Below are 53,806 nucleotides of genomic sequence, written 5' to 3'. Positions count from 1 at the left end.
GGCCGGTGAACCCGGCGGCGACCTCGGTGGACAGGTATCGGCCGTCGAGGCGGCCGAGTTCGCGCAGGCCCTCCCCGCCGTCGAACGACAGGACCACCTCGTCGGGTCCGATCCTCACCGGTGACACGCCCTCCACGGCCGGCTCGACCGCCTCGATCCGCAGCACGGCCGCTTCGGCGGCGCACGGGGCCGCCGCGAGCCCGTGCTCGATGTCCCCGATGCGGGCGGTCGCCCGGACGATCCCGTCCTCGAAGGTCAGCCCGTACCAGTGGCGGTCGTCGAGCATGAGCAGGAAGCGCCCGGACCCGGCGAAGGCCGCCTCGGCATTCCAGGTCAGGTCGCGGACGCGTGCGCACAGCAGCCCCTCGCCCAGCTCCACGCCGCCGCCCGGCGCCGGCGTCGCGACGGCCTCGGGCTCGCCGCCGGGCACGACCCACCGCAGGTCGAGTCCGGGGGAGGAGAAGTCGTCGGCGAAGGCGGTGTCGGCCGTCGGCACGGTGTAGCGGGCCTCGTCGAAGACCGGCCACCCGTCGACCCAGTCGATGCCGGCCAGGAACGTCTCGCGGCCGATGACATGGAACTTCGGGGTGTATCCCTTCGGGCGCACGGCGAGGTAGACCGCCGCCCACTCACCATCCGGGGTCGCGACCAGATCGGCGTGCCCGGTGCTCTGGACCGGGTGCGCGAGGCTGCGGTGGGAGAAGACCGGGTTGTCGGGGAACGGCTCGAACGGCCCCTGCGGACGGTCGCCGCGAGCGATCGTGACGGTGTGCCCGCGTTCGGTGCCGCCCTCGGCGAGCATCAGGTACCAGCGGTCGCCGATGCGGTACAGGTGCGGCGCCTCGGCAGCGTGGAGGCCGATGCCCTGCCACACCGGGTACGGCTCGCCTTTGAAACGCCCGGTCTCGGTGTCGAGACGGCCCTGCATGATCCCATTGCGCTGTCCGATGCCACGCCACGTCAGGTAGCACTCGCCGTCCTCGTCCCAGGCGAGATCGGGGTCGATGCCGTGCGCCTGCCGGACCTTCACCGGCTCGCTCCACGGCCCGGCCGGATCGGTCGCGGTGACGATGGTCTGGCCCGGCTCGGGGTCGCCGACGTTCGTGGTGACGAACCAGAACCGGCCGTCGTGGAAGCGCAGCGTGGAGCCGTAGATCCCGCCCGAGGGCCGCCCGTCGCCGGGGTGGAACTGGCTGCGCCGATCGAGGATGTTCCCGATCTGGTTCCAGTTGACCAGGTCGCGGCTGTGGAAGATCGGCGCACCGGGGAAGTACTCGAAGCTCGAGTGCGCCATGTAGTAGTCGGATCCGACCCGGCAGATCGTCGGGTCCGGGTAGAACCCCGGCACGATCGGGCGCTCTGCGGAGGACGCTGGCGAAACCTGCAAGGTGGGGGCCTTTCTCGTTCCGGGACGCGGTGCGATCGAAACGCTATCTCGCCTCGGCGTCCGCCGCTACCGCCCATGAACGAGCCGGACGGCGGGCCTCCCGCCGTCCGGCTCGTGCTCTCAGGTTCGCTGTCAGGTGGCGGTGCAGGTCACCTCAGGAGAGGCTCCCGAACCGGACGCCACGAAGCCGAAGGCGTTCAAGGTCTGGCCCGAACTGATGTTGCCGTTCCAGCCCACATCGGACGCGGTCACCCGCGACCCATTCGAGCTGAGATCGGTGTTCCAGGAGCTGCTGACGGCCTGTCCTCCCGGCCATGTCCACGTGACCGTCCAGCCGCTGATCGCACTGCCGCCGGCGGTGATCATGACATTGCCCTGCCACCCCGAACCCCAGTCGTTGACCACGTCGATCTCGGCCGTGCAGGCCGAGCCGGTGGGCGGTGGTGAGGTCTCTTCGGGGGGAGTGGTCTCCTCGGGCGGTGTGGTCTCCTCGGGGGGAGTGGTCTCCTCGGGGGGAGTGGTCTCGCCCGGGTCGGTGTGGGTCAGGTTCGGCGTGGTCCAGTCGCGCCATTGGCTGAGGTTGCCGGACTTGGACGGTGAGATGCGCATGACGCCCGGGCCGTCGCCGTTGTCGAGCAGGAACGCGCGGATGCTCTGCTGGAGCGGCGCGGTCCATTCGGAGCGGGTGGCGCAGTGGGTGCCGTTGGCGGTGTCGGACCAGTACGAGATGTTGTCCTCGGCGCCGAGGGCCTTGTAGATCTCCGCGCCGCCGAGGGCGGCCACACTGCCGGAGGTGGCGCCGAGCCAGTCGACATGGGGGTTCTCCATGATGAACAGCCCGCGCGGCGCGATCATGCCGACGATCTGGTGGGTGTCGACCGGGAGGGCGGCCGGGTTGCCCGTGTAGGTGTTGAACGCGTCCCCGAGCCACGGTTGCTCGCCGTAGGCGCTGGACAGGCCCTGGGCGCCGTTCTCCTGGGCGACCGCGCGGTAGGCGGGGACGCCGCCGGTGCCCGATTCGATGGGCATGGTCAGGTCGATGCGCTGGTCGAAGGCGCCGGCGACGAAGGCGCCTTTGCCGTAGCGCGAGCAGCCGGTGACACCGGTCGAGTTCGTCAGGACCTCGCCGCCCGACTGCTCGATGACGTCGATGATGCGGCTGACGCCCCAGGCTTGGGCCATGAGGATGCCGGTGCCGCTCGATGCGCCGTAGATGTCGTAGAACGCGCCTTGTTTGCTGGAGCGGGAGGTGCCTTCGGCGCCGACCGTGCCGGGGTCGAAGTTGATGACCGCCGCGCCGGCGGAGCGGATGGCGGCGGTGTCGGCCCCGAAACCGCCGTAGACGATGACGGCCGGGTGCGGACCCGAGCCGGAGGGCAGGGAGACCGAGGCCGAGAAGCTGGTGCTCCGGCCCTGGTGGGAGACGTTGACGGTGATGTTCGACGAGGTGACCGTCCCCGTGACGCTGTCGGGCGGGGCGGGCTTGTCGCCGTAAATCGAGCGTTCGGCCAGCTCTTTGATCTCGGCCCGGCGGCACTGCCACTCACCGGTCGAGGTGATGCGGGTGCCGTTCACCGTCGTGAACGGGTCGGGCAGGCGCGAGTTCGACGGCGTCGAGCCGGGTAGGGAGACCTCGCAGTCCGCGCCGTCGAACTCCGAAGACGCCTGGACTTGGGCTAGGGCGAGGTCGGCGGGGGTTTCGGTGGCTTCGGCGGTGAAGCGCGGTGCGATGAGCGCGGCCGCGGTCACCGCGAGCGCGGCCACGGCGACGGCGAGCATGTGGAACTTGGAGCGCAGCGAGCGCGGTGGTGGGGTGTGGTCGATGATGCCCATGGCAGCATTCCTTCATCGTGGAGTGTGCGGGCCGGAGGTACGGCCCGCCTGACCAGGGTCGCAGTCCATCATCGACGGTGAAGGGGGCGGCGCGGCGAAGCCGCCGCGCACACCGCGTCAATACTCGGACCACTCGAGCCGAAACTTCCAATGGAAGTTTCGGTGAAAGTCCACACAGCATATATCGAGTGACATCGATACGCAAGAGTTCGAAGGGGTGCAGCGCTAAGCGGGCGGCGGCGCCGTGGAATCCCGGATCGTCAGCTTCGTCGGGAGCGAGATGTGTCCGGCCGTGCGTGAGCCGAGCTCGGTGTCCTCCGACGTGTATTGCAGGAGCAGGTCGACGGCCGCGGTGCCGGCGTCGGCGGTCGGGACGATGATCGTGGTCAGCCTCGGGCGCGCCAGGCGGGCGAGCACGGTGTCGTCGATGCCGATGACGCTCACGTCGCCGGGCACGTTCACCCCGAGACTGTGGAGGCCCTCCATCAGGCCGATCGCCAGGAGGTCGTTGTAGGCCAGCACGGCAGTGGCGCCGGTGCTGACGATCTGCTCGGCGACCGCGAGCCCGGCGTCCTCGTTCGGGGTGTTGGGCCCGAGGATCGTGACCGCGGCCTCGCCGGCCGCCGTCGCGGTGACCGTGCGGCGGATCTGCGAGTTGGTCCAGGACTGGCGCGGTCCCGCCACGTACGCGATCTTGCGGTGGCCCAGGTCGAGCAGGTGCCGGATGGCCACCCGCGCGCCGTCGACGACGTCCATCGTCACCGAGGGGATGCCGGTGACCTTGCGGTTGACCAGGGCGATCGGGATGGTCTCCGAGAGCCGCTCGATCTTGGCGTTGGCGATGCGCGGTCCGCACAGCACGACGCCGTCGACCTGCTTGGCGAGCGCGTCCACCAACTCCGCCTCGATGGCCGGGTCCTCGGAGGCGTCGGCGATGAACAGGTGGTAATCGCGAGCGCGGGCGGTGTGTTCGGCGGCCTTGATCATCGGCGGGAAGAAGGGGTTGGAGATGTCGGCGACGATGAAGCCGAGGTTGTGGGTGCGGCCGGTGGTGAGCGCCCTGGCCACGCGGCTGGGCCGGTAGCCGAGGCGGCGCGCCGCCTCCAGGACCCGCGTGCGGGTCTCGGGGCGCAGTCGGTGCGGCATCGAGAAGGCGCGGGACACGGTCGACATGTGCACCTGCGCCTCTCGGGCGACGTCTTTGATGGTCACGGCCACTAGAGGAGTTCCCTGTCAGTTCAATTGGATCGAAGATCTTCCATAAAATTACGCAAACGATTGCAAGATGGTCAAGAGCGCAAGCGAGAAATTTGCGACTCACTTTATCCCACCTTTCTCGCGTTTCCATCTATAAGGGCGATCCGCGATTAAAGCATTGATTCGCTTCGATCTTACGCGCAGCAGTGGGTGCAAACGTTTGCGAACTCGCCGGTTCGGGCAGGATTCAGTGTATCCACCGCCGACGAGGCGGCGGCCCGGCCCGTGGGCCGTCGACCGGCCTTCGGTCGTGTCCGCGGCGTCCCCGTCGCATTCCGGATCGGCGGGCAACGTCCGCCACCGCCCCTTCTATTTATGTCTATCGATATGTCGGCTACGCTGTGTTTGCGGCTGTGAGCGGTAACTAGGCCGCTGAAGACTCGAGCAGAAAGGCGGATCATGTCAGACAGACCACGCAAGGCCGTGCGGACCGCGCTGATCGCGGCCGGCTTCGCCGCCGCCATGGCGGCGGCCACCTTCACGGCCGCAGCCCAGCCGTCGGCCGACCCGGCACAGGCCGACGCCCTCCCCTCCAGCTTCGCCTGGGAGTCGACCGGTGCGCTGGTCGCCCCGCAGGACCCGTCCGACCGCGATCTGGTGTCCATCAAGGACCCGTCTGTGGTCGAGGTCGACGGCGAGTACCACGTGTACGCCACCACCGCCGACACCCAGGGCCGCTGGAGCATGACCTACTTCGGAGGCTTCTCCGACTGGTCGCGGGCCGGCTCGGCCCCGCAGTACCACCTGTCCCAGACGGCCATCGGCGACCGATACGCCGCGGCCCCGCAGGTGTTCTACTTCGAGCCGCGCGATGAGTGGTACCTGATCTACCAGACCGGACTGCCGTCCTATTCACTGCTCTCCGACCCCTCGCGGCCCCAGTCGGCCACCGCGCCGAGCGACTTCATGAGCGCCTACCCGCCGATCGTCACCGACAACGCCGGCAGCGGCGGATACGTCGTCGACCACTGGATCACCTGCGACGACGTCAAGTGCTACATGTTCTACAACAACGACAACAACTACTTCTTCCGATCCGAGACCACCGTCGAGGAGTTCCCGAACGGCTTCGGCGACACCGTGGTCGTGATGAGCGACCCCGGGAACAACCGCATCTTCGAGGCGGTCAACGTCTACCGGGTCGGCGACAGCGGCGAGTACCTCATGATGATCGAGGGCATCGGCTCCGACGGCCGCCGCTACTTCAACTCCTGGACCGCCGACAGCCTCGACGCGATCGGGAACGAGTGGACCCCCTTGGCCGCCAGCGAGTCGAACCCGTTCGCGCGGGCCGACAACGTGACTTTCCCGCAAGGCGCGTGGACACAGGACATCAGCCACGGCGAGCTGATCCGCGACGGCTACGACCAGACCCTCACCATCGACCCGTGCGACCTCCAGTTCCTCTACCAGGGCATGGACCCGGGGTCCTCGGGCGATTACTCGCAGCTGCCGTGGAAGCTCGGCCTGCTCACCCAGACCGATTCGGGCTGCGAGGCCGGCGAGGAGCCGACCGAGGAGCCGACTGCGCCCGGTACCGGCGAGGGCGGCTGCACCGCCGAGATCGAGGTCGTCGGCGACTGGGGCTCCGGCTGGCAGGGACGGGTCACCGTCACCGCCGGCAGCGCCGCGATCAGCGGCTGGGAACTCGACTGGAGCTGGCCGGGCTCCCAGCGGATCAGCTCGGCGTGGAACGGCGACTGGTCGCAGTCCGGTTCGACGGTGACGGCCTCGGACGTGGGCTGGAACGGCGCGATCGCCGCCGGCCAGAGCGACCAGTCCTTCGGGTTCATCGCCGGCGGACCGAGTAGCGAGCTCCACCCGTCCTGCTCGGCCACCTGACGGGCGCCAGCGGCGGGGGCACGGCAGGGCGTCCCGGGCGGGCGCCGAGATCGCCCGTGCGGCTCGGCCTAGCCGGGTTCTGGCAGATGACGGGCCACGATCGCGGAGGCGTCCGAGGCCGGCGTCGCGCCGTAGTTCAGGCCGCGGTCGGGACCGAGCCGTGAGCCGCAGAACGCGTCGGCGACCTCGGCGGGGGAGTGGCGGATGAGCAGGCTCGCCTGGAGCGCCAGGCCGAGATCCTCGGTGAGGCGGCGGGCCCGCGCCGGATCGACGCCGCCCGCCAACGTCCGCTTGAGGCCCGCGAAATGCTCGTCGAACCGCGCGTCGGCGCCCGAAGCCGCCCCGACCTCGGCCATGAACGCCTCGCCGGACTCGGGCGAGACCGCCAGCGTCCGGAGCACGTCAAGGCAGATGACGTTGCCGGAACCCTCCCAGATCGACAGCAGGGGCTGCTCGCGATAGCGGCGCGCGAGCGGCGCCTCCTCGATGTAGCCGTTGCCGCCGAGGCATTCGAGGGCTTCGGCGGCGTGCCCGGGGCCGCGCTTGCACACCCAGTACTTGGCGACGGCGGTCGCCAGGCGGCGGAACGGCTCCTCGTCGGGCGAGTCGTAGGCCGCGGCCAGACGCATCATCACGGCGGTGGCGGCCTCGGACTCGACGCACAGCTCGGCGAGGACCTGCGTCATCAGCGGCTGCTCGATCAGGGCCGCACCGAAGGCACTGCGGTGCGCGGCGTGCCAGCTCGCCTCGGCGACCAACTGCCGCATCCCGGCGGCGGTGGCGATGACGCAGTCGAGGCGGGTGTGGTTGACCATCCCGATGATGGTGGCCACGCCGCGGCCCTCCTCGCCGACCAGGTGCGCGACGGCGTCGTGCAGCTCGATCTCGGCCGAGGCGTTGGACCGGTTGCCCAGCTTGTCCTTCAAGCGCTGCAAGCGGATCGCATTGCGAGTGCCGTCGGGCAGGACGCGCGGCAGCAGGAAGCACGACAGGCCTCCGGGCGCCTGCGCGAGCACGAGGAACGCGTCGTTCATCGGCGCCGAGCAGAACCACTTGTGTCCCCGAAGCACGTACGAGCCGTCCCCTGTGGGCGTTGCGGCGGTGGTGTTGGCGCGCACGTCGGAGCCGCCCTGCTTCTCCGTCATCGCCATGCCGACCAGCACGCCCGCCTTCTCGCCGGGTGCTCGCAGCCCCGGGTCGTACCGCTCGGAGGTGATCCTCGGCTCCCAGACGGCGGCGAGTTCGGGATTCGCGCGCAGCGCCGGGACCGAGGCGTACGTCATCGAGATCGGGCAGCAGTGCCCCGGCTCGGTCTGCGCCAGCATCGCGAGGACGACCGCGCGGGCGGCGTGCACGCCCGGACCGGGCTTGGCCCAGGGCATCGCGTGCGCGCCGTGCTCGACGGCCAAGGCCATGAAGCGGTGCCACGACGGGTGGAAGTCGACCTCGTCGACGCGGTGCCCGTAGCGGTCGTGGGTGCGCAGCACCGGCGGGTATCGGTGCGCCTGTTCGGCCCAGTCCGCCGCGTCGGCGCCGCCGAGGACCCGCCCGAGCTCGCCGGCCCGGGCGGCGACCCAGCCGGCGCCGTGGCGCTCGGCGGCCTCCCGCAACGGGGCGTTGTCGGCGAACAGGTCGCGGCCCACCAGCGGCGGAGGCTGATTGGTGACGCTGTGCGTCTCGGCGGCACCGGTCATCGCGGCTCCCGTCCCTCGTCGGATCCCACATGGTAGACCTCGGGCGCCGTTCCGCGCCAGGACGCCCGAGCCGGACTTGTCGGCCGAACAGGGTGTCGGGCGTTCGCGATAGCCTGGCGGCCATGTCAGAACGACCCGACTTCGTCCGCTTCCCCAACGTCACGTTCGTCGAGGGCGAGACCTCCGACTCGGTGATCTACAGTCCGGGCGGGCCGGCCGACAGCCATCTCGCCGAGGTCTTCGACGCCCACGGGCTCGAAGGCAACGGCTACGACTGGCAGGCGGCCGTGCACGCCGCCCTGGTCGAACGCACCTCGGTGCTGGACCGCATCGAGTTCGATCCCGAGGCCGGCATGTTCTGCGCCTATGGCGAGGACCGCGAGGCGCTCGGTGCAGTGGCGACGACGTTGGAATCACTGCTGGCCCGACCGGCGCTGCTGGTCGATGCACTGGCCGTCGCGGCCGAGCGCGAGCTGCTGGACTAGCGGTTCACGAATCCGCGGGGCCCCGGCCCTCGCGCGCCCGCGATTCGAGCATGTCCGCGAGGGCCGACGCGGTGCGGGCCACGGTGCGGTCCTCGTCGTGGACCAGGCCGCGGAGCACTTCCAGTGCAAGCGGTACCGGCAGCTCGGCGAACGCCTGGACCAGTCGCATCCGCACCGCAGGATCGCCGGAATGCGCGGCGAGCGCGTCGACCAGTGCGCGCTTGATCCGGCCGGCGTCCTCGGCGTCCAGTGCCGACGTTCCGAGGACCTCGGCCGCCTCGACGTCGTTCACGCCCTCGACGATCATGCCGACGAGTATCGGCGTCGCCTCGGAGCTCCCGCTCGCACCCAGTGCCAGTGCCGCGTGCCTGCGGACCGTCGCGTCCGGATCCCCGAGCGCGTCCGCGAGCACTGCGCCCGCCTCCTCGCGGGGGATCTCGGCGAGCGCCAGCACCGCGCGCCGTCGGACGTCGACGTGCTCCGAGGCCAGTCCGAGTGCGAGGCTCGCCACCACGTCGTGGTCGGCCCGTGCGAGCGCCCATCGCAAGGCCCCGGCCACGTTCGGGTCGGATTCGCCGAGGATCGCCTCGGCCAGCACTTCGGCGGGCGCGTCCGCCGCCGGTGACAGCACGGCCTGCTGTCGCCGCGCGGCGTTCGGCGAGGCGAGGGAGTGCAGGAGTTCGACGATGCGCAGGACGTCCTCCCAGCCGGAGGGCTCCGACGCGTCGACCGCGCGGAGGCGCCCCAGCAACTCGCGGTCCCGGCTCAGCCGCCGCTCGGTCTCCCCGATGAGGTCGCCGATGAGCTCGGACGGTGCGAATCCGGGGTCTTCGAGGACGCGCCCGATCTGGCGCAGCGACAGGCCCAGGGTGCGCAGGCTCTCCACGTGGAAGATCCGCCGGATGTCCTCGTCGGCGTATTCGCGGTAGCCGCTCATGGTGCGGCCGGTCGGCCGCACCAGCCCGAGGGCGTCGTAGTGCCTGAGCATCCTGGAGCTCACGCCCGAGCGGCGCGCGACCTCACCGATCAACACGCTGATCAAGCCTCCCGTTCCCCGCCGAGCGCGACGATCCGTTTCGCCTCCTCGACGGCGAGCTCGAAACCGGCGTCCGGGTCGAGCAGGAGCCGCTCCGTGGCGATCGCATGCGCGGACACGTTCGGGTCGTCGCTCGCCATCGCCGCCCGGAGCACCGGCTCGACCGCCTCCCCGAGCGCGACGAGGGCACGGCTCAGACTCAGACGCACTTCCCGGTCGCCGCGTCCGAGCTGCGCGGCCAGTTCCTCGGCCAAGACCTTCTCCCGCCCTTCCGGCACGAGGACGACGGCGGCACGCCACGCGCTCCGGGCCACCTCGTCGTCGGGGTCGCGGAGCAGGGACGGCGTGATACCAGGCCAGGCGTCGGCGTCCCCGATCTTGGACAGTGTATGCAACGCCTGACTCCGGGCCTGAGCGTTCTCCGAACGCAGCTGCGCGAGCAGTCTCGGCACAGTGATGTCCGCCGGGAGACGCGTCAGCGCCCAGGTGAGCATGTCTCGCACGAAGAAATCGCGCTCGACGCCGCACCGCGCCACGAGAGTGTCGACCAGCGTTGGGTCGGGCCGGGTGCCGACCGCGAGAGCGGCCTTGAGCCGCGTCGACGAGTCGCCGGCCGCCAAGGCGTCGACGAGCCGCGTGTGCTGTGTGTTCGTGGGTTCCGTGTTCATGGGACCACCTCCGGACCCCAGTGAAGACCTTGTCACTGTGTCAATGTCAAGCGCCTGAGCGATGGCGGCCGGTGCCGCCAGGCGCACCCGCCGCCTCAAGGCGGAATCGGCGACCGGTCGCAGGCGGCTTTGGCGCGCGGTCCGCACTTGGAACACGGCCTCGTTCCGGGGCCTCGACAAGTGGCGTTCGAGCGCGACCATGTCACCGTCGACGACCGCGGGTCCGGCTCACTCGAACACCGCCGCGGCCCTTGAGGCGCTCAGGCGCCCAGGTATTCCTGGGCGTTCGTCAGGTACTCGTCGATCTGGTCTTCCCAGGCGAAGATTTCGGCCTCGCGGTCGATGAGCTGTTCCACGTGCAGGCGCGCCCAGGCCTCATCGGCGTCCTCGCGCAGCCCCGCCGTGTCGGCGCACTCGGCGAAGTCCATCGCCATGTCGAGCTCGAACTGCTTCAGCGCCTCCCGTTCATCGGGCAGGTCCGAGGGCGGCTCGGGCAGATTCTCTGGCTGGGGGTACGACGTCGGCTCGCCCACGTAGACCAGGGAGAAGTAGTCGTAGGTGGGAAGCCAGCCGAATTCGTCGAACTCCCACTGGCCGTAGCCGCGCTCGTCGACGCAGTCGAGGAAGTCGGTCTCCTGGTCGCGGAAATCCGCGGAGAGCTCGGTGTACATGGCGCCGTCGGCGACCCACGTCAGCGGGCTCTCCAGGTTCGGCCGGGCGTACCAGACGTCACCGTCGTCGCCTTCGTGCTCGGCGGGCCCGCCGTATACGACCTCCAATGTGGTCAACTCGCAGCCGCCGAACGGGGGCTTCTCCGGCAGATCGCCCTCCTCGAAGTCCTCGTCGCTCGCCGCGTTCATCGCCTCCTGGTATTCGGCGCCCGCTTGGCCGAGGAATGCGGTCCGCCATTCACGGTGGTACTCCTCGCCCATCGCCATCCACCGGTCGTGCGCCTCAAGGCCATCGTCGTCCCAGCCGGCGTCGGCGGCGGTGTACGCGATGTAGTCCGGGTCCTGTTGGACCGCCTCGACCTGCTCGGGGTCGAGACCATGGAACATCCATTGTCCGAAGCCGAACTTCGCCGCCTGCTCGATGGTGGGGATCCGCTCGTAAGGCGCGTGGAAGCCGTTGAACCGATGAGGGATCGTATTCCCATGGAGCGCGAGGGGATCGTGGACGGTGAAGCCGAAGTCCTCCATGCATGCCGCGGCGACGCGAGCTTCGGTCTGCGTCAGCTCCCAGTGAAGCTCGGAGCCCTGGGCGAGCGTCTGCTCGACGCGTGCGATTTCCTCCGCGGTGACCTCGGTGCCGCCTTCGTCGGAGCAGGCGCCGAGCAGGAGTGCGCCGGCCGCCAAGGCGGCCGGAAGTCTCATTGAGGCAGTCGTCATCACCGGATCCTATGATGCGTCGGATTCGGCTCGAGGCCCCTCCTTTCGGCTCGATCTCCGACTTGTCGTGCGGCAGCGACGGTTGCAGTCATCTGCCGGCCCCGTCCGGCGAGGGCGAGAAACACGACGAATCCGTGGTCGTGGCGTTTGTAGCGGCCAGTCGGGCGGCGGTGGCCGACCAGCCAGGCGATGGTCCGGTCGATGCCGCGGCGGTGGCGACCCAGTCGTTTCGAGGAGTCGACATCGGCACGGATCGACCGTCTGCCGCACTCATCCATGTCAGGCGTATACCAGACGACCGCAGACCGACGACAGCATGACGTTCCAGGTCTTGAGCGCTGTGCTGCTTCGGGTGCGGAGGGTAGGCCGGTCGAGTCCGGCCGGCGCTCGACTCGGTCCGGATCTTGGACGGCGACGTGTTCGCCGGCCACGGTCGTGAGCACGTTGCGGGAGCCCGTGGCGCATGATGGACTTCATGCCTACACGACTCCCGGCCCGCGCCCGCGCTGCGGCGATGATCCGACTCCTGACCGCACTCGTGCTCGCGCTGAGCGCGGTAGCGCTGTTGACCACGATCGATGCAGCGGTGCAGCGCACGCGAGCGGCGATCGACACGGGCTCCAGGATCGACTCGGCCGCTTACCTCGAGTACATCGAAGCCACCGTCGAATTCCGCCACGTCGTGCCGGCGATCGCCTTCCTGCTCGCCGCAGTCGGGTGCGCAGCCCTGGGCGCGGCCGGGCTCACCGGCCGGTTGCGGAGCTCGGCCGCCGGATGGCTGCTGTGGAGCGTCGCGATCCTCGCATGCTGCCTGTTCATCTACCGAGAGGAGACCGAGTTCTGGTTGCAGAGTGCCTCCGAAAGTGAAACGGTGAAGCACTACGCGTCACAAAACGAGGCTCCACTGGCAAGCGCCGCGCAGTTCCTAGCATGCCTCTGCCTCTACGCGGGACTGCCGCTGTCGAATCTGTTGCAGTCATCCAACCGCGCCCAAGGCGCGACGTCGGCACCCGACTCATAGCCGGCGATCTGCCACTTGACGGTCCGCTGTCAGCCATCAAGCCACCTCATCACCGCAGTCCGATCCCAAGAGGGCATGACTTTTCACAGGCTAGCCATCGAATCGAAGCGCTGATTGAGTTGAAGGACATCATCCTCAATGAGCAGTGCTGATCGTGACCGTGGAGTGGGGGTGCCAGAGCCTTTGTCCGTGCCCTGGGCAAGGCGCCTGTCCTCCCGTCCGGTAGACGCCGGGTTCGCGGTATCCGACCGCGCGGGCGGTGGCACCGACGGGCCGCCACCCGTTCACCGGGTGGCGGCCCATCACCGTCCAGTGGGCGGGCCCGCGTTCGAGCGCCCGCTCAGGAAGTCGCTAGTTTCGGCTCGGGGCCCATCCTTGCGGCTCGATCCTCGACTCGTCGTGCGGCCGTGAGCTGTTGAAGACGACCTTCCATCCGTCCCTGACGCGGATCTTGTCGATGTAGACGCCCCGGCCCTGATAGGACGGGTCGGACCGGTACGACCACCGCACGCAGGACGTGCCGCTGGGCAGTTCGCCCTTCGCGTCGATCCACTGCCTGCCCGAGAAGCCCGAGAAGGTCCCGTCGCTCTGCCACCGGTGCTCGTCGGAGCACAGCTCGAGGCCGACGCTCGACCACGTCTCGCCGTCGGCGCTGGCCTCCAGCGTCGCGACGTCGCTCGACTCGGTGTCGTACCAGAGAGCGAACTCGATCGAGCCGCGGCTGATCGCCGATCGCAGCGGCGCGGTCAGCGTCGCCGTCGTCCCGTCTGCCTGGCCCGCGTACCAGGCCTCACGGCCGGTGCGCGGCTCGACCGGGACCGAATGGCCGAGCGGGCGGCTGGCGGCGCGCCGGTACGAGCTGACCGTGCCCCAGTTCCGGGTCGGGTGGACGCGGTTGGTCATGAGCACCAGCAGGGTCCCGGCGAGCGGATCGAGCACGATGCACGTCCCGGTGTAGCCGGTGTGGCCGACCGAGACCGGCGAGGACATCGACTCCATGTACCAGCGCTGGTCCAGCTGCCAACCCAGGCCGCGCGCCGCTCCCGAACCGAGGCCCGGGTTCATGTTGTCGAACACCAGTCGCGTCGTCTCCTCACTGAGGATGGTCGCGCCGCCGTTGAGGATCATCTGTCCGAACACGGCCAGGTCCCATGCGGTGGAGAAGACCCCGGCGTGGCCGGCGACGCCGTTGAACGACCAGGCGTTCTCGTCGTGGACCGAGCCGCGGATCATCCCGCGCCCCGTCCACGGCTGGTATTCGGTGGCCGCGACGCGGTGCAGGACGTCCGGCGAGGGGTTGTAGCCGGTGTCGACCATGCCGAGCGGCCCGGTGATGAACTCGGCCACCAGGTCGTCGAGCCCGCTGCCGGTCACGCGCTCGATCGCCTTCGCCAGCACGATGAGGTTGAGGTCGGAGTACTCGTAGCCGCTGCCCGGCTCGCGCCGCAGCGGGTAGGCGTAGATCTTCTCCATTCGCGCCTGGTCGTCGGGCAGGTCGTACAGGTTCGTGAACGCGATCATCCCGGAGGTGTGGGACAGCAGGTCGCTCACGGTGATCGGCGTCTTCGCCGGGTCGGCGGAGTCGAACTGGGGCAGGTACTCGATCACCGGGGAGGCCAGGTCGATCCGGCCCTCGTCGATCAGGCGCCCCGCCACGGTGGCGGTGAACAGTTTCGAGATCGACGCCAGGTCGAAGATCGTGTCGGTCCTCATCGGCTCCCACTGCTCGGCGGGCAGCTCGACCGCCGCGCCGGCCTCCTCGTCCCAGCTCGCGTACCGCAGCTGGTGGCCGGCGGCGGCGTGCTCCACGACGACGCCGTCGCGGGCGGCGAGGACCGCGAAGCCCGGGAACGACGGCGTCGGGCCCTCCATGAAGGCCGACACCTCCGGGACGATCCGCTCGACCTGCTCGGCGATCAGATCGGCCTCGCGCGCCGTGCCGTTCCGCAACTCGTGCGGCCGATCGGGGAAGGGCACGTCGCCGGGTCCGATCGTGGGCGGTCCGGTGATCTCGTGCAAGGCTTCGGTCTCCTCGGCGGCGACCCGCGCGCCGGCGAGCGCGGCGAACGCCGCGCCCGCCGTGCCGCTGATCATCATTCGGCGGTTCATTCCAGTTCCCATCATCGGCCCCTGCGCCGGTAGATCAGGTGGGAATCGCGGAGCTCCGCGAACGCGGCGAGGTCGTCGGCCCACAGCCCGGTGACCTCGTCGATGCCGGCGCCCTCCTCGATGGCCAGGCGGATCTCCTGGTTGCCGGTGAGCTTGTCGAGCCAATACGAGCCGCCCCCGTCCTGGCTGCGCCATCCGTACTGGCCGAAGACGCGGCGCTGCTCGATGATCATCGCCAGCGCCGTCCTGATGGGGTCGAACTCCTCCCGGTCGGTCACCTGGATCTCGACGCCGCCGCAGGCCACGTTGGCCCATTTGGAGAACGTCGGCTTGAAGTAGGCCTCGCGGAACCGCACGCCCGGCAGGTCGGCCTCGCGGAGGGCCTCCTGCCAGCCGTGGTCGATCTCGGGGGCGCCGAGCAGTTGGAACGGCTGCGTGGTGCCGCGGCCCTCGGACAGCGCCGTGGCCTCGAACAGGCACGTCCCCGGGTAGACCGCGGCGGTCGCCGGGGTCGGCATGTTCGGGGACGGGGCCACCCAAGGCAGGTCGGTGTCCTCGAAGTACATGCCGCCGTGCCAGTGCTTCATCTCGATGACGGTCAGGTCGACCGGGGTGCCTACCGCGGCGGTCACGAACTCGGCGTTGAACAGCCGCGCGAGCTCGCCGATCGTCATGCCGTGCCGTTGGGCGATCGGCTTGAGTCCGACGAACGTCGAGTGCTCGGGGTGCAGCACCGGTCCCGAGGCGGCGGCCCCGGAGACCGGGTTGGGTCGGTCGAGGACGACGAAGCGCAGGCCGAGTTCCGCGGCGGCCTCCATCGCCAGGTACATCGTCCAGATGTAGGTGTAGAACCGCGAGCCGACGTCCTGGATGTCGAAGACGATCGTCTCCACGCCGGCCTCGGCGAGGAGTTCGGCCATGCGGTCTTTGTTGTTGTAGGCGTTGTAGACGGGCAGGCCGGTCTTGGGGTCGAGGAAGTAGTCCTCGCCTTCCCCGGCCTGGGAGGTGCCGCGGAAGCCGTGCTCGGGCCCGAACACGGCCACGATGTCGACGTTGCCGCTCTCGTGCATGAGGTCGACCTCGTGGGTGAGGTCGGGCAGGATGCCGGTCGGGTTGGAGATGACCCCGACGGCCTGTCCTTCGAGGGCGGCGAAGTCGTTCTCGGCGAGGACCTCGATGCCGGTCTTGACGCGCCGCCCGCCGCGGGCGTGCGCTTCGGTGGCGGCGAGTGCCGGCATGGCCGCCCCGCCGATGACGGCGGCGGTGCCGCCGAAGAGTGTGCGTCGGTTGATCGTGCCGCTCATCAGTAACCCAATCCGTGTCCGAAGCCGTACAGCACCGTGTCGGGGTCGTCCGCGGTCGGGATGTCGACCGGGAGCTTCCCTTGTGGAGCGGTCTCGCCGAGGACGACCTTGACCGCCGATTCGAGTGCGATGGCGCCGTAGGAGTACGTCGCCAGGTAGGCGTCGGCGTCATCGGTGAAGTAGGCGATGTCGTACGGGTTGCGCACGCCGATCGCGACGACCGGGACGCCGGTCTCGTGCAGGGCCGCGACGAGCGCGGCCTGGCCCGGGCCGGCCCCGGCGCCGTTGGTGGTGACCACGACGAGGTCCTTGCCTTCGGCCGCCGTGACGGCGGCGTCGATGTCGGCCTGCCGCGGATTCGCCCCGGTGACGAGGTTCTCGGCGTTCCATCCGCGTTCGGTGAACTCGCCGGCGAGCGTGGCGGTGGTGCTCACGCCCCAGCCGGTGACCAGGGCGTCGCCGGTTCCGGTGACCGGGAGTGCGCCGTCGTTGGTGACGAGCGTCGTGCTCTGGTCGCTGATGGCCTGGGCGGCATCGAGGTGCTCGCTCGTGCCGACGACCTCGTCGATCGCGTCCTCGTCGACGAACGCGTCGTCGAACAGGCCGAGTTCGTATTTGAGGTCGAGAACGCGCGTGACCGACTCGTTCAGGCGCTTCTTGGAGATCTCGCCCGATGCGACGGCGTCGAGGACCGCGTTGTAGGCCAGGTCGATGTCGGGCGGCATGAGCAGCATGTCGGCGCCGGCGAGCAGGGCGAGGACGGGGACGCGGTCGTCGCCGTAGATGGTGCGGACGCCCTCCATCGACAGCGAGTCGGTGACGACCACGCCGTCGAAGCCGAGCTCGTCGCGCAGCAGCCCGGTGAGGATCGGCTCGGACAGGGTCGCCGGGGTCAGGCTCGGGTCGAGGGCGGGGAACTGGAGGTGCGCGGTCATGACGGTGTCGACGTCTTCGGCGATGGCGGCCTCGAACGGCGGCGCGTCCAGTTCGGCCCACTCCTCGTAGGTGTGGTCGATCTGGGGGAGGGAGGTGTGGCTGTCGTCGGAGGTGTCGCCGTGGCCGGGGAAGTGCTTGATGGTGGAGGCCAGGTCGCCGGACTGGTAGCCGGCGACCTGCGCGGCGACCATGTCGGCGGCGTGCTGCGGGTCGGAGGAGAAGGAGCGCACCCCGATGACGGGGTTGTCGGGGTCGACGTTGACGTCCGCGACGGGCGCGAAGTTCTGGTTGACGCCCATCGCGAGCAGTTCCTCGCCGCTGATCCGGGCGGCCTCGTAGGCCGCCTCGGCGTCGTGGGTCGCGCCGAGTGCCATCGCGCCGGGCAACTGGGTGGCGGGCGGGCCGATGCGGGTGACGATGCCGTGCTCCTGGTCGGTGGAGATGAGCAGCGGGGTGCCGGTGTCCTCGAGCGCGGTCTCCTGGAGGCCGTTGGAGAGCCCGGCGATCTGGCGGGGGTCGTTCACGTTGTTCGACCAGGCGAAGTAGATGACGCCGCCGAGGTGGTACTGCTCGAGCAGCTCGTCGGCGTTGTCGACGCCGTGCGCGGAGCGGTTGGCGGCGACGTCGTCGGGGTCGGTGGTGTCGGCGGTTTCACCGTAGGCGTAGGTGACGAAGAGCTGGCCGACCTTCTCTTCGAGGCTCATGTCCTTGAGATGGCGTTTGACGAACCAGCGCTGGACGATCTCGTCCCAGTGGCCGTTGTGGGTCGCGCTGGTGTCGTTCGGGGCCTCGGGTTGGGCGGCGACGGGGGTTGCCGCCGCCGTGATCAGGGTGGCGCTGAGTGCGGCTGCCAGGCCGATCGCCCAGGGCCGCTTCGATTTCGACTTGAGGTTCACCTTCATTGTGCAGACTCCCGCCTGAACAGGGGTTGAGACCGCGACCGACGGGTCCCGGCCGCGACGTCCTTCTGTGGAGTGTGGACCCGCGGAAAGATGGGTTCCTCGGGCGGATACGTCTCCACCGGATCATCCTGGCAGAACTCTTCATAAGAAAGCAATATTCTGAAGAGAACTTTCATGACGGCTTCGGGGGATCTCAGTGACCGGCTGTACGCCGGGCGCGGACGGTGTCAGGATTGGGCGGTAGGACCAATCCCGCAAAAGGGGGCATTCATGGCAGACGACAAGAAGATCATAGCCGTGGTCGGCGCCACCGGCTCGCAAGGCGGCGGGCTCGTCAGGGCCATCCTCGCCGAGCCGGACGGCGAGTTCGCGGTCCGCGCGCTCACCCGCCACCCCGATTCGGAGGAGGCCGGACGCCTCGCCGAGCTCGGCGTCGAAGTCGTCCAGGCCGATCTCGACGACGAGCCGACCGTCGCCAAGGCGTTCGACGGAGCCTACGGCGCCTTCATGGTCACGAACTTCTGGGAGCACGGCGACCCCGAACGCGAGCGCGCCCAAGTCGGCTCGCTCGCGCGGGCGGCGAAGAGCGCCGGCGTGCGGCACGCGGTCTGGTCCACCCTCGAGGACACGCGCGACCGCGTCCCGCTCGACGACGACCGCATGCCGACCCTCCGCGGCGTGTACAAGGTCCCGCACTTCGACGCCAAAGGCGAGGCGAACTCCCTGTTCACCGACGAGGGCGTCCCCACCACGTTCCTCAACACCACGTTCTTCTGGGAGAACTTCCTCGGGCCCTTCCGCCCGCAGCGTCGAGACGGGCGGCTGACCGTCTCCTTCCCCATGGGCCGGAGCCGGCTCGCGGGCATCGCCGTCGACGACGTCGGCAAGACCGCCCTCGGCATCCTCAAGGAAGGGGAGCGGTACATCGACGAGACCGTCAGCATCGCCGGCGAGCACCTGACCGGCGACCAGATCGCCGCCGCCTTCGCCAAACTCATCGGCGAGCGCGTGGAGTACGTGCCGATGTCCTTCGACGACATGCGCTCGGCGGGCTTCCCCGGCGCCGACGACATGGCCAACATGTTCCAGTACTACGCCGAGTTCGACGCCGAGTTCACCGGTGACAGGGACCTCCACCAGGTCCGGCGGCTCAATCCCGAGCTCCAGACCTTCGAGGAGTGGCTGGCCTCCCACCGCGAGGATTTCACCGGGCTGTGAGCCGCCGCGAGGGTGCCGGCCGCGGCCGGCACCCTCGCTCATGTTTCACCGACCGCCGCACAAGCCACTCCACGAACGCGACAACGAAAGAGAAAGGCGGGATCATGCGCATCGCCATCACCGGCCACCGGGACCTCACCGGGGCCACCGCGATCGACATCGACAACGCGCTCAGGCAGTGGCTGGCCGACCTGGAGGAAGCCGACTCGCTGGTGGGGCTCACCTGCCTCGCCGACGGCGCCGACCGGCTCTTCGCCAACGCGGTCCTCGACTTCGGCGGCACCCTGGAGGTCATCGTCCCGACCGAGCAATACCGCGAGACGCTGCGCCAGGAGAGCCTGGACGAGTACGATCGGCTGCTCGACAAGGCCGCCAAGGTGACCGAATTCAACCACCCCGAGCCTGACGGCGACGCCTTCATGGCCGCGTCGCTGGCCATGCTCGACACCGCCGACCGGCTCCTCGCCGTCTGGGACGGACTGCCGCCCCGAGGCCCCGGAGGAACGGCCGAGGTGGTCGACGCCGCACGCGAGCGCGAAGTGCCGGTCACCGTCATGTGGCCCGACGGCGCCAGCCGCGGGTGAGGCCCTCTCCGGCGGCCTCACCCGCCCTCACCGCACCCGGGCTACGCCCGCGGCAGCGGCGTCTGCTGGTAGAGCGCGAGCCGCCAACCGTCGCCGCGCACATACACCGACGACATCAGCGCCGCGAACTCCGGTTCGCCGTCGCGCCAGGCCCGGCCCGTATAGCTCAGCGCCGCCGCGCCGTCCCCGAGCGCGATCAGGCGCTCCTCGGCGATCGCGTAGTCCTTCCACGGTGGCGCGTCGTTCAGCGAGGCCGTGACCGCGGGCCGGTCCATGACGAATCCGTGCGCCAGGACCATCACGCCGTCGTCGGTCATGATCGACCCGTAGAAGTCCGCACCGGTGCCGTCGCACAGCGACCGCCACCCCGCGTGCTCGAGTTCAAGCAGTTCCTCAACGGTTTCCATGCCCCCACCATACGACCGGCCGCGGCCGCGCAGGGTTAGTCGGCGCGCCCGTGGGGAATCCCACCACATGCGAGTGCTCACCCAGAACCTGTTGGGACGGCTCCGGGAATGGCCCCACCGCCGACCGGTCCTCGACGCCGGACTGCGACAGCTCGCCCCCGACATCGTGATGCTCCAAGAAGCCATCGTGACCGTAGACGACGACCAGGCCGCCGAACTCCTCGGACCGGACTTCCACCTCGCCCACCAAACGGATCGGGCGGCCGACGGCTCGGGCATCTCGATCGCCTCGACGTGGCCCCTCGGCGAAGTGCGCGAACTCGACCTCCGGCTCGGCGACGGGTCCGAGGACTTCCCGGCCGGGGCGCTGGCCGTCGACGTGCACTGGCCGGTGAGTGAGACGCCGCTGCTGGCGGTCGACCACAAACCCTTCTATCAGCCCGGCGCCGAGGACGAGCGCCGATCGCAGGCCGAGGCGACCGCGTCGCTGGTGGACCGGATCGTCGCCGACACCGGTCAAACGGTCCTGCTCGGTGGCGACTTCGACGCCGAATCCGAGGCCCCGAGCGTCCGGTACTGGGAGGCCGCCTACCGCGACGCCTGGCGCGAGTGCAACGGCGCCGACCCCGGGCCGACGTTCGCGCCCTCGCTCAACGCGCTCGTGGAAGGCCACTGGAAGCCCGGCGGAGACCGCCGGATCGACTACCTGTTCACCCGGACCGGCGACGCCGGGCCCGACCTCGCGGCGCAGCGTTGCGAACGCGCCTTCACGACGCCGGTGCGAGGCGTCTGGGCCAGCGACCACTTCGGAGTGTGGGCCGAATTCGCGGTGCGGGACCGCTGAACCCGCGCCCGCGGTTCTCGCCGAGCGCCTGACCGCGACCGTCACCGATTGTAAGATCCTCCACTACGGTCGGTATCGGCGGCCGGGCCGTGCCGCTCCAGACGCGCGGCTCCGGCCCGAGACGGATGAGCGGGGGTGGACGGCGATCATGGGGCCGCAGACGAGGAAGCGGGCGATGCTCGTCATCGCCGCACTCGCCGCCGCCCTGCTCGGCGCCTCCTGCGCCGACCTGGCCGCCTCCTCCGGCACCCGAGTCGACCACGTCGTCTCCGGCGTTCACGACGAGGTGCGGACCGTCCAGCTCATCGCCGAGGCCGGCCTCCAAGACCCGCCCGCCCCGGCCGTCACGCTGACCGCCGTGCTCGACGACACCGCGTCGGCGCTCGGCGAGCTGCGCGAGGACGCCGAGGGCCTCCCCGGCCCGAACGACGAGCTCTTGGCCCTGATCGACGACTCGACCGCCCTGGTGGACCAGACGCGGTCCGCGGTGCAGTCCGGCGACCGGACCGGCCTGCGCCGATCGCAGGAGCGGGCCGCCGAGACCGCCGCGGCCGTGGCGGAGTGGAGCACCCTGCTGTGAAGAAGTACCTCGCCGTCACCCTCGGCATCCTCACGGCCGTCGGCGGATTCGTCGACATCGGCGACATCGTCGCCAACGCGACCGTCGGCGCCCGCTACGGCCTCGGGCTCGCCTGGGTCGTGGTCCTCGGCGTGATCGGCATCTGCGCCTTCGCCGAGATGTCGGGCCGGATCGTGGCCGTCTCCGGCCGACCCGTCTACGACCTCGTCCGCGAGCGGCTGGGTCCGCGCGCCGCCCTGATCAACCTCCTGGCCTCGTTCGCGGTCAGCCTCCTGACCATGGCCGCGCAGATCGGCGGCATCGCCGTCGTCATCGAACTGGCCAGCGGCATCCCGCACGTGGTCTGGGTGGCGCCGGTCGTGATCGCCCTGTGGCTCGTGATCTGGCGCGTGAAGTTCCACAAGATCGAGCAGGCGCTCGGCCTCGCCGGGCTCGCGGTCGCCGTCTTCGCCGTCTCGATCTGGTGGCTCGACCCGAACTGGTCCGCGCTGGCCGGCCAGGCGATGAGCGTCTCCCCGCCCGCCGACGAGCCGGTGCCCACCTACTTCTACTACGCGATCACGCTGTTCGCGGCGGCGATGACGCCGTACGCGGTGTTCTTCTTCTCTTCGGGAGGCGTCGAGGAGCGCTGGGGACTGGGGGACCTCAGCGTGCAGAGGGCCAACGCGCTCATCGGCTTCCCGCTCGGCGGCATGCTCTCCCTCGGCATCGCCGGCTCGGCGGCGGTCGTCATGCTCCCGCTCGGCATGGGCGTGAGCAGCCTCGGGCAGGTCGTCCTGCCGGTCGGCATCGCCTTCGGCATGGCGGGGACGATCGTGTTGTTGTTCGGGCTCTTCGCGGTCTTGACCGGGGCCGCCTTCGAGACCGGCATGTCGTGCGGGTACATGCTGGCCCAGTACTTCGGTTGGCCGTGGGGCAAGCGGCTCCCGCCGAAGCGGGCCGCGAGGTTCCACGTCGTGGTGGCCCTGTCGATGCTGGGCGCGCTGGTCATCATCCAGACCGGTGTGGACCCGGTGATGGTCACCGAGGTGGCGCTGGTCGGCTCGGCCGTGGCGCTGCCGCTGACCTACCTGCCGGTCCTCATCGTCGCCAACGACCGGGAGTACCTGGGCGAGCACGTCAACGGCCGGCTCGGCAACGCGGTGGGACTGGCGACGATGGTGGTGGTGCTGGTCGCCGCGCTCGCGGCGATCCCGCTGATGATCACGACGGGGATGGGCGCATGAACGGCATCGAATGGCACGGGCGCGATCGGATCGACCTGGGCACGCAGCTGCTCGACCGGCAGATCACGGCCCCCGAGGCGGTCCCCGTCGGCAAGGTCGACGACATCGAGCTGACCCGGCGAGACGACGGCACGGTCGAGGTGACGGCGCTGTGGGTGGGCACCTCGGCGCTGACCGCTCGCCTGCCCCGGTGGGAGGCGACGGTGCTGCGCTGGGCGATGCGCCTGACCGGGGGACCCTTCCCGGCGCGCCGGATCGGGCTCGAGGACGTCGTGGACGTGGAGTCCGATGTGGAAGTGACCGAGCGGGCCGCCGAGCGGGCCATGAGCCGCTCCGAGCGGAAGTTCAGGAAGTTCGTCGCGCGCATCCCGGGGGCCGGTCATGCTGGCGAGTGACCTGCTCGAGGCCCCGGTGGCGGGCACTGACGGGCGCCGGGAAGGGATCGTGATCGACATCCGCGCCCGGACGAGGCCCGGTGCCCCCGCGCTCGTCGTCGAAGGCCTCGTCTTGAGCCGCAGGCACATCCGCCTGTTCGGGTACGACCGCGGCGACGAGGTCGGGCCGGGACTGTTCACTCGTCTTGCGCGGTTCCTTCACCGCGACACGAGGTACGTGCCGCTGTCCGACGTGGACATCGACACGCCCGGTGCGGTCCGTCTCCGCGTGCCGTGGGACGAGTTGGATCCGCTCTCCACGCATTGAGCCGTCCGCGCCGAGGTTTGGCACTTCGGTGCGGCGGGAATTACCTCCCGAGACGCCCGGATCCCTCCGGGCGCGTTTCGGGCAGGTGATCACGTCACCGAACGAGGAGGCCCGCTATGGGACGGCTGATCAAGAGCGTCGCGGTTTCTGTGGCGATCGCGGTGGGACAGCGCTTGTGGCACTCGTACCGGCGCAAGCGCGCCGCGAAGTCCCAGCGCAAGGCCTACTGACCACGCTTCAGCCGCCGCGGGAAGCGGCCGCCGACCGGGGGCCGGCGGCCGCTTCCGCGGCATTTCGCTTCACCGATTGAGGTCGGTGTACTGGCAGATGGCCGCTTCCAGCCTCGCGAGCGTCGGCCCCGACAGCAGGCACACCGCATCGCCGAGCTGCCCGATCCGGATGGCCGTCAGCTCTGCCACGAGGATGTGGCCGCCGATCGCGTCGGTGTCGCCGCACGGGACCGCGAACGGCTTCGATTGACGCGAGAGCGGCATCACGTGCACCTGACCGGTGTACGGCCGTTCGTTGTGCGCGTCGATCGAGACGACGACGACGCGCCTACCGGACCCGTCCATGACGGCGTCATGGACCGCTCCACGTTGCGGCATGCTCATTCGCGGACTTCCCAATCGTGAGGGAGCAGTGGCACCGGCAAGCCTCCGGTGTGATCGGCTCGTGCGAATGCACGTGCATTTGCACGAACGATCCCTTGATTCTAAATGGGACCGCACTACTTGTGCCGTCCGCGATCCTCGTCTGTCGCGTATCCGACATAACGGCGCCTTTCCGGGCGGATCCGGTGCCGTCCGCGCCCATCGCGACCACTCGGTGGACCCGTCACCGGCCGAAGATCTGGGATGATCGGACTATGCGGCCCTTCCTTCGCGGGTGCTCCGCCGGGACCCTTGGAAGGGCGCACGAGACCTCCATCCCAGCCGCCCGCCTCGGCGGGCCGGCGGGGAACGGAAGGGATCGACCGCGCGGGCGCGCCGCACCATCGCGCCCGCGCGGTCGTCCTTCGCCCGTCCTTCGCATGGCCGCTCCGCCACCGGCGCAGGAAGCTCCGAACCGTTACGCTGACGGCGGACCGTCTATCCAAGGAGACCGTCGATGCGCGGCGAGCACCACTATGAAGTCACCCTCAAATGGACCGGCAACGCCGGTTCGGGGACGCGGACGTACCGCGACTACGGGCGCGACCACGAGGTCGTGGCCCAGGGCAAGCCCACGATCCTCGGCAGCGCCGACCCCGCCTTCCGCGGCCAGGACGACCGGTGGCACCCCGAAGAACTGCTCGTGGCGTCCCTGTCCGAATGCCACATGCTCACCTACCTGGCGCTGTGCGCGAGGAGCCGCATCGTCGTGACCGAGTACGAGGACCTGGCGACCGGCCGCATGGAGCAGACGCGCGGCAACAGCGGTCGCTTCGTCGAGGTCGTGCTCAACCCCAAGGTCACCATCACCGACGACGCCAAGCTCGAGGACGCGACCGACCTCCATCACGAGGCCAACGAGGCCTGCTTCATCGCCAACTCGGTGAACTTCCCCGTGCGCCACAACCCGGTCATCGAGATCGCCTGAGCCCGCCGATGGAGCCCTTGCGTCGAGGCGGCCTCGATGTCGCCGAAGGCGGCAGCGGTCTCGCGGCCGTCGACGGTCGCCTTGCCGGAGTCGGCGACCGCCGGCGTCGAGGGCCGCTCACGCTTCGAGCGGGCGCATGCGCAGTTCGCCGGGTTCGACCGAAACGACCTTGTACGCCAGGTCGAGGCCGCCGCGCGAGCCGGACGTGTAGATCTCGTCCTGCTGCGGGCACCGCCACTGGCCGTCGAGGACGATCGGGGCGTCGGTGGCGCTGAACTCGTAGCGGACCACCGAGCCGTCGGGGCGGAACTCGATGCTGTCCCGGCCGCGACCGAGCGCGACGGGGTCCTCGAAGGGCCGAAAGACGCGGACGCCGGCCTCGTCCTCTTCCTCGATGTGCACCCAGCGTCGGAACAGGGCTTGCGGTGGCTCGCTCATGATCACCTCGCGGACACTCGTCGATGGCGGGGCGAAACGCCCCGAATCCGTGTGTTCCTCGAATACTAGGGGGCCGTGGGCGCGAGGTCTCCCGGTTCGGCGGCATTGCCGGCGCTCGTGGCGAAGCTCCTGCGGGGCCCGGCAAGGCAGGCGTCCATGCGCTCGGCCTGGCCGATGGTGAACATGACGGTGGCGGCGTCGTCGCTGTAGTCCATGAAGTTGACGAACAGGTCGCCGTGCGGGGCGTTGTCGCAGCTGATCGTCGGGAACTCGGGGACACCGCGGTTGGGCCCGCCCTGGTTCGGCGTGTCGCCGACGAAATCCGAGCCCGAGCAGCCCTCGCCGTCGTCGCCCCAGATGTGCCGCAGGTTGAGCCAGTGCCCGATCTCGTGGACGGTGGTGCGGCCGCCGTTGAACGGGGCGGTGGCGGTGCCGGTGGTGCCGAAGCCCTGGTGGGTGACGACGACGCCGTCGGTCTCGGGCGGGCCGCCGGGGAACTGGGCGTAGCCGAGCAGGCCGCCGCCGAGGCGGCACACCCAGACGTTGAGGTAGCGGTCGGCGGGCCAGGCGTCGGCGCCGCCGGTGGAGGCGCGCTTGACGGTGTCGTCGGCGTCGAAGGCGGCCACGTCGGTCCGGGTGCGGGTGATACCGGCGCTCGGCGCGCCGTCGGGGTCGGTCCCTGCCAGCGCGAACTCGACGCGGGCGTCGGCGGCGAGCGCCTGGAACGGCTCGGGGACCCGCTCGAGGTCGGTGTTGCGCATCCGGAAGTCGGCGTTGAGGACCTTGATCTGGCTGTGCACCTGCTCGTCCGAGATGTCGGCCGATTCCTCGCCGTACACCACGTGGACGACGACGGGGACGGTGACGACCTGCTGGCGGCGGCCCCGGCGCCAGGCGAAGGCCTGGTTCTCGATGTCGGTGCGGGCATCGACGTAGCCGGGCAGCGTGTCGAGCAGGCGCCGGTGCACGGGCATCGTGGCGCACCAGCGCGTGGCTTCCAGCTGTTCCTCGGTCATGGTCGCTCTCCCATGGGCCGCCCGGGCGGGCGGCCACGCTCGCCGCGTGCATCACGAATGCGCAAGACTACGCCGCAAGCACGCTCACGCGGGGATTCGCGAGCGTGTCGGCGGGTTCGGCCGAAGCCGGTCACGAAGCGCCGCTGCCAGGCGGTCTCGACGGCGCGGGCGTGGTAATGCTCGCGCACGTACGCGACCGCCTCGGCGGGAGGCACGCCGTCGAGCACTGCGATGCAGGCGAGCGCGGTGCCGGTGCGCCCGCCGCCGCAGGCGACTTCGACGCGTTCGCCCTCGGATCGTCGCCACGCTTCGGTGAGGGCGCCTCGGGAGCGGCAGCCAGAAGTCGGGCCAGTGGAGCCGGCGGGACTCCCGTGAGACGGACGGTGGCGCCTTCCCGAGCAGGTAGAGGCCGAACGTCGGGGTCTGCCCTGTTGGGAGCGGCAGGCGGATGCGCGCGGGGTCCGGCCGGAAGGCAGCGCCATGAGGCCGGGTGTCTCGGCGTCCCAAGGCCCGGTCATGCGTGGGCGCAGAACTCGTTGCCCTCGGGGTCGGCCATGAGGATCCACTTGGCGCCGTCCTCGTCGTAGGCGCCGAGGCGTGTCGCGCCGAGCCCTTCGAGGCGGTCGGCCTCGGCCTCGTACCGGTCCTCGCCGTAGTGCAGGTCGAGGTGGACGCGGTTCTTGACCTCCTTGGGCTCGGGGACGGCCTGGAACAGGATCCGGCCGCCCAGTCCGACGCCGTTGTGGTGGACCGGGGCGTCGGGATCCCGGACCGCGGCGGCGCTCTTCCACGCCTTGTGACCGTCTACCTCGGTCACGAGCTCGTCTCCGACGACGCCTTGCTGGAGGAGCGTCTCGATGAGCGGGGAGTGGTCCTCGACGACGTAGTCCATGGCCTCGGCCCAGAACTTCGCGAGCCGGTGCGGGTCCGCGCAGTCGATGCAGATCTTGAATTTCACAGCCATGTCGCGATCTTAGGGCCGCCCTGTGACATGGTGCGGACGTGCGCGAGGATCGACCGAGGCTAGGCTCGGATTCGAGGAGGCCTCGTGAAGATCGTTATGCCGGGCGGTACCGGGCAGGTCGGCGCGGTCCTGCGGCGCGCCCTGACCGGCGCGGGCCACGAGGTCGTCGTCTTGACCAGGCGCCCCACGAAGGACTACGAGGTGCGCTGGGACGGCGAGGCCCTCGGGCCCTGGACCGGGGAGATCGACGGCTGCGATGTCGTCGTCAACCTCGCCGGGCGGTCGGTCAGCTGCCGGTACGACCTCGTGAACCTGCGAGCCATGCTCGCCTCCCGGGTCCGCTCGGCGCGACTCGTCGGCGAGGCGATCGCCGCCGCGTCGAAGCCGCCGAGCGTGTGGCTCCAGATGAGCACCGCCACCGTCTACGCGCACCGCTTCGACGCCGCCAACGACGAGGCGAGCGGTGTCATCGGCGGCGACGAGCCGGACGTCCCCGACTACTGGGCCTTCAGCGTCCACATCGCCCGGTCATGGGAGCGGGCGCTGGATCGCGCCGAGACGCCCCGCACCCGAAAGGTCGCCATGCGGGCGGCGATGGTGATGAGCCCCGACCGCGGCGGCGTCTTCGACGTCCTGTCGTGGCTGGCGCGCCTCGGACTCGGCGGCCCGGTCGCCGGTGGTGCGCAGTACGTCTCGTGGATCCACGACGAGGACTTCGCCCGCGCCGTCGCCTTCCTGATCGAACGCGATGACATCGCGGGCGCGGTGAACGTGGCCTCGCCGGGGCCGCTGCCGCAGCGCGATCTCATGCACGGGCTGCGGCGGGCCTGGCGGATGCCGGTGGGGTTGCCCGCCACGAGGTGGATGGCCGAGCTCGGCGCGTTCGCGCTGCGCTCGGACACCGAGCTGCTGCTCAAGAGCCGCCGAGTGGTTCCCGGCAGGCTCCTCGACGCGGGATTCGCGTTCGAGTGGCCGACTTGGACCGAGGCCGCCGCCGACCTGGCCTCGCGGCGGCGTCAGCACTCGCGCCAGTAGGCCATCGACTTCACCCGCTCTTTCGGGATGCCGATCTCCTTGCGGGCGAGAGCGGTCAGTGCCCTGGTGTTCTTCAAGTCGCAGGCGATCCAGACGTAGGCCCCGGCCGGGTCCTCGATGAGCTCCGGGAGCGCCGCGCGCGCCTGGGACACCAGCAGCGCTCCGGAATCCTTGCGCGGCACGATGGTGAGCTCGTGCCGGTCGCCGTCCACCGCCAGCGTCTCGGCGTCGGCGCCGTCGTGGACGGTCTCGAACCAGATCGTCGCCGGTACCTGGGGGAGCGCGGCGAGCAGCGAGTTGATAGCCGGAAGCGAGGCGGCGTCGCCGAACACGAACATCCGCCTCGGCAGGGGATCGGGGGCGGTGAAAACGGAGCCCTGCACCGTCGCCTCGATGGTGTCGCCCGGCCGGGCGCCGCCGGCCCAGTCGCAGGCGGGCCCCTCATGCATCGCGAAGTCGACGCTGAAGGCGCCGGTCTGCGGATCGGGGTCGATGAGGGTGTAGGCGCGCTGGTGCGGTCGCCCGGCGTTCTCGAACCACATGCGCACCCACATCGTCGGGTGCGTGCCGGTGGCCGCCAGCATGCCGCCGTCGGTGAACGTCACGCGCCTGAAGTGCTCGGTCACCTGTTCGGCGCCGGTCACGGTGAACTCGAAGTCCTTGGCGCGCATGAGTTTCAGTACCGCGCCCTCCCAGCCATGTCCCATGGGCGTCTCCTTCCTCGGGCGGCCTCCTCGGGAGACCAGGCATATGACAGAATCTCGGGTTAGGTTAGACTACCCTAACTACAGAGAGCCGAGGCGGGGATGGAGTTCGCGACGTACAGGGACGCCTGGGGTGTTCCGCACCTTCGGGCCCGCACCGCCCGCGCACTGGCTTTCGCCCAGGGGCACAACGCCGCACAGGACCGCGGATCGCAAGTAGAGGTCGCCCGCCGGCGCGCGGAAGGCACTTCGGCGGCGCTGCTCGGACCCGGGTCCGTCGCCTGGGACCGCCTCGCCCGCCAAGCCCGCATCGTCGACACCGCCCGGCGCTGCTTCGCCGGGCTCGACGCGCCCACCGCGGCCTGGGTCGCCGCCTACGTCGACGGCGTCAACGCTTCGCTTCGCGAAGGCGCGCCTTGGGAATCGTGGACGCCGCTGGCGATCTGGCTGTCCGAGCACCTGCTGTCCGCGTCCGGATTCCCGGCGAAGCTGTGGCGCGAGCGCGTCGCCACCCTGCTCGGTGAGGACGCGATGGCGCGCTTCGCCACCGACGGTCCCGACCGCTCGGGCAGCAACGGCTGGCTCGTCACCGGCGAGCGCACCGCCTCCGGTGCGGCCCTGATCGCGGGCGACCCGCACCGCATTATCGAGGACCCGGGCATCTACCAGCAGATCCGCCTCTCCTGCGACGAGTTCGACGTGGTCGGCCTGGCCGTGCCCGGCATTCCGGGTATCGCCCACTTCGGACATACCGGCGCCGTTGCCTGGGGCATCACCAATGCCATGGCCGACGCCCAGGACCTCTACTGGGAACGCCTGCGCCACCGCGAGGACGGCGACGGCATCGAAGCGCTCGGCCCGGACGGCTGGCAGCCGGCGCCGGCGCGGACCGAGACGATCGAGGTCGCCGGGGCCGCCTCCGAAACCATCGCCGTGGTCGAGACGCCGCGTGGCCCCGTCATCGCCGGCGGGCTCGACGACGGCTGGGCACTGAGTCTGCGCTGCCCGGTCAGGGTCGGCGCCGATCTCGGCTTCTCGGCGCTGCCCAAGCTGCTGCGATCCCGGACGGTGGCCGATGTGGACGCCGCGCTCGACGAGTGGGTCACCCCGGTCAACGTCGTCCTCGCCGCCGACACCGCCGGCGGTCACCTGCATCGTGTCGCCGGGCGAGTCCCCTTGCGGGAGCGTGCGAACACCATCCGGCCGGTGCCCGCCTGGAAGGCCCGCCACGCCTGGCACGGCTGGCGGCGCCCGCCGCGCGGCCACGTCCGCGCCGTCACCGTCATGGCCAACCAGCGGGGCCTGGCCACGCCGCTCGGCGTCGAGTTCGCGCCCGCCCACCGTGCCAGACGCATCGCCGAGCTGCTCACCGCCTCACGCGCCTGGACCCCCGGGGCCATGGGAGTCGTCCACACCGACACGCTCCTGCCCTCGGCCGGCCCGCTTCTGGACGCCCTCGCCGCCGCCGACGGTCTCGGCTGCGCGGCGACCGCCCTGCGCAAACGGCTCCTGGACTGGGACCGCCGCATGGACGTCGCCAGCGCCGAAGCCGCCGACTACGCCGCCCTGCGCGGTGCCGTCGTCCGCCGCCTGGCCGAGCATCCGGCGCTGGCGCCGCTGGCCGAACCCGCGCCCTACCCGGAGGTCTTCGCGCCCTGGCTCGCGCTGCGCCCCCGCGTCGCCTTCGCCCTCGAACACCTCCTCTCGCACCCGCGCGGCCCCATTCCCGCCGCCGATATCACGGGCGCCGTCCGCGAGGCCGCCGAAACCGTGGCGGCCACCGGCGGGCTCGTGCCGTGGGGCGAGGTGCACCGCCTCGCGCCCTGGCGGCCCCGCCCCTCCGAGGCCGAAGAGCACTGGCCCGGCGTCGCCGGCGACCACGACTGCGTCCTGTCCACGACGAGTGTCCCCGGCGTCACCGACGGTTTCACGCGCGGACCGGCCGCCCGCTGGGTGTGGGACCTGTCTTGTCGGGACCGGAGCCGGTGGATCGTCCCCTTGGGAGCCTCCGGCGTTCCCGGCGACCCGCACGCGCGCGACCAGCTGCCGCTCTGGCGCGCAGGCGAACTCATCCCCATCACCACCGACTGGAACCGACTGAGTGAGGAACGACCCATGACCGTCCACACCACCGACGCCGCGCGGCGCACGCCCGTCCACGAGCAGACCCTCGGCGGCTTCGGCCGCGTCCGCATCGTCCCGGTCGATCCGCGGGCCGACATCGACCTCATCTATTCGTGGGTCACCGAGGAGCGGGCCAGGTTCTGGGGCATGTCGGAGGCGAGCCGCGAGCGCGTCCTGGAGATCTACGAGCACCTCGACTCGCTCGCCACCCACCACGCCTTCCTCGTCCTGCGCGAGGGCGAGGCGATCGCCCTGTTCCAGACGTACGAGCCGGACGCCGACCCGGTGGGGGAGTGCTACGACGTGGAGCCCGGCGACATCGGCACGCACCTGCTCGTCGCCCGTCCCGACCGCGGCGGCTCTCAGGCCGGGTTCACCGGCGCGCTGATCTCGGTCCTCACCGCCTACCTGTTCAAGGACCCAGCGCACCGGCGCATCATCGTCGAGCCCGACGCGCGCAACGAGCAGGCGCGGGCCCGGCTGCGCCGCACGGGGTTCACCCTCGGCCCCGAGATCGACCTCCCCCACAAGCGCGCCCGCCTCGCGTTCTTGACGCGCGAGGCCCACGAGGCCGCCTAACCACCGTCCGGTGCGTCAGCAGGCGGCGCGGCGCCCCGGCCGCACTTCGCCGGCCGGCAACTGCTTCCCGGCCTCACCAGCACGTCTCGCCGTGGCGGCTCTCGACGATGCGGTCGCGTACCGCGCCGAGGCCGTCGGCGATCGCCTTGCGCTGCTCCGGCGTGAGCACGTCGATGACCAGCTCGCGCACCGCTTGGACGTGGCCGGGAGCGGCGCGCTCGAGCAGCTCGCGGCCCGCGTCGGTGAGCTCGGCCAGGATCCCGCTCTTGCTCCACTCGCAGGGGCGCCGCCGCGCCAACCCCGCCTTCTCCAGCTGCCCGACCTGGTACGTCAGGCCGCTCTTGGAGCTGATCAGGCGTTCGGCCAGCTCGGTCATCCGCATGGCGCCGCTCGGCGCCTCATCGAGGTTGATGAGGATCTCGTATTGCAGGTGCGAGAGGCCGACGTCCTCCTTGAGCCGCTGATCGAGCTCGCGGTCGACGAGGGTCCCGGCGGCGAGGAACGCCAGCCACGTCCGCATCTCGTCCTCGCCAAGCCGTCTCGTGTGATCCATGCCTCGATCCTACTCATTATTCACATTTGCATCCGTGTGCAGCTTCCCGCTCGACCTTGTGACGAACAACCCCGACAAGGCGCGCCAACTGCGAGACTTGGGCCCGACCGTTGCGGACACGATCCCCGCCGGCGTGTTCGCCACCGGCAGCGACATCCGCTACCTTCAGGCGAAGGCGGCCCACACCGGCCACACCATCGCGCTGGCCGCCGTGACCGAGGCCGCCTGAGGCCGAGAGAGGAGAACCCCGTGCGCGCCGTCATCGCGACCGACTTCGACACCGAGGCCGAACTGGCCGAACTGCCCGTCCCCGAACCGGGACCCGGCGAGGTCCTCGTCCGAATGGAGGCCGCCGGACTCAACCCCTTCGACTGGAAGGTCATCGAGGGCGCCATGCGCGGCCAGGTGGACCACGCCTTCCCGCTCGTCCTCGGTTCCGACGGTGCCGGCGTCGTCGAACGAGTCGGGCCGGGCGTCACCGGCCTCACACCCGGCGACCGCGTCTTCGGGCAGTTCATGGACGTCCGGCGCGGGCGCGGCTCCTACGCCGACTTCGCCCTCGCCCCCGCCGAAGGCAAACTCGCGAAGCTGCCGCCGACACTGCCGTTCGACATCGCCGCGGCACTGCCCACCGCCAGCGTCGCCGCCCACGACTTCGTCGAGGCCACCGACGTCGCCTCCGGGCAGGCCATCCTCATCAACGGCGCCTCCGGCGGCGTCGGACAGTCGGCCGTCCAGCTCGCCGCCGCCCGCGGCGCCCGCGTCCTGGCCACGGCCGATCCCGCGACCCGCGACTACCTGCGCGAACTGGGCGCGACCGAGATCATCGACTTCACCGAGGCCCCCACCGTCGACCAGGTGCGCCTGGCCCACCCCGAAGGACTCGACGCCGTCGTCGACCTCGTCAGCGGCCCAGGCGACATCGCAGCCGTCACCGCCCTGGTCAAGCCCGGCGGCGTCATCATCAGCTCCAACACCGCCCTCGACCCCGAGGCACTGCTCGCACAGGAGATCCGCGGCGCCAACCGCTACGCCGACGCCAAGCCCAAGACCCTGGAGTCACTGGCCGCATCGGTCATCAACGGCGAGTTGAAGATCCGCATCGACTTCAAGGCCCCACTGGAAGAGGCGCCGACCGCGCTGGCCCGCTCCAAGGCCGGCAACGCGCGCGGCAAGACCGTTCTGACCATCCAGGAGATCGTCGACGCCGCCGGACTGGCGCCGGCCCCGCCGCGATAACCCGTTGCGGCGCACCGAGCGGGACCGGACAATGTCGGCGGACAACCGCTCCGACCGCCCGGCAAGCGGTGTACCGCGCCCCGCATCGGCACGCCGCGATACCGTCGGAGCATCGAACTGGATGGGAGTCCCGGTGATGCGACGAGCAGACGACGAAGCCCCCGACCAACGCGCGATCCTCGCGAGGTTCGGGCGCGAGCCCCTCGGTGCGCCGGTGCCCCTGGCGGGCGGGGAGGACAACCGGAACACGCGCATCGCGACCGACGCCGGCGACCTCGTCGTGCGCGAGTACCTCCGCTCCGGGGCCGAGCGGGTCCGCGCCGAGCTTCGCCTGGTCGACTTCCTCGCCCGCAGCGGCTTCCCCACCCCAGGGCCGCTCATCGCCGACACCGGCGAGCCGCTCATCGACGACGAGCGGCCGATCGCGGTCTTCCCGTTCGTTCCCGGCGACGTCCCCGCCGAACTGACGGTGCCGCTGGCCGAACGCTGCGGGGAGGCGCTGGCCCGCATGCACGCCCTGACCGCGGACTGGGACGACGAGGCCCTCCCCGAACTCGACCGGATCGGCCTCCTGCGCCAGGCGATCGAGGCCCGCCCCGACCTCGACGGGGTCGAGGAGTGGCACGAGTCGCTGCGGAAGTTCCTCGAACGCCACGAGGACGACCTCGCCCGGATCGGCGCCCTCCCCGCCGGACCGCTCCACCACGACCTGCACCGGCAGAACCTCCTGGTGGAGGACGGCGAACTCACCGCCGTGCTCGACTTCGACGAGGTCAACCGCGGGCCGCTCGTCATCGACCTCGCCAGGGCCTGGTGCTACCTGGCCGTGGACGGCCCCGACCGGCGGCTGCCGCCCGAGCACGCCTACGCCGTCGTGAGGGGATACGAGCGCGTCCGCCCGCTCGGCGACGACGAGCGCGAACTGCTCCCGGTCGCCTTCGACCTGGCGGCCCTGGTCGACGCCGCCGGATTCATCACGTGGGCGGCGGCCGACCTGGGCCTCGCGCACGTCGATGAATGCGAGAGCTGGATGGTCTATCGCCGCAGCAGCGACGCCGACTGAGGACGGCCAGGCTCGAGTCCGATGCCGACCGTCGTCGGAGGGCATCCTGGCCGGCGTGGTCGAAAACTTGACAACGTCCTATGGCTTATCGATAATCGATATATCGTTTTTCGATAAGGAGGATGCATGCGCCTGCCAGAAGGCATTCGTCGACCGGATTGGCTCAAGGAAGTGCGGGCCGTCCTCGTGCTCGCACTGGTGGCCGTCGCCGGCCTGGGGCTCATCGCCCCCGCCGCAACGGCGGTGGCCGGTGACCGACTGCCGCTGGAACTGCCCGGCGCGGCGATCGCCGGCACCATCGACTTCGAACTGCGCGAGAACGTCGCGATCGCCGACGATCAGCACGTGACCGTCACGCTGGCCGACCCCGACCCGTGGCAACGGGCGGTATGGGCCTCCACCGAGCTGCCCGGCAACGCGGTGGTCGCGGCATTGCTGGCGCTGCTGCTGTGGCTGGTGCGGCACGCCCGGCGCGAGGACCCGTTCACCATCTCGACGGTGCGGCGGTTGCGGCTGGCCGGGGTGGTCGCGATCGCGGGTGGATACCTCGGATTCATCCTGGAATTGACCGCCGCGATGTACCTGTCGAGCACCATGCTCGTCGGCGGCTCGGCCGGAGTCGCGCATCTGCCGGTGCACTGGCTGCTGATCGGCTTCGGGCTGTTCGCGATCGCGGAGGTGGTGAATCGGGGCTGCGCGATGCGCGCCGAGCTAGAGACGGTGGTCTGATGCCGCCCGAAGGAGAACACCAGGTCGAACTGCACCTCGACAGGCTCCTGGCGGAACGGGGGATGACGCTCACCGAGCTGGCCGATCGGATCGGCCTGACATTGGCGAACCTCTCCGTACTCAAGAACGGTCGGGCCCGTGCCATCCGGTTCAGCACCCTCAGCGCCCTGTGCGCGGAGCTGCACTGCCAACCCGGCGATCTGATGACGGTGCGGGAGGCGCGCGGGCACACCGATTGAACCGGGTCGAGACGCCGGGTGCTCGGGCGCGGGCCTCAGCGGCGAACGGCGACGTCCGGATGAGAGGCAATCGCCCAGGAACGTACACCCGACGCGTTACGGTTGGAACAAGCGAACAAACGGGGGAACAGTGATTCGAGGAGTGTTGATCGCGGAGAGCCTGCGGCGCGGAACTGAGCTCGAAGGGCTCGGGCTGCGGCTGGCGAGGCTCCGGCGCGTCGAGGTGGACAACGCGGTGCCCGGGCAGCCGGAGGTCTGGACGCTCATCGACTTCGAATCCGAAGAGGCCCTCGCCGAACCGATCGCCCTGGCGCTCTCGGAATCGCTCGATCCGATCGGCGCCTGGTACGTCAACTACTCCACCGCCACCGAGGTGTTCGTCGTATTCCCCGGGCAGGCCATCCGCTACGAGCTCGGTGACGAGATCGGACGCGCGAAGGCCGAGGCGCTGGCACGCGAGATCGGCGTGCCGGAGTCCCGACTGGACTGGAAGGACTGACCGGCCCCAGCGCGCCGCCCCGGAGTCGGCGCGGCCGTCGACGCCGCCGGAGGCGCCCTCCGCGCGGCCGTCGCCGTCCGCAGCGCCGATTGAGGCAAGGAGGTGGCCCGCCGGTCCCCATGGGAACGGCGGGCCGATGTCCGCCCCTCGCTTAAGCGCTCGGCGCCTTGACGTAGACCTCGATCTCGCTCATCGTGATCCAGCCGACGTCGCCGACCGCCATCTGGATCCGGACCGCCGAGGTCCTCGCGTCGACCGCGACGTCGATGACCGGCGAGGGATCGGTGCCGACCGTGACCGGTTCGCCGGCGTCCACCCACGTGCCGTCCTCGGCCAGGTACTGCACCTGCATCGTCTCGGCGTAGCTGGCGCGGCCGCCGTCGCTGTAGAAGTGGGCCACCACGCGCGTCACGTCCCGCTCGGCGGCGAGCGTGAAGGTGATCGTGTCCTCGGTGCGCTTGTCACCCGACACCCAGTTCGACCACGCCTTGTCGGTGAGGATCCCGTTGCGCAGCCGCTCGGTGGAGTAGCCGCCCTCGGTGAACGTCGCCGCCGTCGTGACGCCGTCCTCGACGGCCGCGTTCACCTCGATCGGCTCGGTCACACGGACCTCGACCGTCGCGTCGATGGTGCCGCCGTCGACGACGTGGGCGTTGCCGGTGAGCGCCACCGTGCCGAGCTCGTCGAACGCGCCCTCCGGCGCCTCGTCCCACGTCACCGGCATGGAGACCCGGCTGCCGTTGTCGCCGACGGCCGTCACCGTCCCCGGCAGCACCGGTACGCCGCCCACATAGGTCTTCGCCTCGGCGGTCTCGGTCGCGCCGAAGGTGTCGACGGTGACGAAGGCGGTCGCCTGGTGCTTGTCGCCGAGCACGTCGACGGCCTTGCCCCGGATTTTGATCACGCCGGGCTTCTTCCACTCCGATTTCGACGGATAGTCCCAGGTGACCGCCAGCTCGCCGCGCGCGCCGCCCGGGTAGACCGGCGTGACGGTCTCGGGCAGTTCGGGCCTGAGCCCCGGCACCGTGTAGGTCGCGATGTCCTCGATGCCCTGCACCGTCTCGTCGATGACCGCCCAGCGCTGGTTCGCGCCCGAGGTCGGCGTGTACGTCGCCACGGGCGAGCCGTCGTCGGTGGCCTGGCCGCCGACGTCGATCAGGCGGCCGGTGCCCACGTTCACGAACGTCCACGTGCCGTCGCCGGTCGAGGACATCATCCACCGCGCGCGCTCGTCCGATTCGGCGTCGGCGTCCTCGAGCACGAGATCGTTGTCGCCGCGCACCGCGAGCCGCCCGCCGGTGTCCATGTTGACCACCGCGAAGTGCTCGCGGTTGGTGTGGCCGTCGGTCAGCTTGCGGACGTCCCACAGCTGTTCGAGGCTCGCCGGATCGGTGGTGCGGATGACCGTGCCCGTGCCCTCGGCGTCCGGGGCCAGCGACTTGCCGCTCTGGACGCCCGAGAGGCGGTAGACGTGCCCGTCCTGGACGAGCGCCGCGTCCTCGGCGATGCCGGCGACGCCGTCGATCAGGAACGTCGTCACCGACTTGCCCGGGACGACCAGTGTCGCCGAGGTCCCGTCGACGCGGACCGGCTCGCCCTCGACCAGCGCCCCGGCCGAACTGGTGACCACGGGCGTCACGGTCGCACCGGAGTCCACACTGCCGAATTTCGACAGGTCGATCGTCACCGTGCGCGCGTCCTCGGCGTTGTTGGTGTACACCACGGTCGCCGCGTCCTCGGAGTCCTTGACCGCCGCCACCGTGTCGAGGTCGTCGACGCCGACCATGTGGTCGCCCGGCTCGATGTAGTGCGTGAAGTTGCGGATCGTGTCGTACTTGGTGTTGGTCTGGATCCGGCAGGTCTCGAGGGTGTCCTCGGCGGTGCAGTCGAACGGGATGTGGATGCTGCCCCAGTTGCCGCCGCCCTCCTGCTGCGGGTTGGTGTCCTCGATCGGCTGCCAGAACACCCACGCCGAAGGTTCGAGCTCGCGCAGGTCGTCGGTGATGCGGCCGGCGATGCCCAGGCCGTTCTCCATGGTCTCGTAGTCGGTCGGGGAGTACCAGCTGCCTTCGACCTCGCTCATCCACAGCGGCTTGTCGCCGCCCTTGGCGAGATCGCGCACGCTGGTGCGACCGCCGGTGCCGTAGGTGTGGACGTTCATCTGCTCCACAATGGCGCGGGCCTCGGCGGAGTAGGCGTTCCAGTTGGCGGTGAACGTGCCCGGGTTCGTCTCGTCCATCGCCGAGATCACCGCTTCGGTGTCGGCGTTCGCAAGCTGCTCGGCCAGCGCGAGCAGCACCAGTTGCTGGAGCTCGGGGCCCGCGTGCGCGCCCTCCTGGCGTCCGCCGACCGGCTGCACGCCGTCGGGTCCGAGCGTGGTGCCCCAGTAGTTCGTGTTCGGCTCGTTGAGTGGATTGACGGTGTCGAACTCGATGCCGTGCTCGCCCTCGAGGCGCTCCATGACCTCGGTCATGTAGACCGCGAACTCGTCGACGGTGTCGGTGCGGATCTGGTCCTCGCCGGCGTCGAATCCGCCGGAGACGTAACCGGAGACGGTCTGGAAGTACGGCGGGGAGTTGGAGAAGGCCTCCCAGTGGGTGACATCGTCCTTGATCTGGTCGATCCACCAGCGCTGGTCGGCGTCGGCGTCCCAGTTCCAGTGCTCGGGGTTCTCGGGGTCCCACCAGTCCTTGTCCTCGTGCGTGATGCCTTCGGGGGCGGCCCAGAAGGCGGGCATGTCGGCGCCGTCCTTCATGTAGGACGAGTCGATGTTCGGGGCGTTGCCGCCGCCGATGTTGTAGCGGGCGATGTTGAGGTTGAGCCCGTCCTCGCCGAAGACCATGTCGACCAGCCGCTCGCGGATCTCGTCGGGGTAGCCGCCGGTGGCGTTGGCCATCCAGACGAGACTCGTGCCCCATCCTTCGAATTCGGGGTGCTGGTACGAGGGGTCGATGCCGAGGACGACGGAGGAGGCGGCCGGCTCCTGCGCGGCGGCCTCGTCGGGCTGGGCGAGCACCGGCAGGGTCGCCGCCGCCAGTCCCGCGGCGCCGGCGAGGGCGAGCACGCGCGTTCTTCTCGGGCGTGGGGATGACATCATTGTCTCCTTCTCGGGGTTCATGATCGAACACAGTCGATGTTTCCACAAGATCGAACGTTTGTGAACACCCTTCGTCTAACCATCTGAAGAACCGCGCCGCGGTCGGACGGTCCGGCGACCGGGCCCGGCACGCCCGGCCGCCGGGAACCCTTACTACTCCAAGCGGAACGTCGCGTCGGACCGCTCGGACGCCGTCGTCGCCGTCTGGAGGTCGGCGTAGCCGCCGACCTGCCTGATGTACCGGCCGGAGAAGTTGTAGGACTCGAACGACTCGGCCGCCGCGTCGGCCAGCCCGGCGCGCCGGTGGAAGCTGGCGTCGGAGCGGAACGCCGAGGAGCCGTCGTCGGTCTCCACCCACAGCTCGTAGTTCTTGTGCCGCAGGTAGCGACCCGGATAGTTCGCCGACTCCAGCGAGACCGTGCCCGAGCCGGCCAGGCCCGGCACGATCCGGAACTGCGAGTCGGCCAGCATCGCCGGGCTCGCGTCGACTCTGACGCGGAAGTCGTAGTGGTGCAGGAACACGCCCGACTCGCCGTGCGCGGCGAAGCGGTACGGGCTCGGGCCGTCGGCGATCGGGATGCCGAAGTTCGGCGTGCCGTCGGCGTTCCAGTAGACCTTCTGGAGCCTGGTGTGCCGGTTCGGGTCGTACAGCGGATCGCCGTCGATGTCCCTGTAGGGCCTGGCGTGGTAGACCAGGATGTCGCTCTGGCCGTCCTCGGAGACGGTGAAGGAGTTGTGTCCGGGTCCGTACTGACTCGTGGCGTCGTTGCTGCGCAGGACCGGCTGCGGATGCTTCGCCCACGACGAGGGACTGAGCAGATTGGCGCTCTCGGAGGCGGTGAGCAGTCCGATCGCGTAATTGGCGTCGGTGGCGCTCGCCGAGAACGTCATGAAGATCCGGCCGCCGCGTTTGATGACGGCCGCGCCCTCGTTCACATGGTGCCCGACGCGCTCCCAGGCGTGGGTCGGCATGCTGATCCGCACGGGGCTGCCGCTGATCGTCCACGGGCTCGACATCGCCGCGAGGTAGAGGCTGGTGCCGCTGCCCAAGTCGGGATCGCTCTGTGCCCAGCACAGGTACCGGGTGCTGCCCTGGGTGAACGTGGTGGCGTCGAGTGAGAAGGAGTCGCGGGGAGTGGTGATCTGGCCGCGTTCGGTCCAGGTGCCGCTCATCGGGTTCGCGCTGGCGTTCTCGAGGACGTACATGCGGATGGCCCAGATGTCCTCGGCGCGCCCGGCGGCGAAGTAGATGTACCACTTGCCGTCGACGCGGTGGATCTCCGGCGCCCAGATGTGGTGGCTCATCGGTCCGCTGGAGTGCTTGCTCCAGATGGTCGTCTCGGAAGCGGTGGCCAGGCCCTGGAGGCTCGCCGAGCGGCGCATGACGATGCGGTCGTAGGCCGGGACGCTGGCGGTGAAGTAGTAGTAGCCGTCGGAGTGGCGGACGATGTGCGGGTCGGCGCGCTGGCGCACGAGGGGATTGGTGAACAGGGCCCCGGGCGCGGCGGCGGCGGGGGAGCCGAGGCCGATGCCGGTGGCGACGACTGCTGACGCCCCCGCGGCCTGGAAGAGCCGCCGGCGGTTGAAGGGTGTGTTGCGCATGTGTACTCCACGTGGTCGAACGTTTTCACACATTCTCGACAAGAGATGCACAGATGTCAATAGATGGATGTCAAAGTGGAACGTCGGTGCGCCGTCGCCCGGCCGACGGTCCACCCCTCGCCCGCGCGGACGCCCGCATCGCGCTTCGCCGCTGCACGGTGCGCTGCCGTCGCGAACCGACGTCCGGAACCGCTGTTCGGTCGAGTGGCCGATGTGTCTCCTCGCGCCATTGCCCGGCATGCCGAGCATGCGTCGCCATGCCGACACAATGCTTTCTGAAAGGCGTCCCGGCGCTTACCATTCCGTTCATCGCCCCTCCAGGAATGGAGCCGCCGTGGCCTCGATCGAAGACTTGGCAGCGCGGATTCGCGCTGCCCGAGAAACGATCGGCGAAGTCGGTGGCGGCCTCGCCCACTCCCGATCCAAGGCCGCCGAATTGCAGCGGCAGTTCAAGGCCCTGGGAGCGGAGGACAAGAGCGGTCAGGTCGCGAAGATCGACCTCCAAGTGGAGGAGCAGCAGGCCCGAGTCGCCCAGATCGTCAGGGACGCCGAGACGGCCCAAGCGCAAGCCGACGCGCTGCGTCGCGGCGAGGCCACAGGCGCCATTGGAAGCGCCGGTCCCGCTCCCGCGGTCCCCGTGGTGGTCCAGGGCCCCGCCGGCAATGGAATCCGGCCGCCTCACGCGAACCGACACCTGCTGACGAGGATTTCGGACCAATCGAGGGCCAAAGCCCAGAACACGGTGATCCTGCCGGCGGTCGATGTGGACGCCGATCTCGAATCCATCCGGAACGGTCGGGCCCGATGGCACCCGTCCACCGGTCGCTATGAGATCAACGGACGCTTCTGGGGCGTCAAGGCCAATGGCACCGTCTTTCCCGAATCCGGCGAGGGATTCGAGCGCCTCACACGGAACCAGTACAAGGCACTCAAGGCGCTGGTCGAGTGCGGGGGAGACATGGAGCGACGACCGAAGGAGCTGGCGCGCGATCCGCGTATTTCGGCCGCCGATTGGACCCGCGCGGCCTCGGTTCATCGGTACCATCCACAGAACGCCCGAGGGAAGAGCTGAATATGGATTATGTGATCAACTTTGACTCTTCGATGGCTCCCGCGCAGGTCAAGCAAGCGGCCGTCGCGCGGTGGAACCTCGATCCGGCGTCGGTGTTCGCCGGAGACCGGGCGGAGTGGCGCGCGTACTCCGATGCCTGGCCGACCGTATGGATCGTCGCGGGCGACCGACCCGCCTCGCAGTTCGACACCGAGTTCAACGCGGGGAAGGCATTCGCCGAGGAGATCGGGCGACCGACCGAATTGGAGGTCGCCACGATGCTCTGCCGCGATCTGGGTACGCGCGCCGTCGTCGATGAAGGAGGCCAGGCGTCGGACGTCTGGTATCTGGTGACCTCCGACGGCTGGCATGGGCGCGTCGTCGCCGACGACGACGCGCTCGACGAAGGAGTGTTCACGATCGCGTACGCCCTCCAGCAGGTCCCCAGCGAACCGGAGATCGAGGTGCGTGACCCCCCGGACTGGCAGCACGGCTGGTACGACGACGGGAAGGTCCCCGAATCCGGGTACCTCGAGGCGCCGCACCGGCGTTGAACGCCGCCTCTCACTCCGAGCCCCGATCGGCCCGCGGGCGGCCGGCGCGGGTGACCGCCAGCAGGCTCACGTCGTCGTCCAGCCTGACCGCGAAGCGCATCAGGTCGTCCCACACGAACGCGATCAGGTCTCCCGGCGTGGGCGGCACGACCAGGCCGTTGAGATGCTCGACGAGCTGGTAGTAACGCCCGTCGCCGTCGCGCGCCTCGCTCAGGCCGTCCGAATAGGCCAGCAGCATCTCGCCGGGCCGGAACGGCATCGCGGTCGCACGCGGCGGTCGCTCGTTCGCCTCGAGGCGCAGTCCCAGCACCGAGCTCGGCTTGAGGTCGACCTCCTCGACCCGCTCGCCGCGCAGCAGCAGCGGCGACGGGTGCCCGCACGAGAGCAGCCGCACATCGTCGGACTCGTCGCTGAACTCGGCCAGCAGCACTGAGGCGAACAGCTCAGGGATGTAGCCCTCGTCGGCGTCGATCACGATGCGCCGCTCCAGCCGCGCCGCGATGCCCTCGAGATCCGGCTCGTCGAGGATCGCCTCGTGGAACGCCGACAGCAGCGTCGCCGCGGTGCTCACCGCGGGCAGCCCGTGGCCCTGGACGTCCCCGAGGATCAACCGAGTGCCGAAGGGGCTGTTGCGGATGTCGAACAGGTCTCCACCGACGCGCGCCCCGCGCTGCGCCGAGTGGTACAGCCCCGCGCACGCCAGACCGCCGACCTGATCGGGCAGCTCGGGCAGGACCGCGCGCTGGGCGGCCTCGGCGACGCTCTCGACGGTGACCAGCCGGGACTGGAAGCGCTGGCGGACCCAGGCGAGTCCGACACTGACGGCGCAGACGACCACGACGGCGAAGACGTCCTCGCCGTCGACCCGGTCGGACTGGGGGATGGGCGCGGCGACCAGCGCGGCCACCACGACGGCGATGACGCCGGTCCAGACCGGGCCGAGCACGAACGCCGCCAGCAGCGGCACGATCGCCGTCGCGAATCCGACGTGGACCGGGTCGGGCGCCGACACCTGGAAGAGCGCCGTCAACAGCAGCGCGGCGATCGGCAGCAGGCGCACCCATCCGGGCACGACCGTGCCGGGCGTCAGGGCTTCATCGCTGAGGACCCGCGGACTCATGCACCGAGTCTAGGCGGGTCCGGGACGATCACCTGGGCGTTCGCCCATCAGGACTCGCCCGGGCGCCGCTCGTCGTAGGCGGCGCGGGCCTTGAGCACCTCGGGCATATGGTCCTGGAGGTGGTCGACGAGGCGGTAGAGCAGCTTGGTGGTCTCGGCGCCCATTCCGGTGAGGCGGTATTCGACCCGGGAGGGGTAGCCGTCGACTCGATCGCAGCGGGCCTGAACGGCGTCGACGCCTGAACGCCGCAAAGGACGCCGGCCCGCGAGAGCGGACCCTCGCGGGCCGTGGGTGTTTCAGCGGAAGTCATCCTCGGCGAGTCGCCCGACGAGACCGCGGCCTACGTTTCCTGCTTCGCCGGTTACCAGAACAGTCATGTCCACGAGCTTATGGACTTGCGGGCGCGATCGCATCGGACCGCGGTCGCGGTCCGCCTGGTCCGCAGGTCCTAAGACCGCCGCCCGTGGCCGAGCAGGTCGAGTCGTCCGCACGCCCCGCCTTCCACGATCGTCCCCGTGAGCGGCGACCGACGGGCCGCGCTAGAGTCGGCCCGAGCGATCGTCCGAGAGGGAGGTTCGACCATGACCCGCACAGCGGTGATCAGCGGCGGAGGGACCGGCATCGGCTACGCCGTCGCCGAACGGCTCGTCGCCGACGGCGACCGGGTCGTCATCACCGGCCGCCGAGCGGACGTCCTGCGCGCCTCGGCCGAGAGCCTCGGCGAAGGCGCCGCCTACATCGCGGCCGACCTCACCGAGCCGGACGGCGGGCGCCGCGTGGCCGACTTCCTCGCCGACGAGTACGGCGGCGTGGACATCGTCGCCGCCTGCGCCGGCGGCAACATCGAGATCCAGGCGCCACAGCAGTCCAACGAGGGCCTCGATGGCACCTCCTGGAATTGGACCGAGAACTTCAAGCTCAACGTCATGACCGCGGTCCACCTCGTCGAGGCGGTCAGGCCGATCATCGCCGACGACGGACGCGTCCTGCTGTTCAGCTCCATCGCGGCCTACCGCGGCTCCGGCTCGGGCAGCTATGCCGCCTCCAAGGCCGCGCTGCACCCCTACGCGATCGACCTGTCGTCGCAGCTCGGCTCTCGCGGCGTCACCGCCAACGTGATCGCGCCGGGCTACATCGAGGCCACCGAGTTCTTCGCCGACCTCATGACCGAGCAGCGCCGCACGGCCCTGATCGCCCAGACCGACAACGCGCGCGCGGGCACCCCGGCCGACGTCGCCGCGCTCGCGCACTGGCTCGCCGCGCCCGAGGCCGGCCACGTCACCGCCCAGATCGTCCAGGTCAACGGTGGCGCCTTGGCCGGCCGATAGATGGAGGTCTTCTGGTTCGCCGTCCGTCTGCTCGCCGTCACCGTCGGCTTCACCGCGCTCCACGCCTACGTGTGGTGGCGGCTGGTGCACGGCACCACCGCGCCGGGCTCGCGCCGGCGGCCCGTCGGCGCCGTGGCGCTGGCCGTAATGGCCGCGCTCGGGCTCGCGGCCAGGTTCCTCGTCCCCTCCGACATGCCGCTGTGGATCCAGCAGGCGATCGGCTGGCCGGGGTGGATCTGGTTCGGCGTGTTCACCTACCTCTTCGGACTCCTGGCCGTCGCCGAACCGCTGCGATGGTGGCTGCTGCGGCGGCGCGCCAAGGCGGGCTCGGACGAACCGGAGCCGGAACATCCTGAGCCGGACGAAGCCGGGCCGACCCGCCGCGTCGTCGTCTCCCGTGCGATCGGCATCGGCGCGGCGGCGCTGACCGGCGCGACCGTCGGCTACGGCCTCGCCGAGTCCTACCGCACGCCCGCCTTGAAGCCCGTCTCGGTGCCCCTCCCGCGGCTCGGCCGCGCATTCGACGGCTACCGCATCGCCGTCATCGGCGACACCCACTTCTCGCCCCTCCGCGGGAGCGGCTACTGCCGCAGCGTCGTCGACCAGATCGACCGCGCCCAGCCCGACCTCATCGCCTTCGTCGGCGACCTCGCCAGCGGCGAGCCCGACCGGCTGCGGGAGGCCACCGAGCCGCTCGCCGGACTCACCGCCCGCGACGGCGCCTACTTCGTGGCCGGCAACGGCGAGCACTACTTCGGCGCCGACGAATGGTACGAACGCGTCGAAGAACTCGGCATGACCCCGCTGCCGAACACCCGCGTCGAACTGCCCGGCTTCGACCTCGCCGGCGTCAACGACCTCATCGTCGACGAGCTGGACATCGCGGGCGAGACCGGCCCCGACCTCGAGGCCGCGCTGGGCGACCGCGACCCCGAGCGCGCATCGGTCCTCATGGCCCACCAGCCCAACATCATCGAGCAGGCCGTGGACTGGGACGTCGACCTCCAACTGTCCGGCCACACCCACGGCGGCCAGATGTGGCCGATCCACCTCCTCAGCCGGATGCGCAATATCCAGCTCGGCGGCATGGAGCGCTACGGCGGCACGCGGCTGTACGTCACCAACGGCGCCGGCACGAACGGCCCCCCGCTGCGCGTCGGCGCGAGCTCGGACATCACCGTGATGACCCTGCGCTCGCCTGAAGCGTGAGCCCCGAGAGCGCCGACTCCCGGCGAATGTCGGTGCCGTCCTCTACCGTCGTGGGCATGGACATCATCATGATCCCCGGCTTCTGGCTCGACGGCTCCTCCTGGAGCGCGGTCACGCCTCCCCTCGAGCAGGCGGGCCACCGCGTCCGGTCGCTGACCTTGCCGGGCAAGGAATCGAAAGACGCCGACCGCAGCGGCATCGGCCTGCGCGACCACGTGGACTTCGTGATCGCCGCGATCGACGAGGCCGCCGAACCGGTCGTCCTCGTCGGCCACTCCGGCGGCGGCATGATCGCGCAGATGGCCAGCGACGCCAGGCCCGACAAGATCGCCCGCGTCGTCTACGTCGACAGCGCGCCGATGCCCGAGGGATCGGTCGTCAACGACGAGATCCCCGAGGTCGACGGCGAGCTCCCGCTGCCGGACTGGGGCTTCTTCGAGGAGGGGGATCTGGTCGACCTCGACGACGAACTGCGCGAGCAGTTCCGCTCCCGCGCGATCCCCGAGCCCAAGGGCGTCGCCTACGACCGCAGCGTCTTCACCTCCGAGCGGCGCCGCGAAGTGCCGAGCACGGTCATCTGCTGCGAGTTCCCCAGCAAGATGATCCGCGAGTGGATCGAGCAAGAGGCTCCGTTCGTCCGCGAACTCGCCGCGATGAAGGACATCGAGTACATCGACCTGCCCACCGGCCACTGGCCCCAGTTCACCCGGCCCGCCGAGCTCGGCGAGGCGATCCTGGCCGCGATCGTCGCCCGCACCTGATGACCCCGTTCTTGTCGCATTCTGGCCAGTCGCGGCCCGCCGCATCTGGTTGAGTGGGCGGCATGACGATCAACGAGAAAGCCGCCCGATTCCGGGCGCTCCACACGACTCCCGCTCTCAGGCTCGTCAACTGCTGGGACGCCGGCAGCGCGGCGGTCATCGAAGCGGCGGGCGCCCCGGCAGTCGCCACCGCGAGCGCCGGCGTCAACTGGAGCCTCGGATACCCCGACGGCGGCGCGGTCGACCGCGCCGCCGCGCTCGCGGCGATCGCGCGCATCGCCAGGGCGGTGAGCGTGCCGGTCACCGCCGACATCGAATCCGGCTACGGCGAGACCCCGAGCGACGTCGCCGAGACCGCGGCGGCCGTGGTCGAGGCGGGCGTCGTCGGCGTCAACATCGAGGACGCCGCCGAGACCGACGCGGCACCGCTGCGCGAGACCGCCGACCAGGCCGAGCGGATCGCCGCCGTCCGCGCCGCGACCGGATCCGAGCTGTACATCAACGCGCGCGTCGACACCTATCTCCTCGGCGTCGGCGAGGAGGCCGGTCGGCTCGAGGCGACCGTCGCGCGGGCCAAGGCCTACCTGGAGGCCGGAGCGAGCGGCATCTTCGTGCCGGGCGTGACCGACGCCGGGACCATCGCCGCGCTCGTCGAGGCCATTGCGGCACCGCTCAACGTCATGGCCGGACCTGGATCCCTCGCACCGTCCGAACTGGACAAACTTGGTGTGGCCCGGATCAGCACCGGCCCGGGCGTCACCGCGGCCGCCTATGCGCTGGCGCGGCGCGCGACGATCGGCCTGCTCGAAGACGACTCGTACGACGCGTTGGGCGACGGCGTCGACTACGGCACCATGAACGGCATGCTCCGCGCCTAGGCCCCCTCCGCCGGGGGACCGCACTCGCCCCGCCCAGGGAGGTACGGCCGGGCGATCGCTTCGACACTGGCGGCATGAAGCCGTATCGAGCCCGCGAACGTCCGGCCGCGACGCTCCGAGTGGGGGAACCGGTGCGAGGCGCCCGCGATGTGCCGGCGATGTCCAGACCCCGCTTCTGGATCGCCTCCGCCGTGATGATGGAGACCGGCTTCATCCCCTATGTCGACTCGATCGAGGCGTTCTGCGGCGGTGCGTCGCGCAGCATGCAGGTGAGCCGCGCGGTGCACACGCGGCGGCCGTCCTCGTCGGAGACGGTGATCTCGTATGTGGCCGTGGAGCGGCCCCGGTGGAGCGGGACGGCCTCGCCGGTGACCGCGCCCGACCGGACGGCCCGATGGTGGGTCGCGTTCAGGTCCACGCCGACGGCGATCCTCCGCGGCCCGCCGTGGAGCATCGCGCCGATCGTGCCGAGTGTCTCGGCCAGGACGGCGGAGGCACCGCCGTGGAGGAGCCCGTACGGCTGTGTGTTGCCCTCGACCGGCATCGTCCCGGTGACGCGATCGGGCTCGGCGTGGAGGATCTCGATCCCCATCCGGTCGCCCAGCGTGCCGCCCGAGAACAGCGCTTCGAGGTCGATGCCGAGCCCGGCGAACTCCTCGAGGACCTCGGGGGAGAAGATGCTGCCGCGTGGAATGTTGCTCATGTCAAGCGCTCCGATCCTGTTCCCGCCTAGCTTAGGCTCGCTCGCCGGCGGCCGCAGCGATGCCGAGCCCGATGAGCGAACCGCCGCCGACCCGGGCGAGCACTCGCTTGGGCCGAGGCGCGTTGAGCATGTCGCGTGCGGCGGAGGCCGCCAGGCCCCACGTCGAGTCGCACACCGCGGCCAGCGCCGCGAAGATCCCGCCGAGCACGAGCATCTGGAGCATGGCCGAGCCGGTTTCGGGGTTCACGAACTGCGGCAGGATCGCCAGGAAGAACAGGATCGCCTTGGGGTTGAGCACGCCCACCAGGAAGCCCTCGAACAGCGGCAGCGCCGTGCGCCGCGGCCCCGTCTCCGCCGCCTCGGGCACCCGCAGCATGCCCTTGCGGTCGCGCAAGGCCTTGACGCCCAGATAGATCAGATACGCCGCACCGGCGTACTTCACGATGCCGTAGGCCAGCGTCGACTGCTGGATGACCGCGCCGAGGCCGACGGCGACCAGCGCGGCGGCGGTGAATGCCCCGACGCAGTTTCCGAGCGCGGTGAGCACGGCCTTGCGGCGCCCGTAGGCGAGCGCGCGGCCGACGATGAACATGACGCTCGGGCCGGGAATGAGAATGATGACGAGCGAGGCGACGATGAACGCCAGCAGTTGACCACCGGAAGGCATGCTCGCATCCAACCACCGTCAACGCCCGAGGTCAACCGTGTTCCTCTACGCCTCGAGCGCCCGCGACACCCGCTTGCTCCGATACGCTCCCAGGACTCCCGCGGCCCCTCGGCGGGACGAGCAGACACAGCCACCCGCGTCCCATCGGACATGAGTGGCTGTGGCCGTTGGAGTCCCAGTTCAGGACTGGACGGTGAAGCTGAGCGCGTTGCTCTCCCCGCCGTCGTTGGACACCCGGATCTGTCCGTTGCCGGTGGGAAGTCGCCTAGGGACGCGCACCTTCAGGCCGTTGTCGTCCGAGTGGTGGACGATCTCGGCGGTTTCGGAATCGTGCCCGACCGTAATGGTGCATTTGGCCACCGATGCCAGGTGACCGCCCCTGATGGTGATGGTGTCACCGGCCTTGCCGTAGTCAGGCGTCACCTCATTGAGGTTCGGCGCCGGAAAGGTGTACTCTTCCTCGGCTATCGGCTTCTGCTGTGAAATTGCCATCTTCTACCCCCGTGATGGATGGCGGACTCTGGGCGATCCGCAGAGTCGTTCACATCGAAGTCTGAGGGATGCGGAAGTCGGCGTGGCCGGATTCAGGATGCTGGAGCTGTCGGAAGGTCGACACAACGACCTGGCGCTGGGGTCCTCAGCCCGGCCGCAGCCGGTAGTGGTAGGCGCCGACCTCGGCGAAACCCGCCCGCTCGTACAGGCGCATCGCGGCGAAGTTGTCGCTCTCCACCTGGAGGAACATCCATTCCGCCCCGTTTGCGCCGGCCCAGTCGGCCAGCGCCGCAAGCACACTGCGCGCCGCGCCCTTCCCTCGTGCCGGTGGTGGCGTCGCCATGCCGTACACGCCCGCCCAACCGTCGTCGGCCACCGCGCGACCCACCGCGACGGCCTGGTCGCCGGCGAACGCCCTGGCGTAGCCTGACGGCGCCGCGACGCGCCCGAGGAGATCCCACTCGGCTCCGACATCGCCGCTCGTGCCGTGCACGCCGAGCCACGTGTCGAACCATTCGCGGCGCAAGCGGTCCTCCACCGTAGCGCGCAACGGGCTCGGCCCGAGTCGTTCCCGGACCGCTGCCGTCGGCGACGCCCGCAAGGAGATCGGCCCGGATCGGCGATAGCCGCGATCGTCGAGCAGCGCGTCGAGCCCCTCGGCGCACACCCCCGGCGTGATCTGGAAGCGGGTGCGCTCGCCGCGGTCGGCGTAGAACCGTTCGGCCGCAGCGACGCTCGACTCCAAGTCTTCGACGCCGCCGTGGGGGAGCACCGTGCCGACCCACCACGAGCAGCGCGGCGCGTGGCGCAGCAACCACCCTCCGGCGGTCTCCACGCGCTCGGCCGGCATGGCCCTGGCCGCCCGTTCCTGCAATGCCTTGATCGTCTGCGCTTCCATGCCGCACAAGATTATGCTCGGGAAATGGACACACCGAACCTCACAGTGACAGCGGTGACCGTCATGACCCCCGATCCGCGAGCCACGGCCGCTTTCTATTCGCGGCTGCTCGACCGGCCGATCAGTGCGGTCGAGGGCCCGGCACCGGGCGAACCCGAAGAGGCCGGCTGGGTGCTGGTCCGCGCCCCCGAAGGCAGCGGCGAGACGACGCTGAACTTCGAGTACGAGCGCGAATGGCGGCCGCCGGCATGGCCGGCGGAGCCGGGACGGCAGACGGCCACGCAGCACCTCGACATCCGCGTGCGGGATCTCGAGGCGGCCGTCGAGCAGGCCCTCGCTGCGGGCGCGCGGCTGGCGCCGTTCCAGCCGCAGGACGACGTCCGCGTCATGTTCGATCCGGTCGGCCACCCGTTCTGCCTGTTCGTCCAGGATTGACGCGGTCAGACGGCGACGACCTGGAGACCTGGCCGTCCTCGGCGAGAGCCTTGAACTCCAGGGCGTTCCCGGTCGCATCGAGCAGGGACATCGTGTGGAAGTCCCGAACGGTCGGGGTCAGTTTGAAGTGGGGGAGGGGCACGTCGTGGCCGTCGACCGGGCTGTGGATGTGCTCGGAGCCGCTGGCGGCCGAGCGCGTGACGAACTGGTGGCCCCTGATGCTCCAGCCAACCGATGTGTCGGCGTAGCGCCTTGACCTGGAGTGCGCTCCAAGTCTTAGCGTGGGTCCCATGATGCGACGAACACTAGGAAAGTCCGGGATCGAAGTCAGCGCCGTCGGCATGGGCTGCTGGGCGATCGGCGGGCCCTTCTACGCCGGGGACGAGCCGGTCGGCTGGGGCGAGGTCGACGACGAGGAGTCGATCCGCGCCGTCCACCGCGCGCTCGAACTCGGCGTGGACTTCTTCGACACCGCCGACGTCTACGGCGCCGGCCACAGCGAGCGCGTCCTCGCCCGCGCCCTGGCCGGTCGCCGCGAGCAGGTCGTCATCGCGACCAAGTGGGGCAACCGCTTCGACGAGGGCACCAAGACCATCACCGGTGCCGGTGACGACCCCGATCACCTGCGCGAGGCCGTGACCGCCTCGCTGCGACGACTCGACACCGACTACATCGACCTCTACCAGCTCCACCTGGGCGACCTCGCCATCGACAAGGCCGCCGAACTGCTCGGCGTCCTTGAGGAACTGGTCGCGGAGGGCAAGATCCGCTGGTACGGCTGGAGCACCGACTTCCCCGACCGGGCCGAGGCGTGGGGGACCGGCGGCGAGCACTGCACCGCGATCCAGCACGACTTCTCCCTGATGCGCGGCGAAAGGCCCGAGGTCCTGGAGGTCTGCGAGCGCCTCGGGCTCGCGAGCGTCAACCGCGGGCCGCTCGCCATGGGCCTCTTGACCGGCAAGTACGGCGCGGACACCCGTGTCGGGCCGAAGGACGTGCGCGGCAGCGGCGTGCCGTGGATGGTGCTGTTCAAGGACGGCAGGCCCGCGCCCGAATACCTCGCCCGCCTCGAGGCCGTCCGCGAGGTCCTCACCGCCGACGGGCGCACCCTCGCTCAGGGCGCACTCGGCTGGCTGTGGGCCGTCAGCGACGCGACGATCCCGATCCCCGGCTGCCGCACCGTCACCCAGGTCGAGGAGAACGCCGGCTCGCTCCAGAAGGGACCGCTCACCCGAGAGCAGGTCAAGGAGATCGCAACGCTGCTCGAGGCTTGATCCGTCCGCGTGGGCCGGACCGGCTCACGCGGACGCCCGCTGCTCGCCGGAAGCGTCGAGCAGCGTCTCCGCCGCCGCGCGCGCTTGCGCGGCGGTCTGCGGGCCGCCCGCGATCGCGGCCGCCGTCTGGGCGCCCTCGACGAGGATCGTGATCTGCTCGGCGACCGCCTCCGGAGCGCCGATCTCGCGCACCAGGTCGGCGACGTAGTCGGCGAACGCCTGCTTCTGCTCGCGCACGGCCCGCGTCACGCCCGACGAGGCCGCGCTGAGCTCGCCGAAGACGTTGATGAACGCGCAGCCGTGGAAGTCGGGTTCGCGGAACCAGGCGTCCAGGAAGTCGAAGATCGACAGCAGCTTTTCACGCGCCGTTCGCGCATTCTCAGCGCTGGCGGCTATGCCCGTGTTCCACTGTTCCCGACGGTGCTCCAGTACCGCGACGATGAGGTCGTCCTTCGAGGGGAACAACGAATAGATGCGCTTGAGCGAGACCCCGGCCTCGCCGCGCACCGCGTCCATTCCCACCGCCTGGACGCCTCGTGTGTAGAACAACCGGTCAGCGGCGCCCACGACCCGGCTCCGGGCTTCCGTGGCGTCCATCATAGTCAAACTCCTTGCGCTGAGAACGATCGTTCTCTATCGTAGACCATACACCGGAGAACGATCGTTCTCCTAACTGAAAGGATCATCGTCATGGCCGCCATCACCGTCGGAGCCGAGAACAGCACTCCCGTCGAGCTCTACTACGAAGACCACGGCGCCGGGCAGCCGGTCGTCCTCATTCACGGCTACCCGCTCACCGGCCACAGCTGGGAACTCCAGTCCCGGGAACTCATCGACGCCGGCTACCGCGTCATCACCTACGACCGCCGCGGCTTCGGCCAGTCGAGCAAGGTCGGCGAGGGCTACGACTACGACACCTTCGCCGCCGATCTCAACACGCTGCTGGAGACCCTCGACCTGCGCGATGTCATCCTGGTCGGCTTCTCCATGGGCACCGGCGAACTCGCCCGCTATGTCAAGAACCACGGCCACGAGCGCGTCGCCAAGCTCGCCTTCCTCGCCTCGCTCGAGCCCTTCCTCGTCCGGCGCGAGGACAACCCCGAAGGCGTCCCGCGCGAGGTCTTCGACGGCATCGAGCAGGCGGCCCGAAGCGACCGCTACGCCTGGTTCACCCAGTTCTACCAGGACTTCTACAACCTTGACGAAACCCTTGGCAGCAGGATCAGCCAGGAGGTCGTCACCGCGAACTGGAACACCGCCACCGTCTCGGCGCCCGTCGCCGCGTACGCGGTGGTGTCCAGCTGGATCGAGGACTTCCGCGACGACGTCGCCGCGGTCCGCGCCTCGGGCAAGCCCTCGCTCATCCTGCACGGCACCAAGGACAACATCCTGCCGATCGACGTCACCGGCCGGCGCTTCCACAATGCCTTCCCTGAGGCGGAGTACGTCGAGGTCGAAGGCGCCCCGCACGGCCTGCTGTGGACGCACGCCGCCGAGGTCAACAAGGCCCTGCTCGGTTTCGTCCGCGGCTGAGCGAGAACCGACCGCGGG

54 protein-coding genes and 1 pseudogene (1 of these 55 cut by a window edge) are annotated in these 53,806 nt (G+C 70.2%); 28 read left to right on the top strand and 27 right to left on the bottom strand.

Features of this window, described 5'->3' with window-relative positions; all coding sequences use genetic code 11:
- From ACYVK3_RS20475 to ACYVK3_RS20465, 3 genes are all read right to left on the bottom strand, one after another.
- Positions 1-1,387 carry the 5' portion of a glycoside hydrolase family 43 protein gene (locus tag ACYVK3_RS20475; RefSeq protein WP_460499203.1) on the bottom strand. The gene continues 68 nt to the left of window position 1, outside the view, so only the first 1,387 of its 1,455 coding nucleotides appear in the window; the start codon lies at positions 1,385-1,387; the stop codon falls past the left edge of the window.
- Positions 1,388-1,519: 132 nt separating this feature from the next.
- Entirely contained in the window at positions 1,520-3,220 is a 1,701-nt protein-coding gene (locus tag ACYVK3_RS20470) for a glucuronyl esterase domain-containing protein (RefSeq protein ID WP_460499202.1), read from the bottom strand.
- 225 nt (positions 3,221-3,445) lie between these two features.
- Complete coding sequence (locus ACYVK3_RS20465) at positions 3,446-4,438, bottom strand: LacI family DNA-binding transcriptional regulator (protein WP_460499201.1); 993 nt, start codon at positions 4,436-4,438, stop codon at positions 3,446-3,448.
- A gap of 438 nt (positions 4,439-4,876) precedes the next feature.
- Here ACYVK3_RS20465 and ACYVK3_RS20460 point away from each other — a divergent pair, with 438 nt between their 5' ends.
- Positions 4,877-6,319: a non-reducing end alpha-L-arabinofuranosidase family hydrolase gene (locus ACYVK3_RS20460; RefSeq protein ID WP_460499200.1), complete on the top strand. Its 1,443-nt coding sequence runs from the start codon at positions 4,877-4,879 to the stop codon at positions 6,317-6,319.
- 68 nt (positions 6,320-6,387) lie between these two features.
- Here ACYVK3_RS20460 and ACYVK3_RS20455 read toward each other — a convergent pair whose 3' ends face one another.
- Complete coding sequence (locus tag ACYVK3_RS20455; RefSeq protein ID WP_460499199.1) at positions 6,388-8,013, bottom strand: acyl-CoA dehydrogenase family protein; 1,626 nt, start codon at positions 8,011-8,013, stop codon at positions 6,388-6,390.
- Positions 8,014-8,135: 122 nt separating this feature from the next.
- On the opposite strand from ACYVK3_RS20455, the gene ACYVK3_RS20450 reads away from it, so the two are divergent.
- Positions 8,136-8,498: an Imm51 family immunity protein gene (locus tag ACYVK3_RS20450; RefSeq protein WP_460499198.1), complete on the top strand. Its 363-nt coding sequence runs from the start codon at positions 8,136-8,138 to the stop codon at positions 8,496-8,498.
- A 4-nt stretch (positions 8,499-8,502) separates the two neighbouring features.
- Here the strand turns inward: ACYVK3_RS20450 and ACYVK3_RS20445 are convergent, their stop codons facing one another.
- The 3 genes from ACYVK3_RS20445 to ACYVK3_RS20435 all read right to left on the bottom strand — a co-directional run bounded on the left by ACYVK3_RS20445 (position 8,503) and on the right by ACYVK3_RS20435 (position 11,590).
- The gene (locus tag ACYVK3_RS20445; protein ID WP_460499214.1) at positions 8,503-9,531 is read right to left on the bottom strand and encodes a HEAT repeat domain-containing protein; all 1,029 of its coding nucleotides are present in this window, start codon (positions 9,529-9,531) and stop codon (positions 8,503-8,505) included.
- A 5-nt stretch (positions 9,532-9,536) separates the two neighbouring features.
- Positions 9,537-10,202, bottom strand: a complete 666-nt coding sequence (locus ACYVK3_RS20440; RefSeq protein ID WP_460499197.1) for a HEAT repeat domain-containing protein — start codon at positions 10,200-10,202, stop codon at positions 9,537-9,539.
- 260 nt (positions 10,203-10,462) lie between these two features.
- Complete coding sequence (locus ACYVK3_RS20435) at positions 10,463-11,590, bottom strand: hypothetical protein (protein WP_460499196.1); 1,128 nt, start codon at positions 11,588-11,590, stop codon at positions 10,463-10,465.
- Between the two features lie 475 nt (positions 11,591-12,065).
- On the opposite strand from ACYVK3_RS20435, the gene ACYVK3_RS20430 reads away from it, so the two are divergent.
- Positions 12,066-12,611 (top strand): hypothetical protein, encoded by a 546-nt coding sequence (locus tag ACYVK3_RS20430; RefSeq protein WP_460499195.1) that lies wholly within the window; start codon positions 12,066-12,068, stop codon positions 12,609-12,611.
- 351 nt (positions 12,612-12,962) lie between these two features.
- Here the strand turns inward: ACYVK3_RS20430 and ACYVK3_RS20425 are convergent, their stop codons facing one another.
- Genes ACYVK3_RS20425 through ACYVK3_RS20415 form a run of 3 tightly spaced genes read right to left on the bottom strand, consistent with a single transcriptional unit; the run spans position 12,963 to position 17,862 of the window.
- A complete protein-coding gene (locus tag ACYVK3_RS20425) occupies positions 12,963-14,720 on the bottom strand; it encodes a serine hydrolase domain-containing protein (protein WP_460499194.1) in 1,758 nt (585 codons plus the stop codon).
- 11 nt (positions 14,721-14,731) lie between these two features.
- Complete coding sequence (locus tag ACYVK3_RS20420) at positions 14,732-16,024, bottom strand: exo-beta-N-acetylmuramidase NamZ family protein (RefSeq protein ID WP_460499193.1); 1,293 nt, start codon at positions 16,022-16,024, stop codon at positions 14,732-14,734.
- The gene (locus ACYVK3_RS20415; RefSeq protein ID WP_460499192.1) at positions 16,024-17,862 is read right to left on the bottom strand and encodes a glycoside hydrolase family 3 protein; all 1,839 of its coding nucleotides are present in this window, start codon (positions 17,860-17,862) and stop codon (positions 16,024-16,026) included. The genes ACYVK3_RS20420 and ACYVK3_RS20415 overlap by 1 nt, the downstream gene beginning before the upstream one ends.
- Before the next feature lie 270 nt (positions 17,863-18,132).
- Between ACYVK3_RS20415 and ACYVK3_RS20410 the strand changes: the two genes are divergently transcribed.
- On the top strand, positions 18,133-19,080 hold the full coding sequence (locus tag ACYVK3_RS20410; protein WP_460499191.1) for an NmrA/HSCARG family protein: 948 nt from the start codon (positions 18,133-18,135) through the stop codon (positions 19,078-19,080).
- A gap of 104 nt (positions 19,081-19,184) precedes the next feature.
- A complete protein-coding gene (locus ACYVK3_RS20405) occupies positions 19,185-19,664 on the top strand; it encodes a hypothetical protein (RefSeq protein ID WP_460499190.1) in 480 nt (159 codons plus the stop codon).
- A gap of 41 nt (positions 19,665-19,705) precedes the next feature.
- Here the strand turns inward: ACYVK3_RS20405 and ACYVK3_RS20400 are convergent, their stop codons facing one another.
- Positions 19,706-20,071, bottom strand: a complete 366-nt coding sequence (locus tag ACYVK3_RS20400; RefSeq protein WP_460499189.1) for a nuclear transport factor 2 family protein — start codon at positions 20,069-20,071, stop codon at positions 19,706-19,708.
- A 67-nt stretch (positions 20,072-20,138) separates the two neighbouring features.
- Between ACYVK3_RS20400 and ACYVK3_RS20395 the strand changes: the two genes are divergently transcribed.
- From ACYVK3_RS20395 to ACYVK3_RS20375, 5 genes are all read left to right on the top strand, one after another.
- Positions 20,139-20,915 (top strand): endonuclease/exonuclease/phosphatase family protein, encoded by a 777-nt coding sequence (locus ACYVK3_RS20395; protein WP_460499188.1) that lies wholly within the window; start codon positions 20,139-20,141, stop codon positions 20,913-20,915.
- A 148-nt stretch (positions 20,916-21,063) separates the two neighbouring features.
- Positions 21,064-21,495, top strand: a complete 432-nt coding sequence (locus ACYVK3_RS20390; protein WP_460499187.1) for a hypothetical protein — start codon at positions 21,064-21,066, stop codon at positions 21,493-21,495.
- The gene (locus tag ACYVK3_RS20385; RefSeq protein WP_460499186.1) at positions 21,492-22,721 is read left to right on the top strand and encodes an NRAMP family divalent metal transporter; all 1,230 of its coding nucleotides are present in this window, start codon (positions 21,492-21,494) and stop codon (positions 22,719-22,721) included. Before ACYVK3_RS20390 ends, ACYVK3_RS20385 begins: the two co-directional genes overlap by 4 nt.
- Complete coding sequence (locus tag ACYVK3_RS20380) at positions 22,718-23,116, top strand: hypothetical protein (protein WP_460499185.1); 399 nt, start codon at positions 22,718-22,720, stop codon at positions 23,114-23,116. Before ACYVK3_RS20385 ends, ACYVK3_RS20380 begins: the two co-directional genes overlap by 4 nt.
- Positions 23,103-23,423 (top strand): hypothetical protein, encoded by a 321-nt coding sequence (locus tag ACYVK3_RS20375; RefSeq protein ID WP_460499184.1) that lies wholly within the window; start codon positions 23,103-23,105, stop codon positions 23,421-23,423. The genes ACYVK3_RS20380 and ACYVK3_RS20375 overlap by 14 nt, the downstream gene beginning before the upstream one ends.
- 299 nt (positions 23,424-23,722) lie before the next feature.
- On the opposite strand, the gene ACYVK3_RS20370 is transcribed toward ACYVK3_RS20375, so the two are convergent.
- On the bottom strand, positions 23,723-24,037 hold the full coding sequence (locus ACYVK3_RS20370; protein ID WP_460499183.1) for a type II toxin-antitoxin system PemK/MazF family toxin: 315 nt from the start codon (positions 24,035-24,037) through the stop codon (positions 23,723-23,725).
- Positions 24,038-24,533: 496 nt separating this feature from the next.
- Here ACYVK3_RS20370 and ACYVK3_RS20365 point away from each other — a divergent pair, with 496 nt between their 5' ends.
- The gene (locus ACYVK3_RS20365) at positions 24,534-25,004 is read left to right on the top strand and encodes an OsmC family protein (protein ID WP_460499182.1); all 471 of its coding nucleotides are present in this window, start codon (positions 24,534-24,536) and stop codon (positions 25,002-25,004) included.
- Between the two features lie 117 nt (positions 25,005-25,121).
- Here the strand turns inward: ACYVK3_RS20365 and ACYVK3_RS20360 are convergent, their stop codons facing one another.
- The 4 genes and pseudogenes from ACYVK3_RS20360 to ACYVK3_RS20345 all read right to left on the bottom strand — a co-directional run bounded on the left by ACYVK3_RS20360 (position 25,122) and on the right by ACYVK3_RS20345 (position 27,422).
- The gene (locus ACYVK3_RS20360) at positions 25,122-25,442 is read right to left on the bottom strand and encodes a hypothetical protein (protein WP_460499181.1); all 321 of its coding nucleotides are present in this window, start codon (positions 25,440-25,442) and stop codon (positions 25,122-25,124) included.
- A 65-nt stretch (positions 25,443-25,507) separates the two neighbouring features.
- The gene (locus tag ACYVK3_RS20355) at positions 25,508-26,458 is read right to left on the bottom strand and encodes a zinc metalloprotease (RefSeq protein WP_460499180.1); all 951 of its coding nucleotides are present in this window, start codon (positions 26,456-26,458) and stop codon (positions 25,508-25,510) included.
- A 119-nt stretch (positions 26,459-26,577) separates the two neighbouring features.
- Positions 26,578-26,976, bottom strand: a pseudogene (locus ACYVK3_RS20350) (protein-tyrosine phosphatase family protein); the annotation flags it as partial.
- Positions 26,973-27,422: a VOC family protein gene (locus ACYVK3_RS20345; protein ID WP_460499179.1), complete on the bottom strand. Its 450-nt coding sequence runs from the start codon at positions 27,420-27,422 to the stop codon at positions 26,973-26,975. The pseudogene ACYVK3_RS20350 and the gene ACYVK3_RS20345, both read right to left, overlap by 4 nt.
- An 84-nt stretch (positions 27,423-27,506) precedes the next feature.
- On the opposite strand from ACYVK3_RS20345, the gene ACYVK3_RS20340 reads away from it, so the two are divergent.
- Positions 27,507-28,457: an epimerase gene (locus tag ACYVK3_RS20340; RefSeq protein ID WP_460499178.1), complete on the top strand. Its 951-nt coding sequence runs from the start codon at positions 27,507-27,509 to the stop codon at positions 28,455-28,457.
- On the opposite strand, the gene ACYVK3_RS20335 is transcribed toward ACYVK3_RS20340, so the two are convergent.
- Entirely contained in the window at positions 28,439-29,164 is a 726-nt protein-coding gene (locus tag ACYVK3_RS20335) for a siderophore-interacting protein (RefSeq protein WP_460499177.1), read from the bottom strand. The two genes, ACYVK3_RS20340 and ACYVK3_RS20335, sit on opposite strands and share 19 nt — an antisense overlap.
- A gap of 99 nt (positions 29,165-29,263) precedes the next feature.
- On the opposite strand from ACYVK3_RS20335, the gene ACYVK3_RS20330 reads away from it, so the two are divergent.
- Entirely contained in the window at positions 29,264-31,864 is a 2,601-nt protein-coding gene (locus ACYVK3_RS20330; RefSeq protein ID WP_460499176.1) for a GNAT family N-acetyltransferase, read from the top strand.
- 73 nt (positions 31,865-31,937) lie between these two features.
- Here ACYVK3_RS20330 and ACYVK3_RS20325 read toward each other — a convergent pair whose 3' ends face one another.
- Positions 31,938-32,417 (bottom strand): MarR family winged helix-turn-helix transcriptional regulator, encoded by a 480-nt coding sequence (locus ACYVK3_RS20325; RefSeq protein WP_460499175.1) that lies wholly within the window; start codon positions 32,415-32,417, stop codon positions 31,938-31,940.
- A 34-nt stretch (positions 32,418-32,451) separates the two neighbouring features.
- Here ACYVK3_RS20325 and ACYVK3_RS20320 point away from each other — a divergent pair, with 34 nt between their 5' ends.
- From ACYVK3_RS20320 to ACYVK3_RS20295, 6 genes are all read left to right on the top strand, one after another.
- Positions 32,452-32,646, top strand: coding sequence for a GTP cyclohydrolase II (locus ACYVK3_RS20320; RefSeq protein WP_460499174.1), 195 nt, complete (start codon positions 32,452-32,454; stop codon positions 32,644-32,646).
- Between the two features lie 20 nt (positions 32,647-32,666).
- Entirely contained in the window at positions 32,667-33,656 is a 990-nt protein-coding gene (locus ACYVK3_RS20315; protein ID WP_460499173.1) for an NADP-dependent oxidoreductase, read from the top strand.
- A gap of 136 nt (positions 33,657-33,792) precedes the next feature.
- Complete coding sequence (locus ACYVK3_RS20310; RefSeq protein WP_460499172.1) at positions 33,793-34,719, top strand: protein kinase family protein; 927 nt, start codon at positions 33,793-33,795, stop codon at positions 34,717-34,719.
- Positions 34,720-34,845: 126 nt separating this feature from the next.
- Positions 34,846-35,448, top strand: coding sequence for a DUF2975 domain-containing protein (locus tag ACYVK3_RS20305; RefSeq protein ID WP_460499171.1), 603 nt, complete (start codon positions 34,846-34,848; stop codon positions 35,446-35,448).
- On the top strand, positions 35,448-35,687 hold the full coding sequence (locus ACYVK3_RS20300; protein WP_460499170.1) for a helix-turn-helix domain-containing protein: 240 nt from the start codon (positions 35,448-35,450) through the stop codon (positions 35,685-35,687). Before ACYVK3_RS20305 ends, ACYVK3_RS20300 begins: the two co-directional genes overlap by 1 nt.
- A gap of 142 nt (positions 35,688-35,829) precedes the next feature.
- Complete coding sequence (locus ACYVK3_RS20295; RefSeq protein WP_460499169.1) at positions 35,830-36,186, top strand: hypothetical protein; 357 nt, start codon at positions 35,830-35,832, stop codon at positions 36,184-36,186.
- Between the two features lie 151 nt (positions 36,187-36,337).
- On the opposite strand, the gene ACYVK3_RS20290 is transcribed toward ACYVK3_RS20295, so the two are convergent.
- Both ACYVK3_RS20290 and ACYVK3_RS20285 read right to left on the bottom strand, forming a co-directional pair.
- Positions 36,338-39,280, bottom strand: coding sequence for an RICIN domain-containing protein (locus ACYVK3_RS20290; protein WP_460499168.1), 2,943 nt, complete (start codon positions 39,278-39,280; stop codon positions 36,338-36,340).
- 156 nt (positions 39,281-39,436) lie between these two features.
- Entirely contained in the window at positions 39,437-40,885 is a 1,449-nt protein-coding gene (locus ACYVK3_RS20285) for a family 43 glycosylhydrolase (protein ID WP_460499167.1), read from the bottom strand.
- A gap of 229 nt (positions 40,886-41,114) precedes the next feature.
- On the opposite strand from ACYVK3_RS20285, the gene ACYVK3_RS20280 reads away from it, so the two are divergent.
- Positions 41,115-41,957: a hypothetical protein gene (locus ACYVK3_RS20280; protein WP_460499166.1), complete on the top strand. Its 843-nt coding sequence runs from the start codon at positions 41,115-41,117 to the stop codon at positions 41,955-41,957.
- A gap of 32 nt (positions 41,958-41,989) precedes the next feature.
- A complete protein-coding gene (locus ACYVK3_RS20275; RefSeq protein WP_460499165.1) occupies positions 41,990-42,490 on the top strand; it encodes a hypothetical protein in 501 nt (166 codons plus the stop codon).
- Positions 42,491-42,500: 10 nt separating this feature from the next.
- Here ACYVK3_RS20275 and ACYVK3_RS20270 read toward each other — a convergent pair whose 3' ends face one another.
- Positions 42,501-43,610 (bottom strand): PP2C family protein-serine/threonine phosphatase, encoded by a 1,110-nt coding sequence (locus ACYVK3_RS20270; protein WP_460499164.1) that lies wholly within the window; start codon positions 43,608-43,610, stop codon positions 42,501-42,503.
- 47 nt (positions 43,611-43,657) lie between these two features.
- Positions 43,658-43,861: a hypothetical protein gene (locus ACYVK3_RS20265; RefSeq protein ID WP_460499163.1), complete on the bottom strand. Its 204-nt coding sequence runs from the start codon at positions 43,859-43,861 to the stop codon at positions 43,658-43,660.
- Between the two features lie 330 nt (positions 43,862-44,191).
- On the opposite strand from ACYVK3_RS20265, the gene ACYVK3_RS20260 reads away from it, so the two are divergent.
- The 4 genes from ACYVK3_RS20260 (at position 44,192) to ACYVK3_RS20245 (ending at position 47,786) form a co-directional block, all read left to right on the top strand.
- Positions 44,192-44,938, top strand: coding sequence for an SDR family NAD(P)-dependent oxidoreductase (locus ACYVK3_RS20260; protein WP_460499162.1), 747 nt, complete (start codon positions 44,192-44,194; stop codon positions 44,936-44,938).
- Entirely contained in the window at positions 44,939-46,147 is a 1,209-nt protein-coding gene (locus ACYVK3_RS20255) for a metallophosphoesterase (protein WP_460499161.1), read from the top strand.
- Positions 46,148-46,203: 56 nt separating this feature from the next.
- Complete coding sequence (locus ACYVK3_RS20250) at positions 46,204-46,908, top strand: alpha/beta fold hydrolase (protein ID WP_460499160.1); 705 nt, start codon at positions 46,204-46,206, stop codon at positions 46,906-46,908.
- 62 nt (positions 46,909-46,970) lie between these two features.
- Positions 46,971-47,786 carry an isocitrate lyase/PEP mutase family protein gene (locus ACYVK3_RS20245; RefSeq protein ID WP_460499159.1) on the top strand — a complete coding sequence of 272 codons (816 nt, stop codon included), beginning with the start codon at positions 46,971-46,973 and terminating at the stop codon, positions 47,784-47,786.
- Between the two features lie 217 nt (positions 47,787-48,003).
- Here ACYVK3_RS20245 and ACYVK3_RS20240 read toward each other — a convergent pair whose 3' ends face one another.
- From ACYVK3_RS20240 to ACYVK3_RS20225, 4 genes are all read right to left on the bottom strand, one after another.
- Positions 48,004-48,489, bottom strand: coding sequence for a PaaI family thioesterase (locus tag ACYVK3_RS20240; RefSeq protein WP_460499158.1), 486 nt, complete (start codon positions 48,487-48,489; stop codon positions 48,004-48,006).
- A 31-nt stretch (positions 48,490-48,520) separates the two neighbouring features.
- The gene (locus ACYVK3_RS20235; RefSeq protein WP_460499157.1) at positions 48,521-49,156 is read right to left on the bottom strand and encodes a LysE family translocator; all 636 of its coding nucleotides are present in this window, start codon (positions 49,154-49,156) and stop codon (positions 48,521-48,523) included.
- A gap of 180 nt (positions 49,157-49,336) precedes the next feature.
- A complete protein-coding gene (locus ACYVK3_RS20230) occupies positions 49,337-49,648 on the bottom strand; it encodes an IPT/TIG domain-containing protein (RefSeq protein WP_460499156.1) in 312 nt (103 codons plus the stop codon).
- 145 nt (positions 49,649-49,793) lie between these two features.
- The gene (locus ACYVK3_RS20225; protein ID WP_460499155.1) at positions 49,794-50,546 is read right to left on the bottom strand and encodes a GNAT family N-acetyltransferase; all 753 of its coding nucleotides are present in this window, start codon (positions 50,544-50,546) and stop codon (positions 49,794-49,796) included.
- A 24-nt stretch (positions 50,547-50,570) separates the two neighbouring features.
- Here ACYVK3_RS20225 and ACYVK3_RS20220 point away from each other — a divergent pair, with 24 nt between their 5' ends.
- Entirely contained in the window at positions 50,571-50,981 is a 411-nt protein-coding gene (locus tag ACYVK3_RS20220) for a VOC family protein (protein ID WP_460499154.1), read from the top strand.
- Between the two features lie 290 nt (positions 50,982-51,271).
- Positions 51,272-52,255, top strand: a complete 984-nt coding sequence (locus ACYVK3_RS20215; RefSeq protein ID WP_460499153.1) for an aldo/keto reductase — start codon at positions 51,272-51,274, stop codon at positions 52,253-52,255.
- 24 nt (positions 52,256-52,279) lie between these two features.
- Here the strand turns inward: ACYVK3_RS20215 and ACYVK3_RS20210 are convergent, their stop codons facing one another.
- Positions 52,280-52,855 (bottom strand): TetR/AcrR family transcriptional regulator, encoded by a 576-nt coding sequence (locus tag ACYVK3_RS20210; protein WP_460499152.1) that lies wholly within the window; start codon positions 52,853-52,855, stop codon positions 52,280-52,282.
- A gap of 90 nt (positions 52,856-52,945) precedes the next feature.
- Between ACYVK3_RS20210 and ACYVK3_RS20205 the strand changes: the two genes are divergently transcribed.
- Complete coding sequence (locus tag ACYVK3_RS20205) at positions 52,946-53,788, top strand: alpha/beta fold hydrolase (protein ID WP_460499151.1); 843 nt, start codon at positions 52,946-52,948, stop codon at positions 53,786-53,788.
- The last annotated feature ends 18 nt before the right edge of the window (positions 53,789-53,806 follow it).

It is taken from the genome of Glycomyces tarimensis, assembly GCF_054776215.1.
This window is presented reverse-complemented; position numbering and strand designations above follow the sequence as displayed.

What these genes read in the sequence shown, in the direction of transcription:
- ACYVK3_RS20210 (WP_460499152.1), bottom strand. Translation starts at nt 52,855, where the DNA reads ATGATGGACGCCACGGAAGCCCGGAGCCGGGTCGTGGGCGCCGCTGAC.
- ACYVK3_RS20310 (WP_460499172.1), top strand. Translation starts at nt 33,793, where the DNA reads ATGCGACGAGCAGACGACGAAGCCCCCGACCAACGCGCGATCCTCGCG.
- ACYVK3_RS20375 (WP_460499184.1), top strand. Translation starts at nt 23,103, where the DNA reads ATGCTGGCGAGTGACCTGCTCGAGGCCCCGGTGGCGGGCACTGACGGG.
- ACYVK3_RS20325 (WP_460499175.1), bottom strand. Translation starts at nt 32,417, where the DNA reads ATGGATCACACGAGACGGCTTGGCGAGGACGAGATGCGGACGTGGCTG.
- ACYVK3_RS20360 (WP_460499181.1), bottom strand. Translation starts at nt 25,442, where the DNA reads ATGAGCGAGCCACCGCAAGCCCTGTTCCGACGCTGGGTGCACATCGAG.
- ACYVK3_RS20365 (WP_460499182.1), top strand. Translation starts at nt 24,534, where the DNA reads ATGCGCGGCGAGCACCACTATGAAGTCACCCTCAAATGGACCGGCAAC.
- ACYVK3_RS20205 (WP_460499151.1), top strand. Translation starts at nt 52,946, where the DNA reads ATGGCCGCCATCACCGTCGGAGCCGAGAACAGCACTCCCGTCGAGCTC.
- ACYVK3_RS20305 (WP_460499171.1), top strand. Translation starts at nt 34,846, where the DNA reads ATGCGCCTGCCAGAAGGCATTCGTCGACCGGATTGGCTCAAGGAAGTG.
- ACYVK3_RS20255 (WP_460499161.1), top strand. Translation starts at nt 44,939, where the DNA reads ATGGAGGTCTTCTGGTTCGCCGTCCGTCTGCTCGCCGTCACCGTCGGC.
- ACYVK3_RS20455 (WP_460499199.1), bottom strand. Translation starts at nt 8,013, where the DNA reads ATGACCGGTGCCGCCGAGACGCACAGCGTCACCAATCAGCCTCCGCCG.
- ACYVK3_RS20285 (WP_460499167.1), bottom strand. Translation starts at nt 40,885, where the DNA reads ATGCGCAACACACCCTTCAACCGCCGGCGGCTCTTCCAGGCCGCGGGG.
- ACYVK3_RS20405 (WP_460499190.1), top strand. Translation starts at nt 19,185, where the DNA reads ATGCGCATCGCCATCACCGGCCACCGGGACCTCACCGGGGCCACCGCG.
- ACYVK3_RS20410 (WP_460499191.1), top strand. Translation starts at nt 18,133, where the DNA reads ATGGCAGACGACAAGAAGATCATAGCCGTGGTCGGCGCCACCGGCTCG.
- ACYVK3_RS20220 (WP_460499154.1), top strand. Translation starts at nt 50,571, where the DNA reads ATGGACACACCGAACCTCACAGTGACAGCGGTGACCGTCATGACCCCC.
- ACYVK3_RS20420 (WP_460499193.1), bottom strand. Translation starts at nt 16,024, where the DNA reads ATGAGCGGCACGATCAACCGACGCACACTCTTCGGCGGCACCGCCGCC.
- ACYVK3_RS20215 (WP_460499153.1), top strand. Translation starts at nt 51,272, where the DNA reads ATGATGCGACGAACACTAGGAAAGTCCGGGATCGAAGTCAGCGCCGTC.
- ACYVK3_RS20450 (WP_460499198.1), top strand. Translation starts at nt 8,136, where the DNA reads ATGTCAGAACGACCCGACTTCGTCCGCTTCCCCAACGTCACGTTCGTC.
- ACYVK3_RS20290 (WP_460499168.1), bottom strand. Translation starts at nt 39,280, where the DNA reads ATGTCATCCCCACGCCCGAGAAGAACGCGCGTGCTCGCCCTCGCCGGC.
- ACYVK3_RS20245 (WP_460499159.1), top strand. Translation starts at nt 46,971, where the DNA reads ATGACGATCAACGAGAAAGCCGCCCGATTCCGGGCGCTCCACACGACT.
- ACYVK3_RS20235 (WP_460499157.1), bottom strand. Translation starts at nt 49,156, where the DNA reads ATGCCTTCCGGTGGTCAACTGCTGGCGTTCATCGTCGCCTCGCTCGTC.
- ACYVK3_RS20395 (WP_460499188.1), top strand. Translation starts at nt 20,139, where the DNA reads ATGCGAGTGCTCACCCAGAACCTGTTGGGACGGCTCCGGGAATGGCCC.
- ACYVK3_RS20415 (WP_460499192.1), bottom strand. Translation starts at nt 17,862, where the DNA reads ATGAAGGTGAACCTCAAGTCGAAATCGAAGCGGCCCTGGGCGATCGGC.
- ACYVK3_RS20390 (WP_460499187.1), top strand. Translation starts at nt 21,064, where the DNA reads ATGGGGCCGCAGACGAGGAAGCGGGCGATGCTCGTCATCGCCGCACTC.
- ACYVK3_RS20470 (WP_460499202.1), bottom strand. Translation starts at nt 3,220, where the DNA reads ATGGGCATCATCGACCACACCCCACCACCGCGCTCGCTGCGCTCCAAG.
- ACYVK3_RS20380 (WP_460499185.1), top strand. Translation starts at nt 22,718, where the DNA reads ATGAACGGCATCGAATGGCACGGGCGCGATCGGATCGACCTGGGCACG.
- ACYVK3_RS20240 (WP_460499158.1), bottom strand. Translation starts at nt 48,489, where the DNA reads ATGAGCAACATTCCACGCGGCAGCATCTTCTCCCCCGAGGTCCTCGAG.
- ACYVK3_RS20440 (WP_460499197.1), bottom strand. Translation starts at nt 10,202, where the DNA reads ATGAACACGGAACCCACGAACACACAGCACACGCGGCTCGTCGACGCC.
- ACYVK3_RS20250 (WP_460499160.1), top strand. Translation starts at nt 46,204, where the DNA reads ATGGACATCATCATGATCCCCGGCTTCTGGCTCGACGGCTCCTCCTGG.
- ACYVK3_RS20335 (WP_460499177.1), bottom strand. Translation starts at nt 29,164, where the DNA reads ATGGGACATGGCTGGGAGGGCGCGGTACTGAAACTCATGCGCGCCAAG.
- ACYVK3_RS20330 (WP_460499176.1), top strand. Translation starts at nt 29,264, where the DNA reads ATGGAGTTCGCGACGTACAGGGACGCCTGGGGTGTTCCGCACCTTCGG.
- ACYVK3_RS20275 (WP_460499165.1), top strand. Translation starts at nt 41,990, where the DNA reads ATGGCTCCCGCGCAGGTCAAGCAAGCGGCCGTCGCGCGGTGGAACCTC.
- ACYVK3_RS20260 (WP_460499162.1), top strand. Translation starts at nt 44,192, where the DNA reads ATGACCCGCACAGCGGTGATCAGCGGCGGAGGGACCGGCATCGGCTAC.
- ACYVK3_RS20400 (WP_460499189.1), bottom strand. Translation starts at nt 20,071, where the DNA reads ATGGAAACCGTTGAGGAACTGCTTGAACTCGAGCACGCGGGGTGGCGG.
- ACYVK3_RS20460 (WP_460499200.1), top strand. Translation starts at nt 4,877, where the DNA reads ATGTCAGACAGACCACGCAAGGCCGTGCGGACCGCGCTGATCGCGGCC.
- ACYVK3_RS20370 (WP_460499183.1), bottom strand. Translation starts at nt 24,037, where the DNA reads ATGAGCATGCCGCAACGTGGAGCGGTCCATGACGCCGTCATGGACGGG.
- ACYVK3_RS20225 (WP_460499155.1), bottom strand. Translation starts at nt 50,546, where the DNA reads ATGGAAGCGCAGACGATCAAGGCATTGCAGGAACGGGCGGCCAGGGCC.
- ACYVK3_RS20300 (WP_460499170.1), top strand. Translation starts at nt 35,448, where the DNA reads ATGCCGCCCGAAGGAGAACACCAGGTCGAACTGCACCTCGACAGGCTC.
- ACYVK3_RS20355 (WP_460499180.1), bottom strand. Translation starts at nt 26,458, where the DNA reads ATGACCGAGGAACAGCTGGAAGCCACGCGCTGGTGCGCCACGATGCCC.
- ACYVK3_RS20345 (WP_460499179.1), bottom strand. Translation starts at nt 27,422, where the DNA reads ATGGCTGTGAAATTCAAGATCTGCATCGACTGCGCGGACCCGCACCGG.
- ACYVK3_RS20230 (WP_460499156.1), bottom strand. Translation starts at nt 49,648, where the DNA reads ATGGCAATTTCACAGCAGAAGCCGATAGCCGAGGAAGAGTACACCTTT.
- ACYVK3_RS20425 (WP_460499194.1), bottom strand. Translation starts at nt 14,720, where the DNA reads ATGAACCGCCGAATGATGATCAGCGGCACGGCGGGCGCGGCGTTCGCC.
- ACYVK3_RS20270 (WP_460499164.1), bottom strand. Translation starts at nt 43,610, where the DNA reads ATGAGTCCGCGGGTCCTCAGCGATGAAGCCCTGACGCCCGGCACGGTC.
- ACYVK3_RS20430 (WP_460499195.1), top strand. Translation starts at nt 12,066, where the DNA reads ATGCCTACACGACTCCCGGCCCGCGCCCGCGCTGCGGCGATGATCCGA.
- ACYVK3_RS20435 (WP_460499196.1), bottom strand. Translation starts at nt 11,590, where the DNA reads ATGACGACTGCCTCAATGAGACTTCCGGCCGCCTTGGCGGCCGGCGCA.